Here is a 57,671-nt window from a genome sequence, read left to right as displayed (position 1 = left end):
TACTGCTAAAGTTCAAGAGGCTGATCAAACTTCTGAAGAATCAAGCAAGAAGCAAGTCGAAATTAACATCTCCGATGATCAGTTTCAAAAAATTATCGATTCTGCTGTAAAAGTCATTGAACAAAAACAATCTCAAAAGAGTGAAGAATTTGTAGCACAGAAAACTGAACCACAAGTAGAAGAAAAAACGGTGGATGATCTGATCAATTCATCTCCTTTGGCTCTTAACCATGGCAAAAAAAGCTTACTAGACCTAATAATTAGTGTTCCAGACGACAATCCAGAGCCTTCCAAATCAGATACTCCATCCATTACAGCGAGCACTCAGCCAATTCAAACTGTTAATAAAAATAATAAACAGCAAGATGATAATTTGAAAACAGCTGGAATATCTTCTATTAAAAATCTAGGAAACCCATTCATTGATGATGATTATTATGATGACGATTATTATGATGATTATTATGATGACGATAGTGATACAAAGAAGCCTAATAACAAAGGCAAAGGAAAAGGTCATGATAAAAAATGGCAACCAAAAAATGATGATGAACTGAAAATTGTTATAGCTGTAGTACCAGTATTTGATGATTATGGTAACTATATTGGTACACAAACCTACTATTCAGATGGTACATCCGTTATAGATTACACAGATAAAAACCACAATAAAGACGACAACAACAAAAACAATAAAGACGACAACAATAAAAACAATAAAGACGACAACAATAAAAACAATAAAGACGACAACAATAAAAACAATAAAGACGACAACAACAAAAACAATAAAGACGACAACAACAAACATGATAAAGACGACAATAACAAACATGATAAAGACGGCAATAACAAACATGATAAAGACAGCAATAACAAACATGATAAAGACGACAACAACAAACATGATAAAGACGACAATAACAAACATGATAAAGACGACAATAACAAACATGATAAAGACGGCAATAACAAACATGATAAAGACAGCAATAACAAACATGATAAAGACGGCAATAACAAACATGACAAAGACGGCAATAACAAACATGACAAAGACGGCAATAACAAACATGATAAAGACGGCAATAACAAACATGATAAAGACGGCAATAACAAACATGATAAAGACGGCAATAACAAACATGATAAAGACGGCAATAACAAACATGATAAAGACGGCAATAACAAACATGATAAAGACGGCAATAACAAACAAAACGATGATGGTCTCATTATTCTTAAGAAGGATAATCACGATAAACCGAATGTTGCATTGTTAAAGGATAAACCTAAAACATCCAGTCCAAAAGAACAACCTGTAGTTAAGTCGATCAAAACTTTAGACAATAAATCGAATCATACGAATGACAACAAAGTAGTACTTCCAAAACAAGACCAACCAACGAAAGATGTCGTTAAAAACTTTACACCCACAAACAAAACTCAAAATAATAATATTACTTCTAAAAAATCATATACCAAAAAAGCTCAAGTCAAACAATACAAGCTTACTAAAAAGCAATCCGCATTTACCAAAGGTGAGTATAATAAAAAAGTTAGCTTAAAGAAATCAAAAACATATTTAACCAAAAAAAATGGCAAGAAAAGTAAGATTACAGAAGTAAAGCTTCAAAAAAATAACCTTGGACAAAAGAAACTAAATGCTCTATAAATAAAGGGGTGGTATAATCCACCCCTATTCTTTATGAAATGGGAGGGTTGTCTTTGAAAAGTATTTCCTATGATTTAAATGGTAGTACTCTTACTCATTATCTACATACCAATGAAATGCTATATGTTACCTCTTTGATAAACAAAGATACTCCTATCGATACCTTGTATGACTTAGTTGACTTATATGATATTGGTATCTCTTTTGAAGTAGAGATAGAAAAAAATCAAGAAGATCATACTCTTATTATGAAATATCAGCTGGAACAGGATTATTCATCGGTTACTTTTGCCAAAGATAGCTTATCTTCTATACAAAAACTTCAAGTTGCTCAAAATGTACTTAATTTGGGTAAATATTTTGAAAAAAACACTGAATTCGTTCTCGTAATGAGCCCTTTAAATATTTATATTCATGAAAAAAGCTTAACAGTTAAAGTACTTTATGTAGGAATTAAAGGGGCTATGCCTGTTACGGAAGAATTTTCAGGTTTACCTATTGATCAAGTAAAAAATCTACTTGGTTTTTTATTTCAGCTAAATGAAAAAATCTTTAGTACTCTATCAACACAAGAGCAGGTAGCAAATATCCAATTTAGACAAGCAGTTGATGAGGCAAAAGATTTTCATGAATTAGAGGAGATTATTCAAAAAGAACACGATTTGCAAAAAAAGTTATTGGAAATTAGACAACAAGAAGTAGCTAAGAAAAAAGAGGAGGAGGAGGAAGAAGACGAGGTAGAGGAAAGTATAGAAGAAGAGGAGGAAGCAAACCATAATCAACCTATAACTATTCCAACTGTAACTCCATCACCTAAAAAATATACAAAAATAATTGCAATTAGCATAGCTACTCTTCTAATAGGTGGAATTAGTTTCTACTTTGCTAAAAGCTATCTATTTCCTTCATCTCAAGCTAATCCACAGGAAAATCATTTCGAAAAAGGAAAAAATTTAGTAGCTGCACAATTATTTGATGAAGCAATCCAACACTTTGATAAGGTTGACTTTAAAAAGCTTACGAAAGATCAGTTACAGATTGTTTTATCCGCCTATATCAATGCCAATAAGCCACAAAGAATTATTGATTTACAACCAAACCTCGTTGATGATGTTCTTGATTTTTATATTAAGGACAGTAATTTTGAGGCTATTAAAAAACTAAAATCGAACCATTTATTAATACAATTTGAACAAGCAGTTATTAAAGATGATCGTAAAACCATACTTTCCCTCATCAATAAACTTTCACCTAAACAACTAGATCAAAGACGTATTTTTTTAATCGCTTTTACTTATATGAAGGAACATGACTTCAATCAAGCTCTAGAGTTTGTTAAAAAACACAAAGAGAAAAAGTTTGAAGTAGTTCTTTCCCACATTCAAAAAAATGACTACACTAAAGCTTTTGAACAAGCTAAACTACAAAAATCGAAGTTTTTAATGCAAATCGTTAAGGAAAAGGAAATGGAGTATATTTCCAAATCAAACATATCGATTACTGAAAAGCGTACCAAAATTAATGCAATTAAAAAAGAAATTGAATCCTTAAAAAAAGAAATAATAAAATAAAGAAATACCCCGAATCCACCATTCTTTGGGGAATCGGGGTATTTCTTTATTCAGCCGCACCTATATTTTCTCTATGTTCTTCTGAAGACATTAAAGAAACAGGACGTGCAGGTGTAAAGGTGGAAATTGCATGTTTATATACCATTTGCTGTTTTCCTTCACTGTCGATAATGATGGTAAAGTTATCAAATCCTTTAACCACACCTCGAAGTTGATAACCATTTACTAAATAGATCGTTACTGGTACTGATTCTTTGCGGATCTGATTGAGAAATGTATCTTGAATATTAATGGTCTGTTTCAATGTCTGTACCTGCCTTTCGACTATTATTTTCATGGATAACATACAAATAATCTCAGGACCTACTTTTCTACTATTTTTCTATGTAACTCCTCCTATGTATTTTTACATTACTTAACTTTATTCTCTATAGCGTGGGAACTTTCCTGCTACAAGTTGTTGAATTTCAGTATAGACTGGGTTTTGCATTACGTCAAACCAATGGATCTCTGGAATCCTACGAAACCAAGATAATTGACGTTTTGCAAACTTTCGCGTTCCTCTTTTGATCGATTCGATAGCCTCCTCCAATGTGATATCGCCATCGAGGTAACTTATGATTTCTTTATACCCGATTGCCTGTATCGAAGTCAAACCATCATGATACCCTTTTTCTTTTAGTTGCTTTACTTCTTGTATAAGCCCTTGTTCGATCATCTGATCAACTCGCTGATTGATCCTGTCGTATAGGAGATCACGTGGCATAGTGAGACCAATCCATAGCAAATTATAAGGAGAAGTTTTTCTTTTTTTTTGATCAGAAAATCGTTTACCAGTTTCGTGATAGACTTCAAGTGCACGTATAATTCTTCTTCGATCATTCGGATGAAGACGACTCGCTGTTTCTGAGTCTACTTCTTGTAAACGCTGATAAAGTACCATATTTCCTTCTCGTTCAGCTAAGTTGATCAGTTCGGATCGATATGCTCGGTTTTCGGAAACTTTCGGCATATGATATCCATGTGTAATTGATTCTACATATAAACCCGTTCCTCCTACTAGCATAGGAAGATGACCACGCTGATAAACATCCCAAATCGCTCTCTCAGCTAACTGTTGAAATTCCTGTACAGAAAAAGAGGTATCTGGATATATCAGATCAATCATATGATGAGGAATTTCTCTACGTTCTTGAGCCGTAGCTTTAGCTGTGCCAATATCCATCTCCTTATAAACTTGCATCGAATCTCCTGAAATGATTTCTCCCGTAAACTCTTTGGCTAACTTTAAGCTAAGTGCGGTTTTCCCTACTGCTGTGGGCCCTACAATAACCAGTAAATCTGGATTCACCACGCTCCCTCCCTCGGTTTAATTATTCCCCAGGCATAGTTGGAAGCCTCTTTTACCACTTGAAAGCCCAAGCGTTCAAATTCTCCACTTACGACTCGCTCTTTCAATAGTACTGCTTTACGTGCTACACGCAATGCCTCCTTAACTGCCCATTTATTTAGAGGGGCTGGGTTTGCTAATGGTTTTAGTGCTTGCATCGCTGCTGATTCTTTTACAGTTTGTCGAAACATTGGATCAAAGCAAACAATATCGTATGAGCAATCAGGACTTTCTCTGAGATAAGAATCATAGTCAGCTTGGACTACTTCAATTCGTCTCATCGCTTCATTAACCGGTTTACGTTTACTATCATAAGTCTTAAGACCATGCTGTACAATGGCTGCTATAGCCGGTTCGCTTTCTAAACCAACCACTCTTCCTTGCTCACCAACAACAAAAGAAGAGACAATGGCATCCGCTCCCATACCTAGAGTACAGTCTAAAATATGATCCCCTTGTTCCATGCCTGAGCTTTGGATGAATGAGTCAGGCATTCCCTTTATTAAATGTTTTATTCGTAGTATGGACATATTTGGATGAAAAAAGAACACATGTCCTTGGATATCTTCATATCGCCATTCTTGCTTAGTTACAATACATGCCTTCTCTTGGTGTAACTCACTAAATAATTCGTTTAAAGAGGCTCGCTTTCGCTCAATGAAAGGAACCCCTAACTTGGAAGCTAGAGTCCTGGCCTCTCTAATCTGCTTAGGTGTTGGGTTAAAAGATGTTGTCACAAACAATGCTTACATCACTCGCTTAAACATTTTTTCTAGTTCATAGGTCGAAAAATGCACAAAAATCGGTCGTCCATGAGGACACGTAAAAGGATTATGACACCCTTTTAACTCCATAAGCAAATGTTCCATCTCATCTTGTCTTAGATGGCGATTTGCTTTGATGGCTGCTTTACAAGCCATCATCTTAGCACTTTCATCACGAAGTCGAGCTGTATCTACTTTTCCATTCTCTTTGAGCCACTCGATGATTTCATAGATAATCTCTTCTTCACTTTCTTTAGGAAACCAATGAGGATAAGAGCGAATAATAAAGGTAGTTCCTCCAAAGTGTTCGATCTCTACTCCCCAGTCTCTTAAATAAGATTGATAGGCTTCTAATATTTTTGCCTCAGATGCTGTACACTCCATCGTTATTGGAATGAGTAAAGACTGTTGACGGTGATTTTTCTCACCTAACTTTTGAGAAAATCGTTCATAATAAATTCGTTCATGGGCTGCATGCTGATCTAATAAATAAAATCCATCCTCCGCTTGTGCCACGATATACGTACCATGAACTTGCGCTAGCGGCATGATATCTGGAAGACGATTTAAATCTGATACTTTCTCCTTGGCACGAACCAACTCTTGATCAATACTCATTTCAAACCATGAAGAAGATGGCTCTTTAACCACTTTTGATTGTTTTGCTTCTATTATGGCAGAATCATCCACCGTTTTTTCTTGTAACTCTTTTTTTATTTGGACCGATGCCTCACGTATCTCTTGTGTGGCTGGTGATTTCTGAATATATGCTGATTCATTATGCAATGACGTCATCTGATTCATCTTTTTGGGAACAGGTGCAGCTAAATCAAGCCGTTCCTGGACTGTAACTGTTTTTTCATTTTTACGCTCCCAAGGACTGGTCGCTTGAGGAACAAATGTCTGTTTAACAAATGTCTCTTGAAGTCCTCGTTGAATCAATTCACAGCAATCTTTTTCTTTACTTAATCTCACTTCCAGCTTAGCAGGATGTACATTGACATCGACCAATTTCGGATCCATCTCAATATGTAAAGCACCAATGGGATAACGTCCTGACGGGAGTAATGTTCCATAGGCATGTAGGATAGACTGAGTAATAGGGATACTTCGGACAAAACGACCATTTAAAATCAGGGTAATATAGGAACGACTTGCTCGTGTAATCTCAGGTTTACTAAAAAATCCTTTTATCCCAAAATCCATATTGTCAATTTGAATCGGCATCATCTTACTTGCGACTTGCTTTCCATATAAAGCATATAAAACATGTAGTAACTTACCGTCTCCTGAAGTTCGAAAAAGCTCACGTTGTTGATGACTTAAAGTGAAAGAAATATGGGGATGAGCAAGTGCCATTCTTCCAACAACATCTGCAACATGTCCGACTTCTGTATTCACTGTCTTAAGGTACTTTAAGCGGGCAGGTGTATTATAAAATAAGTCTGTTACAACCACATCCGTTCCGCGAGGACGAGAGGTGGATTCGACACTTTTTTCCTCTCCTCCTTCCATTTGAATCGAGGTGGCTAACTGGGAAGGATCATGGGAAGTGGTAAGCGTTACACGAGCAACAGAAGCGATACTAGGCAAAGCTTCACCTCGAAAGCCTAATGTACGAATCGCAAATAAATCCCGTTCTTTTTTTAATTTACTTGTTGCATGACGGGCAAAAGCTAATTTAGCATCTTCAGGCTCCATTCCCACGCCATTGTCCGTAACCCGGATTCGAGATATGCCACCTTCTTCCAGTTGGATGGTTATTTGAGTTGCATGTGCATCAATTGCATTTTCGACGAGCTCTTTCACAATGGATGCTGGACGCTCCACCACCTCACCTGCAGCAATTTGGTTTGCTACATGATCATCTAATATGGCGATATTGCCCATAACAGTCTCCCCCCTTTAAGTTCAACCAGAGCTAGCTGAAAACCCTCTGGTTAAGATGATATCTATCAATCTCTGTCTATTTTAGCTTTTGCTGAAGTTTGAGTAGAAATTGCATGGTATCCAGTGGTGTTTGGTTCATCAGATCACAACTGCGTATCGCTTCTAAAACTTCTTGCTCAGCCGAAGATTTAGGGTTTTCTTCTATTTTCTTCACTTCATCTTGTGACAAATAATCGAATAATGTCAGTTGTGTTCCTTCTGGTTTTTGTAATAGAGTGGTAGAGGAAGCCGCTAAGGAAGTTGCTGCTACTTCAGCTTGTCCACTTTCTAATTCTTGTAAGATCTCTCTGGCCCGATGAGTTACTTCTTTAGGCAAACCTGCTAACTCTGCTACATGAATTCCATAACTCCGATCTGCCCCACCTGGGACAATACGATGTAGAAATACAACTTTCCCATCTTCTTCCCTACATTCAGCATGTACATTAAAAACCCGTGTTAACTCTTCTTCCAAACGAGTTAATTCATGATAGTGAGTAGAAAACAAGGTTTTAGCTTGTACATGATGATGAATATACTCGACAATTGCATGAGCAAGAGCCATCCCATCATAGGTGGAAGTCCCTCTCCCTACCTCATCTAACAAAATTAAACTACGTGGTGTTGCTTCTTTTAATGCATGGCAAGTTTCGACCATCTCTACCATGAAGGTACTCCGTCCACCTACTAAATCATCAGCTGCTCCAATTCGAGTGAAAATACGATCGACTAAAGCAATCTCAGCATGATCCGCGGGAACAAAGCTACCAATCTGAGCCAAAATTGTAATTAAAGCTACTTGACGCATATAAGTACTTTTTCCTGCCATGTTTGGACCCGTAATTAAGAGAATTTGCCGATCTTGTGCATTTAACTTTACATCATTGGCGACAAAACTACTCTCTTCCGATACAGCTTCAACAACAGGATGACGTCCTGCCTCAATAAGTAAATGATCTTGCTGATGCACAATCGGACGAACATAGCGATAGGTTTTTGCTACTTTGGCAAAAGCATGTAAAACATCCAATGAAGCTACCCATTCAGCAACCGATTGAATCCGTTGAACCTCTCGGGAAATATGATTACGTACTTGCACAAATAAATCATATTCTAATTCGACTGATTTCTCTGAGGCATTTAAAATCAATTGCTCTTTTTCTTTTAACTCAGGGGTAATAAAACGCTCTGCATTCGCCAATGTTTGTTTACGAATGTATCGCCCCTCTGGAATATTACGTAAATTGGATTTTGTTACTTCAATATAGTAACCAAACACACGATTATATCCAATCTTTAGTGACTTAATCCCTGTTGCCGCTCGCTCTTTTTGCTCTAATTGAGCAATCCAATTTTTACCATTTTTTTGAATTTCCCTGATTTCATCTAACTTTTGATGAAAGCCTTCTCGGATAATTCCTCCTTCTTTTGTTGTAATCGGAGGTTCATCGACGATGGCCTGTCCAATTAATTCGCATATATCATGACAGTCATCAAGCCATTTTTCGATTTTTTGTAAATGTTGGCAGGAAGAGCTTTTTAACAACTCTTTAAGTGAAGGGATTACTTGTAAGGAACGTTTTACTGCATTAAGATCTCTAGCATTCGCTGATCCATAGGCAATTCGTGTTGCCAGCCGCTCTAAATCATAGACTTGTTTTAATAAGTCATGCATTTCTTCTAAGAATAGGAAGTCCTCCAAAAATGCTGCTACAATATCTTGACGCTGCTGAATTTCTGGAATGGATAGTAGAGGCTTATCCAGCCATTTTTTTAATAAACGACTTCCCATTGCTGTTGCTGTTCGATCCAACATCCAAAGTAAGGAGCCACGTTTTTTTCCTTCACCTAGTGTTAGTGTAAGTTCTAAATTACGACGTGCCACATCATCAAGCATCATAAACTGTTTAGCATCATAATATTGAAGCCGATGCAAGTGGCCCAGAGAGCGTTTTTGGGTTTGTTTTAAATACGCATACAGCAAAGCTAGACCTTGTTTTCTTACTTGAGTTGTACATATTTGTGTATACCTTGAGAATTGCTGCTGCAATACTTCTTCATCCAAATTTTCAAGTGAAAACGGTGTTACCACTGCTTTTATTCGCATTTTTAGTGATTGAACTAGTTGTTGTTGGTGAAACAGATGCTGATCCAATACCACTTCTTTCGGTGCATAAGTAGATATTTCGTCTAGTAAAAAGTCGAGAGAATGATTGATTTCTGTTAAATGACACTCACCTGTTGATAAATCGCTTGCCACAAGTGCATAAGACCCTTCTGTCTCTGTTATTACCAATAAAAAGTTGTTTTCCTGTTCGACTAACATATTCTCTTCAATAATCGTACCTGGGGTAATCACACGGACAACTTCCCGTTTTACAACACCTTTCGCCACAGAAGGATCTTCAACTTGTTCACAAATAGCCACTTTATAGCCCTTTTGAATCAATTTTTCAATGTATGATTGAGCAGAATGATAGGGAACCCCACACATAGGGATTCGTTCATTTCCACCCCCATCTCTTCCAGTTAATGTTATCTCCAACTCTTCTGCCGCTTTTTTCGCGTCATCAAAGTAGGGTAAGTACTCGGCGCCTTACTATATTTCTATAGCAGGTTTCCCAGAACTCCCCTCCGAACCGTACTTACACCTCTCAGCGTATACGGCTCTCCACCTATCTTGATCTAGCTTCTCCCTTAAATATCAATTTCATGAAAAGCATACACAGAACTAGCATTTTTCACTTTTTCTGTTGGGGATTCAAGTTTCGAACTGGGAATACATCTACCATACTGTCGGTAATCACTTTTTTTCGTCTTTTAAATCCTCCATGATAAAGAATAGAACTTCGTCCTTTGATAGATGAGTCAGTCACTGTAAAAAGACCATCTCGGCGATATTTTCCCATGATCTTTCGAACAGAGGTATTGTATTTACAAGCCAAAGTTTTAGCTAAACTTTGTTGCATAATGTAATAAAAATGACGTAATACTGTTACATTGTTTGCTAATTGATAGTATCGGTATATCCCCTTGATTTCTTGATTGTATACCTGAAGTATTCTTGTATCCTCCAAATTTACTAAGTCGGTTCTGTGTATCGCTTTCCATTGATTATTCGAATCGACCTTAAGGACATTGAGGCTTCTCAATTTTCCTATCCATTTTTCTTTAGGAACATATAATTTTATCTTTCTTGTTTGCCCCTCTTCCCTTGTACACTTCAGTTGATATCCCAAAAAATGAACTGCTTTTTTAGCATGGACAATCTGTACATCCTTCAGAGATAGTTTAAGCTTCTCATGACAGAAATGAATCAGCTTATCTTTTACTGTTTCTGCATCTTTTTTACTTCCAATGACTCCAATCAAATAATCATCAGCATACCGAGTATAAAATAACTGCTTATCATTCGGATTTTTATGAACATCCATTGTCTCATAGGAATGCTTAAGCTCAGATACAAAGGTATCTAATTGGTGAAAGTAAATATTAGCCAAAATCGAGCTTAGTACTCCTCCTAGTGGCGTACCACTATATGTTTGGTGATATTTCCATTCATACAAATAGCCTGCTTTCAAACATTGATAGATAAGCTGAATAAACTTCTCATCTTTAACCTTTCGCCTTAATAAATGGATTAACAGATGTTGATCCATTTGTTCGAAACATCCTTGGATTCCACCCAAAATAAACCACTTTACATTGGTGAAGGTACTTTGTACTTCTGTAAGCGCAGTATGGCAACTACGTTTGGACCTGAAGGAATGAGAGTGATCAGAAAAGGTGCCTTCATAAATTGCAACGAGTAACATCCGTATGATTTCAAGTACCAGTTGATCCTCCAAAACGCCATTTTGCTTTGAAACAGGCTGTAGCCTATACGTCTGATCCTTAAGCTTTCTAATAACTCGGTCGATTCGTTCCTCAAAATCTCTTTTTCTATCAATGGGTATTTTTCGGTATGCATGTTTAGAGAGTAGGTTTTGATAAGCCAACATGTAAAATTCTTTATTATATAAATTTCGATACAATCTTTCATAATGATACAAGGGGTTATTTGATTTAGAAGCTAGATTGTTTAATACAATTTCAGGACTTCTCAAGAGCCTCTCGCTCCTTCCCAAATGGTATTAAACCCGATAGGCTATTCTCCTTCGCCATGTACTAGGCTTTCCCTAGCTCCGACTACTATGAGAATTCCGTTACCCTATGGGATTTTCAGTGTCCTCGTCACATAGCCATTTAAAGGCGCTCCCACTTAGGTAATCCCCGTTTAGCCTCTTAGAGACAAGCCTACTGTGATATCGGATGGGTCGTTCACCTTTTATCTCTGATTGAGATTGTGTAGTCCCAAGACGCTCCAATAGCTGTCATGTTTTTATACAGCTATCTTAGGACTATATGACGTTTCTAGCTACCTTTCGTCATAGACTACGCTCAGTCCACTTAGGCTAACCTTCAAGCAGTTTAGCTTTCATCCTTGTTCACAGCATTTCGTCTCGCCATTCAGTCGTGGCGTGATAGCTCGCCAACTTATGACTTTACCAACATGCTACACTCCCCTTTAGGTTTCCCTGCCGGATAAGTTGGTTGACGATAGGTATGATGCGTCTTGTACCTACTGCTTTGCCAAAGCAGATTCTCTAAGAGCCCTTACGGGCGCACAAACATCTCGTAAAAGTCACCTAAACGAAAAAATAAAAAGGCATCGGAGTATTGTGCCTTAATCGACAAGTATTGTTGTATCATCGGAGTATATTTAGCCAATTTCTCTTGCCTCCGTATTCAAATTAAATTCAACTTATTTTAACATGGTCATAAATCATGGAACAAGTAAGCCTATTTACGATTTTTTCAAAGTAAACGGAGGTACTCTCCAATATCTTCTTATATCCCTTGTTTCACTCCAAGAATTACCGGAGACAATAAAGCGATAAAATCCATCTAAAAATTTTTTATATCGTTCATAGTTATCGAGACGCTCCAGATCAGCCCATAAAACCTCAAACCATTTTCGTAAGGTTTCTTTTTCTCCAGCATAATACGCTTTTTGGACTTCTGGATCACTTAGCGGATCTAGTTGTAATTGATCATAATGAGCTGCAATCAGTTTTGCTAGTGCAAATACACCTTTGGTTAGTGTTGGTGAAACCAACCAGCTCGGTAAAGTGCGATATTCAAAACCTCCATGTTCTTGGAAACGAAAGTCTCCCAAAAAACCATATTGAGGCCTTCTCTTTCTACTACTTTGCGTATCTTCTACTATTACAAAAGGTAAAGCTAAGTAGTTATCAAAAGCTCTAAGCATTTTAAAATTGGGTTGAATTCCGCTAAAGTGGATATGCCCTCCTAGCGGAAACCCTTGATATGGCATCGAACCTGCTAACCATTTGGATGAAATATGTTCCATTTTTTTGGCTGCATAATATAAACTTTGGTAAATCCGTACTACCAATACCTGCGGGTCTGTCGAGGGACTAGGACGAATCTCCGCTACTGGCTTATTTGAACGATTTTGCCCAATCCAAATGGCATCATATCCGACTTTCCCATTCCTCGGAAAATAGCGAGAGGCAATCAGTAAGTTTCCTTTTTTTGATAACATGACAAATTCCGGATCAGCTCCAAGTACAATCCGATCGATTAAAGTGGTAGGCGTTGCAATTAATTTGGTATACTCCCCTACAGCTCGAATATAAGCTGCTTCCATCTCATCATTTAATTGAGGATGGGGAATCACTTTCATGATTCCAAGATGTCTTCCTGCCCCTACACCACAAATAACGACTCCATAGTCTAAGCCGAGGGCATAGATCGCACGAATCGCCAGCATCTGTACTTTTTTTACTTCCTTACTGGAATCATGTGTAGGTACACGTTGGTAACTTAGACGACGTGGTTTCTTTATAGATGGTGTCCATACACTTTGTTGTTTGGAGCGATATATCGTAATCACATGTGTTTGAAACACACAAAGAATATATTCCCTTAATGTACGTGTATGCTTATATAAAGAGACACCATGAAGCTCAAGCAATTCATCCCTTTGCTTCACATCTCGCAAACGATCAACGTGTTCTGGTTGGTTTAAGATAAGCATCGACTTAGAGACAAGGCTAAGCTCTGGAGCCTCTAATTGAATGGTTGATGCTAATCTTCGTTCTTTTGTAATAATGACTTCACGAAGCCTATCCTCATTATAAATCGGAATCGATGGTAGGGTGACGGCTCCCATTAAACCTTTCCCCTTTCTACCGTACCAACATGTTTCATTATTCTTCTGTTATGTTATGTTCTATATGGGAAAATGGTTAGCTAAAAGAAAAAAGAAGGCATTCGCCTTCTACTACCTAGTCATCCAAGTCATCAATAATCAAATCGGGATCGAGATCATCATAGGCTTCTTGTTCTTCTGGGGAGTATGACATCATCTCTTTGTCATCTGCTTCTGCATATTCTAATGGATAAACAGGAACACAAATTTTTGTTTCTCCTACCATCTCGACGACAAACTCTTTTTCTACACGAACAACTACTAAATCAGACTGTGCTGCGATGGATGCTTCCACACAATTAGGAGCTTGCGTAGCGGTTGCACTTACTTGAAGGGTAGCTTCTCGTGTATTACGGTCATAGTAGCCTAAGGGGACTTGCTCTACATAGTGTACAGTTTCTTTAACCACATCGGTTTTAGTATTCCCTTTAGTAGAATACCATATATTTATATCATAGCTACCACGAACTTCAACTACTTCCCCTATCTTATCACTTTCATACTTGTGGTTAATAATCCATGCCCCTAAAATGTTATAAATATTATCCGGCGGATGAATTGTATGGGTTGCCTGAGAAAATTTCCGACCTTTTCCACATACAGCCTTGGTAATAATCTGACGATAGTCGACACCTCTATCTCTATATGGCACGTTATTCCCTCCTCCAGTAATGGTTCAATAACAAATGTATGCAGGGCATTTGCCTTAGGTGCAAATACCCAGAAAAGTTTTTTAGAGGAAAAGAATAAAATCAGGAATTAGTAGATAATAACAGTAGCTTTATTACAGGGAAAACCACTTTCTTCCGAAGACATCAATCCCCTTTAAAGAAATATTCCTTCAAAAAAAGGGAACTTGTTTATTCATTTACAAATACAAAAGCTGATAAGGCATGGTGATCTTTTAATGAGACTTGAAAACAAAGTAGCGATCATAACAGGGGCGGGTACAGGAATCGGTAAAGAAACAGCATTATTATTTGCAAGAGAAGGAGCGAAAATCGTCATTACTGACATAAACGAAGACTCCGGCAATCAAGCGGTCAAAGACATTCAATCACATGGAGGAGAAGCGATCTTTATTCGTCTTGATGTGAGCAAAGAAGAAGATTGGAAAAAGGTTACGGAGAAAACGATTCATTCATTTGGAAAAGTAGATATCCTATTCAACAATGCTGGAATTTATATTATTAAACCACTTGCAGAGATTCAATTAGAAGAATGGAATCGTCTGATGTCAATTAATGTGACTGGTGTATTTTTAGGAATGAAACACATTATGCCTCTTATGGCTAAACAAAAAAAAGGGTCTGTTATTAATGCATCATCTATCGCTGGTTTAATGGGTGCACCTGGTCATGTTCTTTATGGGGCAAGCAAAGGGGCGGTACGGATCATGACAAAAGATGCAGCCATTGAATATGCACCAACTGGCGTTCGAGTTAATTCCATCCATCCAGGATATATCGATACTGGAATGGCAGAATATGCTTCTAAAGTTACGGGTAGTACAAAAGATGAATTAGGGAAGGAATTTCCTATGGGGCGTCTAGGCACTGTCAAAGATGTAGCGAATATGGTTCTTTTCTTAGCGTCAGACGAATCATCCTATACGACAGGTGCTGAGTTTGTGATCGATGGTGGCGCAACTGCACGTTAATGGCACTAATGTTTGCTCACTCTCAATAGAAATGGAGATAATTTACAATGAAATTAACCAAATAAAGTAGCAATTATAACTGGAGGAGCAAGTGGAATCGGTAAAGCAACCGTTCAATTATTTGTAGAAGCAGGAGCGAAAGTGGTCATCGCAGACTTTTCTGAACATGGACAAGAATTATCCAAACAATTGAATACAGATGGCTATGATACTTTATTTCTCAAAACAGATGTAACAAAAGAAGAAGAAGTCAAACATATGATCACAGAAACCGTTAAACAATATGGAAAACTGGATATTATGTTTGCAAACGTTGGAATTGCCAACGATAACGTTGCCCATGAGCTAACTTTTGAACAATGGAAACGAACTATAGATATCAATTTATCGGGGGTTTTTCTCTCCAATAAATATGCAATTGAACAAATGCTTAAACAAGGGAAGGGAGGAGTCATCGTTAACTCGGGGTCCATTCATAGTTATGCAGGGAAAAAAGGGGTAACAGCGTATTCCTCTGCTAAAGGGGGAGTGAAGCTATTAACACAAACATTAACTGTGACTTATGCAAAAGAAGGAATTCGTGTGAATGCTGTATGTCCTGGATATATTGATACGCCATTAATTGCGGGCGCGGATACCGAGATGAGGCAACATTTAATAAACCTTCATCCCCTCGGACGTCTTGGAAAACCCGAAGAAGTAAAAAGCTGTCTTATTTTTAGCTAGTGACGATGCTTCTTTCATCACAGGAACCAGCTTACTTATCGATGGCGGTTATACTGCACAATAATAATTGGTTCTTACTATATGAGACAGAGGATCAAACACTTTTGCTTTTGATATAAGGGAAATATGTCGACGAGCTTGATATTTCGTTCAAAAACTCCCAGTATCCATTTATAACAGATACTGGGAATCATTTTAACTACTTTTGCATCCACATGGACCTCCATGCCCACATCCACTTAGCACTTCGCCACCTGTTTCAACATGGATTTTTTTAGATACTGTATCAGCAACTACTTGCTGGATGGTTTGTAATAGCTCGTTGACATCCACTTGAGCTTGTTGATATTCCCGAACGATAGGCAAATTATCAAGGTCTTGTTGTAGTTGATCGAGTTCTTGTTCCAAACGCTTAAGGTGTTCCATCTTTTTGTAGTGCTTTGCGTGAACCCATTCTTTTTGTTTCTTTTTAATCGCATCGATCAAATCATGAACGGTCTCACTTTGGTTCACTTGCTGTTCAGCGAGCCGAAACCGTTGTACTTCTGCGTAATTTTGCAAGCGATCAGCAAATTGTCGAGCCAAATGAATGATTGGATGATCTGTCATTGTGGTTGGCATCATTACATCCCCACCTGCATCATTGGTTCTTCAACCCATTCACCATTTAATGTCCACGTTTGAGGTTCGGTAATTTTTACATATACCAATTGTCCAATCAAATGTTTAGGACCACGGAAGTTAACTAATTTATTGGTTCGAGTACGTCCAGAAAGAACTTCCGAGTTTTTCTTACTCTCTCCTTCAACTAAAACTTCAAGAACTTCCCCACGCAAAGCTTCATTCTTCCGACGTGCTATCTCATTGACTACCTCGTTTAACTGCTGTAATCGTTCTTTTTTCACTTCCATCGGAATATCATCTTTCATTTTTGCTGCTGGGGTTCCTTCTCGTGGAGAGTAAATAAACGTATAAGCTGAATCATATTCCACTTCTTTAACAAGAGTTAGTGTTTCTGCAAATTGCTCATCCGTTTCACCAGGGAAACCAACGATAATATCCGTTGTTAATACTACATCAGGGATCGCTTTTTTAATTTTTCTCACCAATTCAAGATATTGTTCACGCGTATACTTCCGTGCCATTAACTTGAGTACTTCAGAACTACCTGATTGCACAGGTAAATGAATATGCTCTACTAAATTACCACGTTTCGCTAAAACTTCAATTAAGTGATCATCGAAATCACGTGGATGGCTTGTGGTAAAACGAACACGTGGAATACCGATTTTATGCACATCATCCATTAAGTCCCCAAAGCGATAGTCGATATCCTTAAAATCTTTTCCATAAGCATTGACATTTTGACCGAGTAAGGTGACTTCTTGATATCCCTTACGTGCAAGTTCACGGATCTCATTTAGCACATCTTCAGGACGACGACTTCTCTCTTTCCCACGAGTATATGGCACAATACAGTAGGTACAGAATTTGTCACAACCATACATAATATTTACCCAAGCACGTAAACCATCACTACGCACTTTGGGTATATTTTCAACAACGTCTCCTTCTTTAGACCATACTTCGATGACCATCTCTTTACTATATAGAGCATTTTGTAACAGATAAGGTAGACGATGAATATTATGCGTACCAAATACTAAATCTACATGTTGATAACTTTTTAAAATACGGTTCACCACTGATTCTTCTTGAGACATACAACCACATACACCAAGAATTAAATCGGGTTTTTCAAGCTTTAGTTGCTTTAATCGACCAAGTGTACCAAACACTTTATCTTCTGCGTTTTCTCGAATAGCACAGGTATTGAGTAAAATAATGTCGGCTTCTTGCTCCTGATCTGTTGCTTCATAACCCATTTGCTCAAAAATCCCTGCAATTGTCTCACTATCGTGGACATTCATTTGACAACCATAAGTTTGAATCATGTAGCGTTTATTTTTTCCGACTTCACGCATGTCTTCAGGAATTTGTTCAAATTGTAGTACTTGAATATCTTCTTTGCCCCGTTTTTTGGCAGCTTTTAGATCGGGAGCCACAAAATATTGACTAAAATCCTTGGTTTTGGTAGCCATTGCTTTCACACCTTCCTACACTTGCAAATCTACGATCCATCTATTTTAATCACTTTACTTTCATAAAAAAATGCTTTCGTTGACCTATCCGATTTGTATTTAGTTTTTTTGATGGGAATGATCTATCAATTTCCTCGATCTTTTCTTATATATACATACTCTCTGCAATTTATAGATTATACATCAAATATCAATCTTTCGCAATGAAGAAGGTTAAAGGAATTACGGTAAATAATAAGGCTAAATTAATCATAAAAAACCAGATAGGAAATTCTCCTATCTGGCTCATTTTATCCTATATTTTCTTCTTTTTCATCTTTCCAGCATTCTACATTTTCTAATCCTTTAATCCGACTAGCATAAAATACAGGATCTTTACCTTGCTTTCTTTGTTCTAAATAATCTTTTAGTGCAGCAAAGGCAACTCTACCTAGCAGGGTGATCGCAATTAAGTTTGTAATTGCCATAAGAGCCATAAATAAATCGGCTAAATCCCAAACCAACTGGACTTTTGCCATTGATCCCCACAATACCATGACAATGACAGCGACTCGGTAGACAAAAAGCCAACCTTTACTTTCTTTAATAAATTCAATATTCGTTTCACCATAATAATAGTTCCCTATTAGTGAAGTGAACGCAAAGAACAGAATAGCAATGGTAACAAAACCAGGTGCCCATGCACCCATTTGTGTAGCCAAAGCATTTTGTGTTAATTGGATACCTTCTAATTTGCTATCCAATTGGTTACCAGAAAATAGAATAATCAATGCGGTTGCACTACATACTAACAATGTATCTGTAAAAACACTTAATGCTTGGATAAATCCTTGCTTTACTGGATGAGTCACTTCTGCTGTGGCTGCAGCATTTGGTGCACTTCCCATTCCTGCTTCATTAGAAAATAAACCTCTTTTTATACCTTGTAAAATAGCAGCTCCTACTCCTCCGCCAAATGCGGCTTCAAGTCCAAAAGCATTTTTAATGATTAATGTAAATACAGTCGGGATCTTATCATAATTCATAATGATGATATAAAGAGCAACGAGAATATAAGCAACTGCCATAAATGGAACAGTAAGTTCAGCCGCTTTCGCAATTCTTTTTACACCACCAAAGATAATCACCGCCAACAAAATAGTAATAGCGATCCCTACATAGACTCGATCAATATGAAAGGCAGTGTTAAATGCGAGGGTTAACGTATTTGCCTGAACGGAATTAAATACAAGTCCAAAACAAAAAGTAATTAAAATAGCAAAAATGATTCCCATCCAACGAGCATTTAATCCCTTTTGCATATAATAGGCAGGCCCACCACGATATACATCTTTATCTTTAACTTTATAAATTTGAGCTAGTGTGCTCTCTACAAAAGCAGAAGCACTTCCAAGAATAGCAATTAGCCACATCCAAAATACAGCACCAGGACCTCCTAGTGAAATAGCCATAGCAACCCCAGCTAAATTTCCTACCCCTACTCGTGATGCAGTACTAATACAAAATGCTTGAAATGAGGATACCCCTTTTTTACCTTTTACAGAGGCACCAATCCCATCTCCCATTAAGCGAATCATTTCACCTATATTCCGAATCTGTACAAACCGAGTGCGAAGTGTAAAATAAATTCCTAGTAAAACAAGTACATAGACTAATAGTTTCGACCAAAGAAAATCATTAAGCAGTGTGATTATTTTTTCTAAATGTTCTATAAACAATAAACTATCTCCTTTCTATTAAAATCGAACTATATTATAGTATATTATTAAAACATGTTATACTACTAAATAATAATTTCTATTTCTAATAAAATCCATGATGTAATAAAAAATAGAGAATTTAACTAAATAAATGTATATTTTTAAATATTATGACTATTTTTATACTCTTGTGATCCTGTTCCATTATAAAAAAGGTGTTCCTTCTTTTATCGTTTGGAAAGAAGAAACACCTTTTTCTTTTTTATTTAATGTACTTGTTTATTTGGCCAAGTAGCTCCGGCTTCAGCAGCTTTGCGAAGCCATTTTCCAGCTTCTTCAATATTTCGATCCATCCATTTTCCTTCAATTAATAATTCTCCCAATCGCTTCATCGCATCAACATCTCCGGCTTCAGCGGCTAAACGAAGCCATTTTACGCCTTCAACTGCATCTTGTTTTAAACCATCACCGTCAAGCAATCGATTTGCTAGTAAACTCATTGATGTTGGTTCACCTGCTTCAGCTGCTCGTCGAAGCCACATCTCCCCTTCAGATGGATTAAATTGAACTCTTTCACCTTCGAGTAGAAGGCTTCCTAACAGACCCATGGCTGCTGGATTATCGGCTTTAGCTGCTTTTTCTAACCATTCGATCCCCTTCTCGAAGTCTTCTTCTCTTTCTCCATCGAAAATTAGCGTGCTTCCTAACATCCGCATAGAAATAGAGTCACCTGCAGCTGATGCTCTTTCTAACCATTTGATTCCCTCTTCGAAATCCTTTTCTAATATTTCTCCTTCAATATACAAATTACCTAAAACCCGCATCGCGATTATATCTTCTTGTTCAGCCGCTTTATACAACCATGCTTCTCCTTCTTCGATATCTCGTGGTAGGTTTTCTCCTTCAATGAGATAAATCCCTAAGTTCCGCATCGCTTCTGAATCACCGATCTCTGCTACTCGACGGAGCCAACCTTCTCCTTCAACTAAGTCTTGTGAAAGGAAATTTCCTTGAATGAGAAGATTACCTAAAATCCGAGCAGCAACTACATCACCCACTTCCGTTGCCTGACGGAGCCATGTTTCTCCTTCTTCAAGATTTTGCTCCAATATATCACCTTCTAATAGCTCAATCCCTAAAATGCGCATGGCGATCGCTTCTCCTGATCCAGCTGCTTGTCGGAGCCATTTTTCTGCTTCGATCGTGTTCTGCTCTAAGCAATCTCCAACAAGGAAACGATAGCCCAATAAGCGCATCGCTACTGTCTCCCCCATTTTTGCTGCTTGATAGAGCCACTTTTTTCCTTCTTGAACATCTTGTCTGATGATATTGCCTTCAATAAGGAGATCACCTAACATTCCCATAGCGATTGGTTCACCTAGCTCAGCTGCTTTCTTGAGCCATGCTTTTCCTTCTTGGACATCTGGCTGAATCATATTTCCTGCAATAAGTTGATAGCCTAAAATGCGCATCGCAATCAAATCTTCTCGTTCAGCCGCTTTACGAAGCCATTTTTCTCCTGCTTCGATATCTTTCTCTAAATTATCACCTTCTAACAGGGTAATCCCTAAAATGCGCATCGCTACGGGCTCTCCAGCCTCAGCTGCTCGATTAATCCACTTTTCTCCTTCTTGAATGTTTTGTTCTATCCAATCTCCCTCTAATAACAGATTTCCCAACATTCCCATGGCAATCGGCTCACCCGCTTCGGCTGCTTGTCGAAGCCATTTTTCTCCTTCTTGCCGATTGATCTGTACTAAACTTCCTTCCATGAGCCGATAGCCTAAAATGCGCATGAATACAGGATCTTGAGTTTCAGCCGCTTTACGAAGCCATTTCTCTCCCTCTTCTAGGCTTTGTTCTACAATTTCTCCCTCTAAAAATAAATCGCTTAGGATAGACATGGCGATCGTTTCGCCTGCTTCGGCTGCTCTTTTAAGCCACTTTAAACCTTCTTCAATATCTTGCTCTAGTTTCTCCCCATGAACGAGATGATTACCCAACATCCCCATAGCGGTTGGTTCTTCGGCTTGTGCAGCTCGACGAAGCCATCTTTCTCCTTCTTCGACATTTTGCTCTAAATTTCTTCCATGTAATAGATCATTTCCCAACATGCGCATGGCAGTGACTTCTCCCAATAGTGCAGCCTGCCTTAGCCAACTTTCTCCTTGCGCTATATCTTGCTTTAAAATTTGCCCTTCAAGCAGAAGTTCTGCTAAAATGCGCATCGCAATAGGATCTCCAGCATCTGATGCAAAGCGGAACCATTTTTCTCCTTCTTCTATATTTTGATTTAAGACATCTCCTTCCATCAGCTCGATAGCTAGTAAGCGCATCGCTATGGGCTCTCCTGCTTCAGCTGCTCGACGAAGCCATAGCTCCCCTTCTACGATATTTTTTTCTAATCCATCTCCAGAAAGTAGTCGATAACCCAACATGCGCATCGCTACTGTTTCATGCGCTTCAGCTGCTTGTCGAAGCCATCTCTCACCATTTTCTCTGTCGGGTTTTAACAATTCTCCTTCAAGCAGAATATCTCCTAAAACACCCATTGCAATGACCTCTTCCGCTTCAGCTGCTTTACGGAACCATTTTTCTCCTTCTTCAATATCTTGGGATAAAACATCTCCGGTTAAAAGTCGATAGCCTAAGATCCTCATAGCTACAGACTCTCCGGCTTCAGCAGCTTGTCGAAGCCATCTCTCGCCTTCTTGAATATTTTGTACAAGTACTTCCCCTTCTAAGTAATAAATACCTAAAAGACGCATCGCAATGGGCTCTCCCATTTCAGCCGCACGCAAAAGGAACATTACTCCTGCTTCAATATCCTGGGTTACTACTTCGCCTTCTAACAATAAACTCCCTAAAATTCCGGCCGCAACAGGCTCACCAGCTTCAGCTGCACGACGAAGCCATTTCACTCCTTCTTCTACATCTTGTTCAAGGTGATCTCCTGCCAAAAGATGTCGACCCCGAATTCGCATCGCAATAGGCTCTCCTAATTCAGCTGCTAGACAAATCCACTTCATTCCTTCTTCGATATCTTGCTCAACAATTTCTCCTTCTAGAAGTAAAATAGCCAAAATTCGCATCGCAGCAGGTTCTTCCGCTTCGGCTGCCTTTCGAATCCATTTTATTCCTTCTTCCAGATTTCGGACAACACCATCCCCTTCGAGAAAACGATAACCTAAAATGCGCATGGATTGAGCATCACCGGCTTTTGCCGCTTTCCATAACCATTTCTCTCCTTCCACTAAATTTGGTTTCAAGAGATCTCCCTCAAAGAGTAAGCTTCCAAGCATTCCCATCGCCATAACATTTCCAGCTTCGGCTGAACTGCGAAGCCATTTTTCTCCCTCTTCAATGTTCTGTTCTAATCCATCTCCTTGCAAAAGCATCTGTCCTAGCAGTCCCATCGATATAGAATCACCTGTTTTTGCTGCTTTTTCAAGCCAGCTTGTCCCTGCTTTAATATCCTGTGGAAAACCATCTCCATCTATATATCGTAGTCCAACTATTCTCATCGCTTCGATATTTCCAGCTTCGGCTTCACGAAGGTATATTTTCATCTCTTCATTATTTTGTTGAGATTCTTTGTGATCCATGTTCATCAAACTCCATCTCCTTTATATGTATAGCAAATATCCAATCTTAAAAGCAGAAAATAGATAAGAGTCATAAGATAAAAATTTTTCTTACTTAGGAGAAATTAATGCATCCTTCATATTAACTATAACACAATGTACTTATAGCATAAACAATGCATATTTTATTAGATCAGAAAGTTTACTGCTTACTGATATAAATTTAATTTTAAAGAACTCCCTTTATAACACAGACATTTATTTGAGATTGCCTCTTAATCAGCCGCTCATCGCTTCCCACTCACTCCCGCTAAAGGGTTGGGGCAAAAGTTGATCCGACAATTCGCTTTAACTCTATGGATTTTCAATCAAATGATGCAACATGCTGTTCAAAAAAAGGAATACCGCTATAAAAATGGAATATATCTTACACAAAACGAGGAAGGAAGGGTTACTAATGAGTTTAACTCAAACAATCAATAACTACGATGAGTTTGCTTGGATGTATAATCAAAAATTCGCAGGGTTTTCCAAAGGGATTTTACCAATTATCCAAAAGCATTTACTCAATCAAATTTCTAAATCTACACCGATTTTGGATCTATGTTGTGGTACAGGCCAGTTAGCCAAATCACTTTCTATGCGTGGTTATCAAGTCATCGGAATTGATCTTTCTAACGAGATGATTAAATATGCCAAGCAAAATGCCCCAGAAGTCAAGTTTTTCGTTGAAGATGCTCGCTTTTTTTCATTCCCACCATCTACATTTACAGGTGTCATATCTGTTTTTGATAGTCTTAATCACATTATTTCACTTGAAGAGCTAAAACAAGTTTTCCAAAATGTATTTTCATGTTTAGCCAAAAATGGGCGTTTTATTTTTGATATAAATACAGAGGCGATCTATCAACAACACAAAGGCTCTTTCCACATTATTAAACCAGATCATGTCTGTATCAAAAGTGTCGAATATCAACCGGAAACGAGATTAGCTCACTACCAAATCACCTTATTTCTGATGACAGAAGAAACTTGGCATCGGTCTGATATTCCTCTTTGTCAAAGAAGTTATGATGTGAATGAAGTAATTCAACTTCTTGAAGAAGTAGGATTTCAAGAAATTTTAGAAATAGATACCAATGAGTTTGGGATTCCACCTAGTCTTGGTAAATCGTTTTTTAGTGCAGTAAAACCATAGATGTATATTTCGAAATCTTCCTATTATTACAGTCTAATATATTTATATTTAAGTTATTGCATTAATCAGTCGCTCATCGCTTCCCCACTCAAAATAGATGAGCTCACCTCTATAATAGAGGTGAACTCATCTATTTTTTATCCTGAATATGCAACTAATGTTGGAGCTAGCCAAACCTCACCTGTACCACGGAAGGTTTGTAATAGACCTTCGCCGCTGGTTAGTGATCCCATCATACTTTTACTTGATCTTTCTACTGTAAATTCAATATTTCCTTTCCTTAGCAAGGTAAAATTCCCATCTACTTGGAGTGTTTCATTTTGTAAGTGGATTATCTTAATTTCTTCAATGGGAACAGGACTTGTTAAACAGCATATACCTGTGCCTGTTAATCGAGTTTGAAATGCTCCTTCATCACCTAATAAAGCTGTCAATCCTTTATTACGATAGGCACCAACGTCGATTCCTGCTTCACAAGCATAGAACATACCATCATCACAAACCATTTCTTCATTACTTAATTCCACAAGCAGATAATTATCAAAACTAGGTTCTAAAAAGATTTCTCCATACCCTTGATAAAGAGGCTTAAACATTTCTTCTCCTGTTACCTTACTAGTAACCATTTTTTTCAAGAGACCACTTACACCACCAATATTTGCTTTTACATCAAGATTTCCTCGCATATAGTGTAAAGCCCCTGCTTCGATTTGAACACCAGCATTATTTAAAAGAATCCGTACTTGCTTTAAACGTACCCCTGCTTTTTGAGCATAATATAATTCTGAAGCTCTAGTTAAATCAGAGCTTCCTTTTAAGTAATGCTGGATTACTTCGAAACGAACACCTCCATTTTCCTTAGATAAAATTAGCTGTTCACCTATTTGTTGTTGCTGATTATTCCACATTGTTAACCCGCCTTATGATTAAAAATACCTATATGTTTTGGATTTATGGCTTATTAGGATCTATAATTAATTGCACAATCATAATTCTACAAGGTCGATGAAATGCTCCTTATGAATCGCATGATGATAAAAAGTCCTATATTTTCTATATTAATTTAACTAGCTATATCTAGCAAGATTAAAGGCTCTAACAAAAGTATTTAAAAATTCGGTCATATATTTCTGATCTATTTTTATGGAAATATAAAATACCCCAACCAAGAGGAGGATATAATAAATCGAAACCAATCATTTAATAATCCTTATAAAATTAAATGGTATTAATTATGACTAATTTGTATGATATAGGAAGTTCATATAAATTCTTGAGAAGAATTCTTCAATAGCCTATCTTCATCCTCTTAAAAAATAGCCTCTCCATTTTTTAGTTGATTTTTTCGAAGTATTCCCCATAAACCATTTATATATCAAAGCCAACATAATTTGACCTCTTTTCAGATTTATTCTTTATCACAGAATTGTAATACTGCTATAACATTAACTTCTTCTTAATCAAAAGAAGATAAATAGTATTTTATTTTATTTCATATTAAAATAGGTAGAATTAATTTTTTTATTCAAATCGGATATAAAATCATTACACGAATATCGATTCTGCCGAAATTCAAAATGACGCCTTGCATATTTCCGGTAATATATTGTATTTTTACTAATATATTAAGGGTTTCTCTTACTATAGAAACTATAAAATAATGATATGGATGAAGCTCATATGTTTAATATTCAAAATAATTTTATCGGGACTTTTCAAAAAAATAAATGGCTTTTACCTTTATGTATCTTTCTTGTACTTTTGACCATTGGTTTCATTTATTATTTAATAACACCAAAAGAAACTACAGCCTGTTTTCCAACAGGTAAAGAAAAATCGATCCGTGAATTAAACGAAGTGATTTTAAAACTAACAGCAAAAAAACCAGATAGCTTATTTCGCAATCAAGCTGCTCTATTCGTAAATGCTGGAAAGAAATATCGTGTTGATCCTATTCTACTATTATCCATTGCCATGCTAGAAACAGATCGTGGGACATCATCCGCTTTAAAAAAATATAATAACCCAGGTGGTATTATGAAAACGGATAATCCATCCGACTTTGAATCTTTTCCAACTGTCCAAGCAGGAATTGAAACCATGGCTTGGACTTTAAGAAGCTATTATCTTTCTGAACAAAAGTTAACTCCAGCACAAATTGGTCCCAAGTGGTCACCGATTGATGCAGATAATGATCCCCATCAAACCAATCATACTTGGGTTGAAAATGTCCAATTCTTTGTAAGTGAATTTAACGGTCTAACTTACCAATGCAAAATAATAAAAGAAGATATTCCTGATAGACCTTAAATCTTCATTCATACATCGATTCAATTTATTAATAAAAATGACACCTCATTGTTCAGGTGATACAAGTGGTGTCATTTTTGCTCCAACTTATTTTTCATTAGGGAAATATTGGGAATAAATATAAGGATATTGAGATGGATAAGTCACTCCTCGCAAATACAAATATACCTTTTCTAAAAAAAACTCTTCTTGGTTAGGATAGACTTGAATACTGGACCAGCCTTTATTAATCAGCTTGATAGCTAACTCTTTCCGTACGACAGGATTTAGCTTTTCTCTTCGGATAAGAAAGTCTTCTAAAATCTTATATAGATCACCAGAAATGATCGGTAGTCGTTGATACATTTCCCTTTCATACGAAGATAAATCGGGGTATGTAAAATAGAGATGTAACTCCGATGGACTCTTTTTTTCACAAACTACCATGGTTCCTGCTACTAAATCGCCAATTCTTTTCTCTTTGCGATTGATAAAAGCTGTAGCCATCCCAAGAAAGAAAGCAAATGGTAACATATCTACAAGTTGTAGTAAATTACGCAAAAATACAGAGAAAATAGTAGGCCTTTGTCCATTATCTTGAATCACACGAAGTCGCATCACTCTTTTGCCAATAGTCTGCCCTTTCATCCAGTATTCAGTCATAGTAAAATAACCAATAGGAATTGCCGCTCCAATAACAATTAAAACAGCTATTTCCATGGATGTGAGTGGATCATTAGCTGATACATCTGTGCCCATAGAGGTAAAAATCAATCCAACAAAGCTTAGGATGGTAGATAGGACAAAAACACAAAGATAATCAATCACTTTGGCGATTCCACGTGTTGCAATACCTGCCGTTTCCAATGGAATTTGCACATATTCTGGTGTATGAACCATCACCACATTTCTCATGGGAAACCTCCTTCTATATCATTATACTGCAATCATCAAAGAAGAAAGAGGCAGATGAATGAACATAGGTAAGTTTATACAAAAAAATCAATCGACTTGGGCCCAGCTTGAACATACATTGGAGCAAATCTCCGACGTCAAGCCAAATAAAGCGCAAATCGATGAATTAGGTATCTTCTATCGCGCTGTATCTGCACACCTAGCCTATGCCCAAACTTATTTTCCCAATCATGAGGTCACCGAATATTTAAGCCGACTTGTTATTCGGGGGCACAATTTGGTTTATGGAGTTGCCAAAAAAAGCTATTTGAAAGTAATTGTTCACTTTTTGGTAACAAAATTCCCTCAATACTTATTTAAGCGTGGCTCTTTTTTCCTTATTTCTCTGTTGGTTGACGCTGGGGGTTTTTTCCTAGCTTTCTTACTAACGATGCAAGACCAAAGCTTTGCTGCTTATTTTTTACCTCCTGATATGCTAGGACAAATTAATCCTAGTGAAGTCGGAAATAACGAGTGGAACCCTGCCATCGCATCTAGCGAAATCATGGTAAATAATATCAAAGTCGCTATCCTTTGTTTTGCGTTAGGTGCATTGTTAGGCATTGGTACTATCTGGGTTCTATTTTATAATGGGCTACTACTCGGAGCTCTAGCTGCAATATTTCATCAAGCTGGACATGGATATGAGTTTTGGGCTTTAATCTGGCCACATGGTGTGATCGAACTAACAGCGATTTATATTGCAGGAGCTGCTGGTTTATCACTCGCTTATCACTTTCTCGTTCCTGGAGATGATACACGACTCAATGCTTTAAAGAAAGAAGGAATCGTCACCATTCAAATGATACTAGGAGTAATTCCTTTATTTGTTATTGCTGGTATCATCGAGGGATTTGTAACTCCTGCTAAGATCTCGTATTTAGCAAAGTATATCTTATCTGCTGTTCATCTCATCTTACTAATCATCTATTTTTGTAGACCTTATTTACTATCGGCTTTTCAACAAAAGAAAGTGCAAAAATTTGATCCTTCTTTTACCTATCAAAAATTCTAGATTAAATATATGATAAGCAAAGCTTTTCTCTAAAAAAGGGTATGAGCTCAAAATACGGATATTTCCATAGAGATCATACCCTTAATAATCATATATATTATTTAGATTTCTTTATCATTTAAATCTTGATATGCTGGAATCCCTGCAATTCCTTTAGCGGCACGAATTGCTACGATAATCGCATCAGCCATTACTTCCGCTGCAATACTCCCTACCAAATCAACAGATGCTTCTATTTCGCCTGTTGCTAAAGTAAAGATTGTATCTCCGTCTAACATCGTATGTACAGGGTAAATCGTACGAGCTAATCCATTGTGAGCCATCGCAGATACTTTGGTCGCTTGTACTTTATTCAAATGGGCGTTAGTTGCAATAACTCCAATCGTGGTATTTGTTCCTTTTGATACCGTTAATCTGCCCATTTCTAGCATCCAATCAAGACTATTACGAATCATTCCGTCGTTGTCTCTTGCACCAGCGAGTATCCGTCCGGTTTGGGGGTCTCGAACTTCTCCTAATGCATTGACTGCGACAATCGCTCCGACAACTAGTCCATTAGGATAGATACGGATGCAGAGCCAAGTCCTGCCTTCATACATCTTGCATACCCAGCTATTTTCCCCACGGTAGCACCACAGCCCGCTCCTACATTCCCCAGTGGAAATGAGCCTGACATCGCCCGCATTGCAGCTTGATATCCCATGTCCCGATTAGGACGAACCTTTGAGTCCCCAATCTGTAAGTCGAATAAAACAGCAGCTGGCACGATCGGAACTACACCTACATCCACTTGTAATCCATATCCATGTTCCTCCAAATATTGCATGACGCCACTTGCAGCGTCAAGTCCATATGCACTGCCTCCCGATAAACAAATAGCATGCACTTGATCTACGGCATTCATTGGATTCAAAAGATCTGTTTCTCTCGTTCCAGGTGCCGATCCACGAACATCTACACCACAAACAGCTCCTTGCTCTATCAAGACGACTGTACATCCAGTCAAAGCTTGAGTATCTTCGACATTTCCTACTTTAATCCCAAGGACATCGGTAATATTGTTAAAATAAGACATAAACCCTATCACCCATTATTTCCGAATTTACATAACGGTTAGATTTTTCCCTACATATCATTTTTTAAACGATATTTTTTCTTGATATTCCTAACTACAAAAAAACCTCTCCTTTGTTAGAAGAGGTAGCTATTAGAAAGTAAAGCAGGCAAAATTATTCAACTGAAAAAGAAAATAGGGTAATGATGTCAACTACTCACCATTTCAATGGTGAGCTTATATCTGTCCAGCAGTACAAACGTCATAGAGACTCCTGCCTTCATTGACGATACATCATGGGCAGGTTGACAACTATCCGTACTACACCAGTCATGCTGATATAGTCCCAGCAACAAGATACTCAATTCCCCAGTTTGTATCTTTTACGCAAGAAAACATTTCTCCTTGCAACCTGATAGATACAGTTTTTCTACGCCTTTAAAAAAAGGCGAGTCTCCTGTCGGCAATTTTCTTGAATCTATTTTTTAAGTTTCTACACGACTTCGTATCTTTAAATAGGTATCGATAACAGCACTTGCCAATTGATCAGGCATTACGTCCAAAGTCCCTACTTTTTGATTGGACCAATATCGGAGCACTCTCTTACGTTCTTGTTGCAGCTCTTCTATCGCTATTTTTCGGTAGATATCTTCTTCAGTTACCAGTGGTTGTTTTAACTGATCTATTAAACGCGGATTTTGCATCGAAACGGTTAAGAATGCGAATTTCTTTTTGGTATAGCTCATTAAATTTTGCAGACTTTCTGCAAACGTGATATTGCCCATATCGGTAAACAACGTAACTAACGATCGATGACGATGCATGGATTGCAGTAGATTCCATACTTGAAGATAATCCGTCTCTTTATAGCTCGGCTCTAAATCAAATGAAGCTTCCACGATCCGATTCAGATGTTCTATCCCTTTCCCAAGTGGAACAAAACGTAAAATTTGATCTGAGAAAGCGATAAAGCTAACTTGCTCTCCTCTTTGTAATGCAATAGCAGCATAACCCAAAACAGCTTCAAGTGCATAGTCTAATTGGGTTCGCCCTTCATTATGTACACCCATTAATCGCCCACAGTCTAAAAGAATGGCCACCTGTTGTCCTGCTTCTGGGTGGTATACATTGGATACTAATTTTCCACGCCGAGCTGTGGCCATCCAATTAATCTGACGCGGATCATCATCTGGGATATACTCACGAATATGTGAAAACTCTTTTCCAGCCCCAAACGAACGATACAACGCTCTTCCATCCTGTAATGACTGGCGACGGTAAAAGCCCTTCCGTACTCGTCGTACTGCTTCTAAGCGAGGATATACTTTAACCTCCATGCGTTGTGTAAATGATTGTTGAATGTGCAGGAGACGGAATTGGCTTTGCAAACGAAGATGAATCTTTTCAAATTGATGACGTCCGCGACGATGTGGTTTTACGTAATAGGTGATCACCTTACTTGTCTCATTTTTCCATACTTGATAGAAGGTGCGTTCACTAGTATGAAATCCATGTGGATAGTCATCTTGTACCCACATTTTTGTCGATAAGGGAGCATTTGCACGAATGATCAGTCGGACTGTGTTATCCTCTGCAATCTCAAATAATGAATCGATCTGACGTGTCGCTATAAGCTTAGGAAGTTGTTTAACTAAATAAATATCGATAATCAATAGAGAAAATAGGATCCCGTTATAAATACTAAAACAGACCCAACCCCATCCCCAAAAAGCTCCTAATGTAGTAATTCCTATACCTAATAGTAATAAGGTGAGCAATAATGGAGACGGAATCATTGCTTTACCTAGGAACAGGAATCGACTGGATAATCTCTTCCAAAATGTCATCTGCTTTCCATCCCTCCAATTCTCCATCAGGATGAAGTATCAGTCGATGACGCAGTACTGGCTTTACAATTCTTCTTACATCATCTGGGGTTACAAACTGACGTCCCTTGACGATGGCTCCTGCTTTACTCATCGCTAACACATCCAGTCCCGCACGTGGACTTGCCCCTAAGTAAACTTTTGGATGATTTCGTGTAGCTTGTACCAAAGCTAATATGTAGTGAATAACAGAACTTTCAACAGTTACATCTTCGAGTTCCTGCCGAATCTCTATAATCTCTTCGATCGATATCACCGATTCTAGCTTACTTTCTCTCCGTGAATGAATCTTTTGTGTAGCTAAGAGAAGTGCTTCATGCTCTCCTGTTGGATAGTTCATCATCAGTTTCATGGTAAAACGATCCATTTGAGCTTCGGGCAAAGTATATGTACCTTCATGCTCAACGGGATTTTGTGTGGCTACTACAAAGAAAAGGGATGGTAACTGATACGTCTCTCCATCTACGGTAACTTGCTTCTCCTCCATGGCTTCGAGCAAAGCGGCTTGGGTCTTAGGCGGTGTTCGGTTAATTTCATCTGCTAATAAAATATGCGTAAAGATCGGACCTTGACGAAATGAAAAATGTCCGGTTTGTAAATCATATACTTTGGTTCCCGTGATATCTGATGGCATTAAATCTGGCGTAAATTGAATACGGGACTGATGACATTGAATCACCTGAGAGAGTGAACGAACCATCAATGTTTTTCCTAAGCCAGGAACACCTTCAATCAAAACATGACCACCCATTAATAAACATTCCCACATGAATTGTAAGTTTTCGGTTTGACCTAGTACCGCTTTCTCAAGCATCGTAATGACATCACCTGTTATCTTTTGGATACGGTTTGGGTTCGAGGTGAATATGCTTTCCACTAAACTATCTCCTTTCTCAGTTCATCGATTTGAATACTCCACTTTATAAATCGTTCTGATGAAATTCTTTTTTGATTTTGAGCCTTCTTAACCTGATGGGTTAACTCTTCATACCGGTTGCGAAACGGAGAGCCAAAATATTGTTCAATCTTCCTGTTTAGTTGTTCATCGGTGATATTAGTAGGTAAATATAACTTCTCTATGATCTCTGTACGTAGAAGTTGGTGTTGTTTTTCTAATATTTCCTTTCGAATAGATATACTACCATACCACTTGGCTATAGCTTCTATATATTCCAAGGCATTTCGTTCTTCACGGACTGTTTCAAAACGTGGGGCGGCAAATCTTTTACCCTTTGCATATAGCCAAAGCAATAAGAGCAATAAAATTTGCAGAAAAATAAATAAACCATCTTGTTTAAGCAAAGAAAAAAAACTTAACGTTAGCTCCTTTGATTGTTGACTCGAAACAGATGATGAAGAAGAGGAAAGAGGTAACCAAGGATGTACCGTTTCATCTATCCATACTTTCCCTTGTTGGATCAATGCGAATGGTAAAGCTACATGGTCTTGGTGCAAAATCTTTTCGTTCGTAAGTAGTGTAGCATCTGGAATATAGTAAATCGATCCTTTTCCTACTAAACGCTTAGCAACTAAAATATGCCCCTTTTGATCTTGTAACACTGGCTCAACTTGGTTTGTAGGAGCAATGCACTTCCCAGCCCAATCTAATTGTGCAATCTGATTGAGCCATCGATTGTCCATCCGTGTTTTTACTTTTAGATTTTTTCGTTTGATCCTACACTCTGCTAACTGAAACTGGAAAGCGTGTGGCCAATTGATATGATTTGAACCCCATAACACCACTTGATTCCCTTTTTTAACCCAATCTAACATACTTTGTCGTTGTTCTTCTTTCGGTGGATCTGCTTCAGGGTTTATAATTAACAGTGTATCTTGAGTAGAGGAAAGAGGTAATTGGTCATAAGGAGCTTTAAAGTAGTCTACATCAATTCCTCTTTTTTGGTATAAATAATAGAGCGCTTTAACACCAAGGGATTCTGTGTTTTCAGCAGAGTACGGTCTACCATTCGTTGGTTTTAATGCTGAAAAAGAGTAAGCGATGATCAAACTAATCAGAATAATCCCTACTAAAATCCATAAGATATTACTTCGTCTCATCGGCCTCCTCCTTCGGCATTAATTGATTAATTTGCTGCTGATATTTGTGGTAACCTTCCGAAGAGACGGCTCTTTCACCATACCAAGTTTCATCAAATTGATCTCTGACATTAGAGAAGGAATGCACTTGAATGGGCCAATTTTGTTCGATTTCCCTTTTATAATCCTCATTCGTTTTTGATTGTTCATAAGTAATTTTATTTTTCTTTGATAGATTTATTAACAAGTAATGAAAGAGTGCCCGAAGTGCTAAACGATATTCTCCTTGCTGTGCATAACTTTGGGCTTCTGCATGCCATTTCATAGCATGATTAGCTTTACCATCTAATAAGTCTTTTTGTTGTTGCTCACGTCTCCTCCATCTAAGCACAATCCAACCAATCATGATAGCCAAAAACAAAATACCAATGAAAATATAGATAGCCCAAATCCATTCGCTCGGAATAGAAAATGGCAAAAAATCCGACTGTACAGAGTTCATGGGACTTTGCTTCTCTAGTTCTTGGTTATTTTGAAATTCAGGACGAGACAAAATTTCTTGCAATTCTTTTTTGACTTGTTGTAAATCAGTTGAAATCATACTCACCCCTTATATCTCCTGCTCTAACTTCTGTCTAAGATCGAAAGCTTCTTTTCTAGTTCGCTCATCCCAGTATACTAAATTAAAAAAAAGTGGGATAAGAGGATACAATAATGGAATGAATAAAAACTCAAACAAAAAAAGAAAAAGCTGCAACCAAAACCCTTGAAAGCTTACGTACGCAGCTACCTCGAAAATGAGTCCCTCTAATAATTGTAATGGAATGGTTGTAAGATAAAGCCAGATCAATTTACCTAACGTTTGAAAATATCCACCACGAGTAAGCTCCCAACTTCTCAGAAAAGCTTGCCAAAAACTACTTTGCTCTAAAGTGATAATGGGAATAACTAAAGAAAAGCGATAAAAAATATAAGCAAGGGGTAAGAAAAATAACACTGTTGAAATGATGAAACTAATCAGCAAGCGATCGAAGGGATCTCCAAAATAGAAATTAAAATAGATCATACTTCCAAATAGCATATAGAAAAAGAGCAAAAACAAAACAAGCATCCCATGCGCTAGCAAACCTTTCCTTCCATGTTTAATTGAATGAATAATCATGGACCGGTAAGAAATCGATGGTTTCATTTGCTTAAAGTGTTGAATAATCAACTCATGACAAATTACTTGTAACAATGGATAAATGATCAGTAGGTAAATACCAACCTTAATCAAATATAGAAATAACATTTGCTCAGAATCAAAAATACTACTACTTTGATTTTGAACATGACCCATGTATTGCCAATTGAACCATCCGAGAAAAACCGCATTCATCAAAAAACTAACTAGTGCCAATCCCTTAAAATACTGACGGTAAATCCGAAAAAGACCATCCAATTCAAATTTGAATGGTTGTCTTAAAAAGTGCTGATTCATTCCCTCACCTCTCTTAAGGTACATAAGAATATTATAGCGAAATTCATGACCCTGAACTCAAATATTATTTAACATATCTGAGGATAAGATCAAAACGAAATAAAAAAAGCATCCTTTTCTATTTGAAAAAGATACTTTTTTATATTTATTCAGATGAATGAGCCATCGTTTTATTCGATAATAAACGCTGAACTCCTAAGAAAATACCAGCTAATATGACGATCATTCCTATCCATTCGTTCAAGGTAGGTATTGACTGATCCCATATATATACATAAATTAACCCGAAAATGGTTTCTGTGACGATCAACTTTCCAGCTAATGTGACAGATAACCTGGTCGAAGCTTGATTCCATAACCAAGTGCCCATCCAAGAGGCTAAAACGCCTAGTAAAAAGCTAATCCATACAAACATAGGTAATTCTTTTTGCTTTAAAAGATGAGAAACCCACTGATCAAACACCCATATATCAAGTAATATAGCACATATCACAATAAAAAAACTTTGAATTCCTATTAAGGTAGATAACAGTGCAGGAGAAATACTTGGATTTTCCTTTAAAAAGCAGTCATTTGAAACCCCATACCATGTCCAAAGTCCTAATGCAGTTAAACAGCAAAACAATCCGATTACCATATTACTATCTTCAAACCATTTTATTTTAATTAAACCGGAATCAAATCGATGTAAAAAAGCAAGACCGACCAAGATAAAGCATATAGGTAGTATCATTTTCCGAAAAGGATACTCTTTCTTTATCCAATTTCCATAGAGACTAACAGTAATAGGGAGCGTACCAATAATTAAAGTAGGAATAGAAGAACCCATTTTTTTAATACTAATAACCAGTAAAAAATAGTAGCCTATATTACTTGAAAGGGCATACCAAAAAGTTTTCCATACGATTTTTCTTTCTATGGTAAATTGCTTTCGATAACGGAAAATAAATACCAAGATCGAAAAAAGACCAAAGAAAAAATACCTTCCTAAGGCAATCTCTAAAGATTGAAAGGAATTTAATATTTTGGGAAAGAGAAATGCAAGTCCCCATAGTGCACCTGTACCCAGTCCGCATCCTATTCCAATCCAACTATTTTTATGATGAATATTGTTCCCTCCTTCTTTAGAAAATGACATTTAAAGCGATAAACAGCTAATTTTGCAATTCTCTTTTGTAAATTGCTTGTCTATATTGGTTTGGAGTAATACCTAGAATCTTTTTAAATTGTTTGGTAAAATGGCTTTGATCATAATAGCCAGTCATTGTAGCTATTTGTGCGATTGATAAATCAGACAAGAGGTAATGTTTCGCCTTATTGATCCGAACCATATTTAGATAAAGATGAGGTGGTATTTGCATCTCTCGTTTAAATAAGCGAATCAGATGAAATTCACTCACATGAAAAATTTGCGCTAACTTTTTTAGTGTTAATTTCTCAGCAAAATGAGCATCGATATATTCACGTATCCACTTAGCTCGTCTCTGATCCGTATAAATGGTAGTATCTGGCAGCTTAACTTTGGCATAGTTCTTCATCAATCGAATCATAAACTCTAGAAAATAGAATTCTTGCTCAAGAGATGAAGTAGCTACTTCCAACGAATAATGCATCCTTAAAAATAAGGAAACCAAATCAGAATCTTGTATGACTGCATCTGGAAAATATAGATGATTGGGGTCCATTTTCGTTATTCTCTGTATCACTCGAGTTATTAACTTAATACTTGGGTAGATCATCCGATAAGTCCAACCTTGTTCTGTGGCAGAATAACCTGTATGCACCTCACCCGGATGAACAATGATCAAACTTCGTGGTACTCCATAGTGCGTTTCTCCCCGATAAGCAAATCCTTCAACTCCTTTTTCAATCACCCCAATGGCAAACTCTTCATGAGCATGCTTTGCAAAGGTATGGGTAATATAGGTTGCTCGTAAACATTCAAGGCTGTCCAACTCTTTTAACTTCCAGAACTTCACTGCTTCTTGATTCGCTTTCTCGATGATACCCATCTTCTCTCTTCTCACTCCTATAAACGATTATAAACAACCTATTATATAGAGGATTGTAAAAAATTGCTCAAAATAGCCGTCCTATATTAACAGAGAAAAATAGATTAGATAAACATTGGTGTTTTGATAGCCAATTATGGTAGGAAATATTTAATAATAAATCATATTTTCCCTCAACAAAATATAATGCTTGTAAGATCATTAGAAACATACGATCTTACCCTTTTACAATATAATCGAATCAAAAAACTGGCTCATCCAAAGGTCTGAAAACTTTTGGATGAGCCCATTTTATTGGGAATAATTTTTGTAGGGCACAGAGTTAGAATAAGCCTTACTAAAAATAATTACTCGTAATTCCTCCATCAATGTGAATCTCTGCACCATTGGTCCAATCGGACTCATCAGATGCTAAATAGATGGCACAATGGACAATATCTTCGGGTTTACCAAAGCGACCACTTGGTTGACGGCTGAGGCGTATTTTTCGTGCTTCTTCGTCTTTGACCAGCCACTCAGTCAGTAACGGTGTTTCAATCGGTCCTGGACAAATGACATTGCTACGTATTCCTTGTGGACGAAACTGAATCGCAAGCGACTTGGTAAAGGCAACAATCGCCCCTTTGGAGGCTGTGTAAGCATCTTGGGGAACAGTACATCCCATGAAAGCAACAAAAGAGGCAATATTAATAATGGAGCCACTCTGCCTTTTGATCATTTCAGGAATCACATATTTACAGGTTAGAAATGATCCTTTTACATTGACATCATATACACGATCCCAAACTTCAACTTCTGTATTGATCACTGATTGATCTTCAGCAGGCATAATGCCCGCATTGTTATAAAGCACATCGATTTTAGTAAAAGATTGCAAGCACTTTTCAACTGCTTGCTTCACATCCGATTCAATTACCACATTACACGGGCAAAAAATCGCTTGCCCTCCCTTTTTTTCTATCAACTCGGCAGTCTCCAGTCCTGCTTTCTCATCGATCTCCAACACAGCGACTTTGGCTCCCTCTGCGGCAAACATCTGTGCAGCCACCCGCCCCATTCCACTCCCAGCTCCTGTAATTACTGCTACTTTTCCTTGTAAGCGCATCTTAAAGCCCCCTATTTTCAGTGGTATCAACGTAGCCGAAAAACACCTCTTCGCTTCGCTATCTTTATCTAGTTAATCGACATGAATGTCCGATATTAGCCTTGCTCAAAATAGCGCGCTCTCTCCCATGAGGTCACAATCCGATCATAAAGTTGCTGTTCATTACGAGCGGTAAGTTCGTAGTGCCTCGCCACATGTTCTCCTAATATTTCGTCAACGATTTCACTATTTGCCCAACAATGGATGGCTTCAGCTAATGAAGCAGGAATACGGGGTACATTTTGAGCTTGGTAGGCGTTTCCTTTAAATTCCTCGGTGGGCTCGATTTGCTTTTCTATTCCTTTCAGACCTGTACCAATCATTGCAGCATAAGCTAAATAAGGATTGATATCCGCTCCTGGTATGCGATTTTCAATTCGTAACCCTGAACCCTTCCCAACAATGCGAAACCCCGTCGATCGATTATCGTAGCTCCAAACAATATTTACCGGAGCCCAACTTTCTGGAGCATATCGTTTATACGAGTTTACATTGGGTGCTAAAAACAATGAAAAGTCCCTCGTATACTTTAATAGACCTCCAAGGAAGAAGCGCATTTTTTCGGACATCTGAGGTTGAGTTCTCTTTGGATCATCAAATAAATTTTTCGTTCCTTCTTGATCCCATAAACTCAAATGAATATGACCACTTGAGCCCGTCCAGCGGTGATCCGGCTTTGCCATAAAGGTAATGGCAACTCCTTCTTGGAGAGCAATTTCTTTTAAACCATGCTTAAATAGTACATGATGATCAGCAGAGCTAAGCGCTTCTGAATAACTGATATTCATCTCATGTTGTCCCGTATAAGCTTCCCCTTTGGATGACTCAATTAAGATTCCTGATTGATTCATATATTTACGCATCTTAGCATAAATCGGCTCATTTCTTGTTCCTTGTAGCAAGTTGTAATCTTCGTTATAGTGACCAGCTAGACAAATATGTTCATAACCCTTCTGATGTACTTCTTCGTAAGAATCCTTCAATAAATAAAATTCCAGTTCGCTCGCCATATGAAGTTGATATCCTAAACTGGATGCACGTTTTAACTGCTTTCTTAAAATGGTACGAGGTGCAATTTCAATCAGCTCTCCCGTTTTTTCATCTACCGAATCCGCAAGTACCATCGCGGTTTTCTCCAGCCAAGGAATGATCCGTAAAGTGGACCAATCGGGCTTAGCTAGCCAATCACCATATCCTTGATTCCAGTTCATATGCTGATAACCTTCTGGTGTAGTCATCTCCATATCTGTACCTAATAAGTAATTACAAAAATGAGTTCCATGATCCAAATCTTGACTTAACAAAAACTCACGTGTTAAACGTTTCCCCATCAAGCGTCCTTGCATATCACAAATAGCAATGATCAATGTATCAATCACTCCATTTTGCAAGCACGCGTGTAAGTCCGCCTTTGAGATCTTCCCCATCGGTTGATCACACATGAACATCCATCCTTCCCAAGCTTCAAGTCAATCGAGTATTGTCGAAATATATTTCAGTTCTAAATACTCTTCCAATCCATAAGTCCCACCTTCTCGTCCTTGCCCACTTTCCTTAATCCCACCAAAAGGAGCTTGTGGAACACTGAGCGAGGTTCCATTCACACCAATCATGCCAAATTCCAACGCTTCACTCACACGATGAACACGATTGTGATCTTTGGTAAAGAAATAAGCGGCTAAGCCATAAGATGTCTGGTTTACCTGCTTGATCACCTCTTCTTCTGTCTGAAATGTTAAGATAGGTAATACAGGACCAAAGATCTCTTCTTGTACACAGCGCATGTTCTGATGAACCTGATTCATGATGGTTGGGGCATAAAAAGCACCCTGATGAAACTCATCTTTTTCCAACATATCGCCACCAAGTAAAAGAGTTGCTCCCTGTTGTTTCGCATCTAGCACTAATTCATGTACCTTCTGTCTTTCTCTCTGATTAATCAGTGGTCCGATTTTTACATCAGGATCACTTCCCTTGCCGACTTTCATCCTTTTTACCAGCTGAATGATTCTCTCTTCAAGTTTTGAAGCAATTGTTTCATGTACATAAACTACATTAATTCCATTACACATTTGCCCACAGTTTTCAAATTTGTTTAGAACAATCCTCTCTGCTGCTAAATCGATATCCGCATCAGAAAATACAATACAAGGGGCATTCCCACCTAACTCCAAGGAAATACGTTTCACTTGGGCTGCAGCTTGGCTCATTAACCGCTTACCAACCTCAGTTGATCCCGTAAAAGAGATTTTACGAACACGATGATCATTTAAAAGAACTTGGGCTATTTTCGCTGCTTCACCTGTTACCAAATTAGCAACTCCTGCTGGAATTCCCGTTGCCATCAATTGCTCAAACAAGGCGATAGCAATGAGAGGTGTTTCTTTTGCAGGTTTTAAAATCACTGTACAGCCAGCGGCGAGTGCTGGTGCTACTTTGCGTGTCACCATCGCTGCTGGGTAGTTCCAAGGAGTGATCAACGCAGCAACTCCCACCGGTTGACGAATGACTGAAATTCGCTGGTTTGCTCGCAATGGTGTAAGTACTTCCCCTTGTATACGCTTTCCTTCCTCTGCATACCAGCGGATAAACTCTACCGCTCCTTCTATTTCTTCCTTAGCCTCTAACATCGGCTTACCTTGTTCCATCGATAGTAGCTCTGCTAACTCACGCTTATGCTCTATCAAACGATCTGCCCAACTATGTAAATAAGTAGCCCTTTCACCTGCAGATCGTTTAGACCAAGTAGAAAAAGCAGCCCAAGCGGATTCGATTGCTTGAGTTGTCAGCTCCCCTTCATCTAAGGGGACATTTCCGATCTCTTTACCCGTTGCTGGATTGAATACCGAAAAAGACTTGGGTAATGTAATACTCCGTCCGTCAATCCAGCACATATTTAATCGATCCAGTGATCTCATCCCATGTCGCTCCTTTAGATACAACCCTATAATATTTATATTTTTCAATATATTATACCAATAATAATAAGTACGGTAAATATGAATATACTTTCTATTCCCGTAGTATAATCGCTATATATTATAAAGGTTCATGCGTTGATTCATTACTTTTTACCAAAATAATCTTAATTCAGTGCAAATACTCTATACTTCCAACGATTGATCCACAGGCTCTAATATCTAATAATAATATCATCAGTCAAAAAAGAGGATTATCACTTGCTTAAGAAAATAGCTATTATATTCCTACCGGTCTTCCTTATCTTATCTATCGAAAAACATATCAAGATAGCTTGTCATATAATGGTGCGAATACCCCACTGACATTTCAACTTCATGAAAAAATCATGCTAGAAATTGATTATCAAGATCCTTATAAACTTGGTTATATCTTACTCATGGTCTGTTTACTACAACGCTTGATCAATTGGTGGGTGGAATAAACAAACAATAATCCCATGGAGTAAACGACTTTTACTTCCATAGGATTATTCATTAAAAGTGTTTTTTTGTCACAGTTTATGTGTCTAATAAGAGTCCGTACGATGACCTTTACGTTCTGCTTCCTTGACAGCCTCATGTGTACTCGTTGCGCCCAATGGCCCGTGATGATTGCTATTTCCATGCTGCTTTAGACCCTCAGCGACACGGCGACCGTAGTCTTCATCGCACTTTGTAAATAGCTCGATCATCTTTTCTTGAATCTCAGTCCGGCAGGTGGATAATGCATTGACGAGATTATAAATTAAATCATCTCGCTCAAAATCACTAAAAGCCCGGTACGTTTCGCCAGCTTGTTTAAAATCATTGGTACGGTCGATGCTTTCACGTACCAAATGCCCTTCAATATAAGGCTTATACTCTTCAGCTGATTTTGTTGCTTCTTTTAAGCCATTTAGAGATGATGGTTCATAATTGATATGCGGATTTTGACCTGGAGCTTGATCAACGTAGAACGTCATTTGACCATCACGTTGATTGGTAGCCACATGTTTTTTGGGTGCATTAATCGGTAGTTGTAGATAATTTGGACCAACCCGATACCGTTGGGTATCTGAATAAGAAAGTGTTCGTCCTTGAAGCATTTTGTCATCAGAAAAGTCTAAGCCATCAACAAGTACTCCTGTCCCAAAGGCAGCTTGTTCGACCTCAGCAAAGTAATTTTCTGGATTTTTATTTAATACCATTCGTCCAACGGGTCGCCAAGGAATCTGGTCCCTCGGCCAAATTTTTGTATCATCCAATGGATCAAAATCGAGTTCGGGATGATCATCATCGCTTAAAATTTGCACGAACAGTTCCCACTCTGGATAATCACCACGTTCAATCGCTTCATATAAATCTTGTGTAGCGTGATTAAAGTTTTTAGCCTGAATAGCTTCAGCTTCGGCTTGTGTTAAGTTTTTAATTCCTTGCTTTGGCTCCCAGTGATATTTAACAAGAACCGCTTTCCCTTCCTTGTTTACCCACTTATATGTATTCACACCTGATCCTTGCATTTGCCGATAGTTTGCTGGTATTCCCCACGGAGAGTAGACAAAAGTAACCATATGAAGTGTTTCAGGGGAATTACTACAGAAATCGAAAAACCGCTCATTGTCTTGAATATTGGTAACAGGATCAGGTTTAAAAGCATGAATCATGTCTGGAAACTTAATCGCATCTCGAATAAAGAATATCTTAAGGTTGTTACCCACAAGATCCCAGTTTCCATCCTCCGTATAAAACTTGACGGCAAAACCTCTTGGATCACGTAAGGTTTCTGGAGAATGCCCACCGTGAATGACCGTCGAGAAGCGAACAAATACAGGGGTTCTTTTTCCCGCCGCCTGAAATAACTTTGCACGTGTATATTTGGAGATAGGTTCGTCCCCTACTTTCCCATAGCTTTCAAAGTATCCATGAGCACCTGCTCCACGTGCATGAACAACACGTTCAGGAATGCGTTCCCGATCAAAATGAGTGATTTTTTCAATAAAATGATAATTCTCTAATGTAGCAGGTCCACGGTTACCTACCGTTCGCATATTTTGGTTGTTTGTAACAGGATGTCCTTGACGAGTCGTTAACGTTGTTTCTTCTTCACCTTCTGACATGCGTTTATCCAATGAGTCTCCTGCACCAGTAACTGATATGCCATTTTCCGTCGCTTTTTCCTTATGACTCATTAAATATCCTCCTTATCATAATGGATATTTTATATAATCCCCTCCTCATCACTTTTGATACAGTGTATAGGTTGCCATTTTTCTTTCTTTATAGAACATCTGATATAAATAGAAAGAAGCCCAGCATGAGAGCTAGACTTCTTTTAGTTTGCGTATTATATTTGGAGCGGAAGACGGGATTCGAACCCGCGACCCTCGCCTTGGCAAGGCGATGCTCTACCCCTGAGCCACTTCCGCATATTCAATTTTGGCGGAGCTGACGGGATTCGAACCCGCGATCTCCTGCGTGACAGGCAGGCATGTTAGGCCTCTACACCACAGCTCCGCAAGTGGTGGACAGTGACGGGATCGAACCGCCGACCCCCTGCTTGTAAGGCAGGTGCTCTCCCAGCTGAGCTAACCGTCCATAGAATGGACTAGAAAATCTAGCCCAGTTAAAATTGGTGACCCGTAGGGGATTCGAACCCCTGCATGCCAGCGTGAAAGGCTGGTGTGTTGACCGCTTCACCAACGGGCCATATGAAATTTAAATCCAGTATTCCTAATGTGATAAAGGTAAGATGGCTCCTCAGGCAGGACTCGAACCTGCAACCTACCGGTTAACAGCCGGGTGCTCTACCCATTGAGCTACTGAGGAATAATGGAGCGGGTGAAGGGAATCGAACCCTCACATTCGGCTTGGAAGGCCGATGTTCTACCATTGAACTACACCCGCATTTTCGATTGGTGAGCCATGAAGGACTCGAACCTTCGACCCTCTGATTAAAAGTCAGATGCTCTACCAACTGAGCTAATGGCTCAATCAAAATCAATTTAAAATTCCTAAAAAGGAGTTGGTGGAGGGAGTAGGATTCGAACCTACGAAGGCGATGCCAGCGGATTTACAGTCCGCCCCAGTTGGCCACTTTGGTATCCCTCCATAAAGTTTTTCTTGGTGGAGCTAAGCGGGATCGAACCGCTGACCTCCTGCTTGCAAGGCAGGCGCTCTCCCAGCTGAGCTATAGCCCCATACTAAAATGGTGGGCCTAGGCTGACTCGAACAGCCGACCTCACGCTTATCAGGCGTGCGCTCTAACCAACTGAGCTATAGGCCCTTTTTCTCATTTTTTCTTTGCTTTATTCATTTATGTAATGTCCTGACAGATATATAATATAACAGCCTTCATCTATAAATGCAATAGGGTTTTTTAATAAAAGAAAATTTAATTTATTTTAGATTGTAGAGCATCATTCTCCCACCACTTCTTTATTCACAATGGATAAAAATAAGTGATTCTCGTTTAACCGAAATAGGAAATCTAGTTTGCTAATAGTTCCAAAGATTTAAATCGCCATATTAATAAACTGTCATTTTATGTCTATCATATAGTTTTATTTATATATAATATAGTAAAAAAATGATGGTTATTTAGCTAAATCAGAAGGGTTTAGTAAAATTTTATTGAATAATTCAGATAGTGTTAAAATAAAAACAAAAGGAGTGATCAGATTGATCTTACGCCTCTTTTCTGTTACTTTACTCATTTTAGTTATATCTTTAAGCTCAGGAATAATCCTTGAAGAACAAATATCTCCAACGTATGCAGCCAATTTCAATTTTGATTTTAGTAATAATTTTAATAACAATGAAATTGAATTTGAAATAGAAGAAATTAATATAAATGTTGATGTTGATATTGCTGTATAGATTCGTTTCGATTAAAAAATAACTATAGAATTCGAAGGATTATATGTAAAGAGCCAATTTCCTTAGTATCATGGAAATTGGCTTCGTTTTTTATAGAATTGTTCGCAGTTCATCTCTTATTTCTTGATGTATATCGAGATTTGCTGCTATGATACCCGCTGTTCCCCATGTAAAGTTACTACCTTGACTATCAGAAACCACTCCACCAGCTTCCCGGATCAATAGAGCACCAGCAATCCAATTATATAGTTCATAGCCATATTCAAAATATCCATCTACTCGACCACATGCAGTGTAAGCTAGCTGGAGTGAAACAGACCCAAGCATCCTTATAGCAAATGATTTTGGCATTATTTGCGCCATTCCACTTAAAGTAAGGTTTGTTACTTCTTTATCTCTAGCTGGGAAGGATGGTGGCGTTGTAGTAATAATTGCATCCTGTAGTTTTGTCTTATGTGAAACCCGAATCCGTTTTCCATTTAGATAGGCCCCCTTACCAGCAATAGCATGAAATAACTCTTGGTGACTTGGATCATATATAAAGGATAATACAGGTTCACCATCACGGATTAGACATAAAGAAATGGCATATGAAGAAATTCCTTGTAAAAATTGTACAGCGCCATCAATTGGATCACAAACCCAATATTCTCCTTGAAACTCTACATTCTCTTGCTTTTGAATCTCAAATTCTGATTCAGACCAATGGATATGTGGATATTTTTTTGCAAGAGCGCCTTTTATTCGATGAGTAGCCCAATCATTGGATTCCGTAAATCGTATCAATAAATCATCTATGGAGGATCCACGATTCTCTTGCTTCAAAGTCTTATTTAGACGTTCACCAACACTTTTAAGTAGTTCTTCACAAAAGCGAATATCAATGGTAGTCATTATATATTCCATCCTTTTTCTTCGAAATAAGAAAACAGCTTTTTGTAATTTTCACCGTACTTTTCTTCAAACTCTGTACCAAAGTCATCTTCGATATGTTTCATAATCATATCGTGGTAGAAAGCATTTTTTAACATTTCGATTACAGCTGGATGGTCCGTTTCTAATGCAGAAGGTTTAATTGTCCCTCCAAAGCTACCCAGCAAAGCTGAACTAGAGTCACATAGAATAGAAAATTTCCTTTCATCCATAGGCCATTGATCATCTCTCTGATGATTAAAAACATGTTTAAGAGGAGTGTGACATGAACCAATGGTAATAACGATGACAGTAATTCCTTTACTTTCTGCTAAAAGTAACGCCTCCTCCACCCACTGTAGATCCTCTGCCCATATATCTACAATAATGGATGTATCCGCATTAGCAATAATCCGCCGTATTGCTGTTTCTATCACTTTACTTCCTTGCCAGTTGTAGAAAGCTGGAGCGGGGCTTGGTTGCGATTTCATTTGTTGGATAAGAGCTTTTGAAGTTTGTTCAAGTTCCGATTGAACAAGACGTACTAATTGTTCTATCGGAACAGCATTATACCGAGTCGTTTCTCCTTCCATTCTACGACAGGCACCTTTATCTGTTAGTGAACGCAAAGCAGAATAAACATTCGTGCGTGAGACAGATATTCGCTTAGCTACCTCATAACCTGATAAATCATGCTCTTCATGGAGTGTGATGTAACATCTAGCTTCAAGATCAGACAAACCTATTTTTTTTAGTAAATCAATCATTAGAAACTCCTTTTATTAGTAGTATTTATATACACTCCTAAATAGGAGTGTATATAAATACTACTACACATTTCAGAAATGTCAATGGATATTTCCTCTTTGTAAAAATTTTTCTACACCTAATCAGTTGAATAAATATTGATTAGAAAAAACACCAAATAAAAAAATCTCCTAATCGAATAATGATTAGGAGATTTTTTTATTTGGTGCCGAGGGCCGGACTCGAACCGGCACGATAGTCACCTACCGCAGGATTTTAAGTCCTGTGCGTCTGCCTATTCCGCCACCCCGGCATATATTTGGTTAGTTCTTCCTGAGAACAATTCAAAGTATAGCATGGTTCTTTTTCTTATGCAACACTTTTTTATTTTTTTTAAGAATACCTCAATCTAAAAAGGGGTTAAAACATTATTTTTATAGATCCATTAACTATTTGATATCCGTATCAAAATGAAATATTTCTAATGCATGATACATAGGCTTTTTTCCTAGCTGAGTTTCGTAAAGTACAATCTGATCGACTTTCCACTCCAAAAATCTTCTATATTCTTTCTTATCAAATAAAAGTGTTGAAAGGACAAAATTATTTTCACGAAATTTCCGAGCCAAAGTAATATGAGGACGATAAGGGCGATCTTCACCATAAAACCCAAATGGTTCCAATGCTTGTAGTACTTCTTTCTGTAGTGAAGTCAAAGCCATCAAATTTCCTTTGACCCCCATCCATAAAACTCTTGGTTGTTGCTCTTTCCCGAATACACCTAAATTTGAAATAGATAGGAAAAAGGGAGTTGTTTCCTGAGCAACCTGTCTAATAGCATCTCGAATGAAGTTTAATTTAGCTAAGCTCGTTTCTCCCAAAAAATACAAAGTTAAATGATAATCTTCAGGGCAAACCCATTTTTGGAATGGCAAATTTTCTTGTAAAACTTTTACCTGTTTTGCTAAAAACTCTTTCTGCTCCTTAACAATAGGAATCGCTATAAATAACCTCTTTGTGGATGCTGTCATTTTCAACTTCCTCCTTTTTAGGATTTTCCAGTATCTTTTGTCTGTCCTTTCTATCTTTCCCCCTTTGGATACAGATATAGTATCAACGGCTTTTTATCTTAGATCATAGTGTTTTTAACCTATCAAGAATAAGTTCCTTCATTAATTGAAAATCTATATTTATATGTCTGTGTAGTTTCATTCACTTTCAATCATTAAAAATAAGTTCTTTATAAGATATGAATATATATATGATCGAGGAGGAAATGGAAATGGAAGTAACACTTCAAGGGCAACGCTCAGATCATTCTTCATCCAAAAAACATCCACCTGGTTTATATCTCTTATTTTTCACTGAACTATGGGAAAGGTTTAGCTACTATGGATTGCGATCATTATTGGTTCTTTATCTAACCACCTCCTATATTCAAGGAGGCTTAGGATTTAAAGAAACCACGGCAATGAGCATTTACGGACTATATACTGGAGCAACATATTGGACACCTATTATTGGCGGTTATTTAACAGATCGTTTTTTCGGTAGACGGGTAGCTATTACACTCGGTGGGATAACTATCGCAATAGGAAATATTATTTTGTTTGCCAAACATAGTAACTGGGGGCTTTATCTGGGGCTTGCATTCATTATCTTGGGGAATGGTTTTTTTAAACCGAATATCTCAACACTTGTTGGAGAATTATATGCTGTAAATGATAAAAGACGTGATGCAGCTTTTACCATCTTTTATATGGGTATTAATCTCGGCGCCTTCATGGCACCACTTATTTGTGGTTTCTTAGCTGAAGATTTATTTAAAACAAAAGTAAATGAAGTGATCCACTATGGATTTCAGTATGGATTTCTAGTTTCATCAATCGGTATGATTCTAGGTCAGGTTATATTTAATCTCTTTGGAAAACGTTACCTTGGGGATATTGGTAAGAAGCCTGTAGGAAGACGAGATAAAGGCAAAAATAACAATAAACCCCTAACGAAAAAAGAAAAACAACGCACTGCTGTTATATTTATCCTAACCGTCTTTGTCATCTTCTTTTGGGCGGGATTTGAGCAAGCAGGAAGTTCATTAACCGTCTATACGAACACATTTGTTCATCGTGAAATATTCGGTTGGACGATACCAACTTCTTGGTTTCAGTCGGTAAATCCTTTATTTATTATCCTTTTAGCTCCATTAGTCTCAGCCCTATGGTTAAAACTAGCCAATTCAAAAAAAGCTGATCTTCCCATCCCTACTAAGATGGGACTTGGTATGATCCTACTCGGTCTTGGCTACATTATCCTATTATTTGCCGTACTTCAAACAGGAAGTAATCCAAATCACATCCCACATAAAGCTCATATCCTTTTTATTGTCGCTACTTATTTACTCCATACATTAGGTGAGCTTTTTCTCTCCCCCGTTGGTCTATCTTTAGTTAGTCAAATCGCCCCCGTTAAATTAACATCTCTACTGATGGGAATTTGGCTAGCTGGAAACGGAATTGCCAACATTCTAGCAGGACAACTGGCCGCATTTACACAGTCACTTGGATACTTTGAGGTGTTTAGTCTTATCGGCATTACTTCTATATTACTTGGTATCATTCTTTTATTTATTTCAAAGAAACTAGTAAAAATGATGGAATAAGTTACTGGTTTCCCTTCTAGCTTATGAAGGCGAAACCAGTCTTATCTAGTGGGAACAAATCTTATTCTTCAAGCTGTAAAGATAAAATATCCAAATTAAACTGATCTTTATGGTACTTTACCAATTGATTTAAGTATTCGTCACTTACAAATCCTTTTGCTCCACGGATAATTTCCCGAAGATAATGCATTGGCGGGGCTGTCTCTTCTTCTTTTTCTCTGACTATAAACGTTAATAAATGTTGTGTAACTTCTCCATTAATTTTCCCTGTAACAAAAGCAGGACGATAAATACCCGCGGTTCGCTGAGCACCCTCTCTTATGTACAAATAGTCTAAAGCTTCTTGATTAACACGATATACTTTCCCTTCTACCGTCCCTCCTATTTCTACAATATCGGCTCTACCACCATCTTGAGCACGGTAGGTATAACGAAATGAATACCCTGTGATTTCTCCTCTTCCTACGACGTCTTGGAAAAGATGTGGACACCCATGAATATGAAAACGTTCATCATCCATACAAGAACCATAGGCAAAATAATACAACTCGGGTAGTTTTAAATATTGATAGCATTTCCAATCCCCTCTAGGAATCGAGGCTAATCCTTCTATCTGAGTCGGTTCAAAGACATACATCCACGCATGTTTTGTTCCTTGGTCATAATGAACGATTTGTGTAATTCTTTTGACTTGTTTTTTTTCATCTGAATTGATCTCTAATTCCAATCGATCTAATTCAGCCAATTGATCATTTGTTATTCTATATAACTCTCCATATACGCGACTATCAGAACCGACAATCATAACCGGATTAGTTCCTGTAATATATAGTGCTCCTTCAGTCCAACATTGCTCAGCTACTTTTTCAGCAGATTGCAGAAAATGATGATTCGCTTCCCCAGTTCGTAAAGTTCCATAAACAAAAATTAAATGTGACATCTTTACCCCTCCTCATTCAATATATTCCCTTTTCTGCATAACATTGCCCCATCAATTCATCTCAACTATTCTTCTGATTTATAAAATAATTAAAAACAGATTTCATATTCTAATTTAATCTATAGTCAAAGCGTATCACGAAAAAATACGAAATACTACTTCTTTTATAAAGGAAATGATCACATAAAAAGCACCCTACCAAAGAGGGTGCTGATGACATTAATTAAAAGTCAAAGTTATCAGGATCTGGGCCAAAGCGATGATTTTTATTCAATTGATCTATTTGATCCATATCTTCTGGTGCAAGCTCAAAATCAAAAATATCTGCATTCTCTATAATACGATGCTCTTTTATTGACTTTGGAATGGTGACGACTCCATGCTGCAAATCCCATCTCAAAACAATTTGAGCTGGAGTTTTTTGATACTTCTTAGCTAATGTTTGAATGGTCTCATCATTAACTACTGCTCCCTGCATCAGAGGACTCCATGCTTCCAATTGAATTTGTTTTTCCTTACAAAAGGCTAATAACTCTTTTTGAGTCAAGTAAGGATGAAACTCTACTTGGTTTACCATAGGCTTCACAGTGCAATCAGCTAATATATCTTCTAAATGATGGACTTGGAAATTACTTACGCCTATCGCTCGAACCAAACCATCACGATAAAGCTTTTCTAATGCCTTCCAAGTTTCTTTATATTTCTCTTTAACTGGCCAGTGAATTAAATATAAATCAACATAGTCAATACCGAGCTTTTGACGACTTTCTTCAAATGCAGCCAAAGTTGAATCATATCCTTGATCAGCATTCCACACTTTTGTAGTAATAAACAGATCTTCGCGAGCAATACCTGAATCTTTGATCGCTTTACCCACACCTACTTCATTTCCATATACTGCAGCTGTGTCAATACTACGATATCCAGCTTTTATAGCTGCTTTAACTGCATTTTCAACTTCTTGCCCTTCTTTTGTTTTCCATACACCTAAGCCTAACCAAGGCATTTGAACACCATTATTTAGCATGACTGTATCATGAGTTGATTTGCTCATATGTAGCACCTACTATTCTATTTAATATCAATGGTGTCGAACTACTACTAAAAAGATTTTAGAGGTATATTTATCCTTGATAATCGACACTACTGTTTATATATATATTTTACCATTTGTAAATCTAATTATCAGTAACTCACATCAATTCCATTTAACTATTCCCCATATCTAAAGACAAAAATTTAGGATAATCATCGATGAAGAGGGATTTTCTTCATTTTTAAAGATATAAAAAAACTTATCAACCGATGTTGATAAGTTTTTGGCGTGCCCTGGAAGATTCGAACTCCCGACCTTCTGATCCGTAGTCAGACGCTCTGTCCAGCTGAGCTAAGGGCACATATAGAGCGGAAGGTGAGACTTTATAAGTCATTTTCGCAATAGGATGGTGACCCGTAGGGGATTCGAACCCCTGTATGCCAGCGTGAAAGGCTGGTGTGTTAACCGCTTCACCAACGGGCCATCATATTACTTACTGGTGGCTCGGGACGGAATCGAACCGCCGACACGAGGATTTTCAGTCCTCTGCTCTACCGACTGAGCTACCGAGCCCTATATGGTGGGCCTAGGCTGACTCGAACAGCCGACCTCACGCTTATCAGGCGTGCGCTCTAACCAACTGAGCTATAGGCCCTCATATTCATTTTTCCTTCGACTTATTCAATCATTTGCTGCTCACAGATATATACTTTAACATGCTTTTTATATAAATGCAATAATTTTTTTTAAAAAACTATCTAATAGTTGAATCTTCCTTCCGTCAGGTTGCTGTCTATAATCAGCAACCTGACAGGCTAACCATTAAAACCTACTCATCTAATAATGCATGTCTCCCTCTATATCCCCTTTACCAATACTTCCAAAACAGGATCGACCCCTGCTACTACATTTCTTTGAATCATAGCTTTTTGCTTGAGTGCTAGATCCATATTTGTAATTACGACTGGAGTAGCAATTGAACATCCTGCCTGTTGAATCAAATCTAAGTCAAATTGGATTAATTCATCTCCCTTTTTCACCTGTTGATCTATACCTACCAAAGCAGTAAAACCCTCTCCATATAACTTAACAGTATCAATACCCACATGAATTAAAACTCGAAGACCACTCGGATGCTGGATACTAACAGCATGACTTGTATCAAATAAATGAGAAACAACTCCATCGATTGGCGCTACTACTTTTCCATTTGTAGGAATAATCGCTAATCCATCACCAGCTATCCTTTGTGAAAAAACTAAATCCTCAACTTCATCTAATGAAACAGCTTTACCTGTAACTGGAGCAACGAATGTCAACCAATTCCCTTGCTCTTTGTGTAAAGATTCTTGCTTCTGCTTTGTAAATAAATAACGTATTTTCCCCTTAATAATTTCGTTCAACCCCTTTAGTCGTCTCTCACCAAGTCGATTCTAATTCATTATATTTTCAGATATTTGCAATTTCAAGTCCAGATACCCACTTCAAAGTGAAACTATAATAGGCTTCCATACCTTAAGTCTTTAAATCTTTCCCAAACCAAGAAAATGATTGAAATGAACCTATCCTACTTATGCTATAGCTTTGAAGAAAGCGTTTCTGATCAATCGAAGAACAGGAAGATTGCAGTATACTTGATCACAGAATCAGAAGTCTTCTGTCCCTCTTGAATCAGCGACGCACTTCTTATAGATGAGTAGAACTTTCTTATGTAAAAACGTTGAAAACCATTGCATCCATGAAAAGTAAGGTTTTTCTTTTCTATTTTAGTTTCATTTCTGACACCACTTCTTTTAACAAATCGGGTCGATTGGTAATGATTCCATCTGCTCCCAGTTGGATCAGCTCTTTCATTGTTTTCTTGTCATCAATGGTCCAATAATGCACTTGCATGTTGAGACGATGGGCTGCATCAATTAAACTTTTGTCCTTTAGGTTCATTCCACTATACTCGATCGGAATCTGTATTACATGGGCGGATGGACGATATAATCCATCTAACCAAAGCTGATTTAAGATCACAAACTGAGCCACCTCAGCAAGGCTTGCACCTATGCCTGTCTCTCCCTTGGACTCTTCGATAAAACGATCCACAATATCATCTTCAAAAGATGTTACAACCACTTTCTTTTCAAGCTTGTGCTTTTGAATCAATTGCCATAGTTTATGTTCAATTTGTGACTTTCCTTTCAATGGATAAGCATCTTTAATTTCAATATTAAAATAATGATCTTTCCCATATTTCGAAAAAACTTCATCTAAAGTAGGGATATACACTCCTTTTCCTCGAAAACTATACTCTCCTTTTAAATCTTTAAAACGATATCCTGCATCTAATCTTTGTAACTCTTTTAAAGATAATTCATCAACTCTACCTTTTCCATTTGTTGTTCGATCGACCGTATCATCATGAATAGTGACTAAATGACCATCTTTTGTCATATGGATATCTAGCTCTAATACATCTACATTTAGGCGATGAGCTTTTTCAAAAGCGGCTAATGTATCAGCAGGTGCCAATAGTTCACCACCTTGGTGAGCTATTACTAAGGGTTTTTTACGATTTGCAAATACATCTGACTGTTTTTTGGAAAAGAAGTGATACATAACTCCCTGAACTGAATATACCAATAAAAGAAGGAATACACAGCTTAATAAAAACTTTTTCTTCTTATTTATATTCGATTTTATCATTTGTGGCATTTGGCTCTCCCTTTCACTTCAAGGGTAATTTTTATTTGATTTTTGCTGTAAACTTTTCATAGTATAAGGAGATACATTTACTTCTTAGAGCATGTTGCATAATTGGAACCAGAACCTAGATCATTCCTAGATGAAGCCGCGAATCGTTTTTGTGTAGGATCGACCTTTGCGCCAAACCTTTAGTGGGAGTGAGTTCAAAAACGATGAGCGGCTGATTAAGAAGGGCAACCGCTTCTTAGAAAAGGGATTGATAAAAATTATATATAAATTTGTTTATATCGTAAATTAATGTTAAAATAAAATTAATTATTTTGATTTTTGTTTGATTATATCGAGGTGATATAGTGACTTTCACTTGGACCTCTCTAACGTTGATTATCCTAATCCTAATCTTAATTGCAGCAACCATATATGCTTTTAAAAAAAAAACAAGCCATATCCTGAACCTTCTCCAGAAAATATCATCTTACAAGCCACTGAACGAATCAAGAAAGAAGTTGGTTATCGTTTAAAAATGACTAAGCACAAAGTGGAAACAATAACTTTCCATCAAGGCGTCCACGTTTTGCAACAACCCATGATCTCACAACAGACAAATATGACCTATTATGTTGACGTCGAATTTATTAATCCAAGTCATTTTTATTACAAAACAGATATCATCGCAGACTTTCCTGATCATATCCATCAAACTTTTTTTGAAGAGGTCTTTCTCAAAAATCAATCATGTTATAGGAAAAATGAAAGAGGAGGAGCATGGAAGAAAGTAGATAAGGCCTTAAAAGCTCGGTTATGGCCACCAGAAAAAGATTATTATGATCTAAAGAGGATATTTCAACTTTTAAAAGAACAAGCGAACAACATTAAAGTTAGAGAAGATGATCACTCTTACCATCTAGAGATTTCCCTCCAAGAAGTGCCACAAATATTGCCGTTTGTTGGTGACTCCATCAGAAGATATAAGGATAACCCTTCCTATTCCTTTCATCAGTTAAAATTCGATTCCTTTCATCTTGTCTATTCGTTTAACAAAAAAACATATCAAGCTACCAAAGTCAAACGAAATATACGATTTCGTATTCCTTATGTTAATAACTGGCAAAAAGGGGTCGTCTCTGAAGAGTTTACCATCTACTTTTACAAAGAGACCAAACAGATCAAGGCTCTTGATTATTTAAAAATTTAACTAATTAGAGCAAGGTATCCATACCGGATATACAATAAAAAAGGGATGACCTAAAGGACCCTTCAAGTGCCTTTAGAGTCATCCCTTTTTTTGCTGTTTAAGGATTAATATTTGGTAACTCCGTAATTGTTCGATTATAAACTTTTTTATTAAGATCTTTCCATGCTTGACGCTCTTTACCATCTTGGATTTTAAGCTCTTTATTTAATCGATCCAGTCGATCATATAAATCTTTATAGTTATCTTTTGGTGGTTTGGATCCATCAGCCAATGCTTGATAGTAATCTTTATCAGACTTAATCACATCTTCAAACGCTTTGACATAGTCATAATATACCTTTAGTGTTTTTGAAAAGCTATCATAAAAATCATTAGCTAGCCTTTTTTCTTCTTCATCGGAAAACAAGTCAATTTGATTTTTTGCTAACGGCATATACCTTTCTACTTCTTTAATTCCATTTAATAAATTGGGTAATTCCTGTTTTGACTTTTGGAGCCCATCAGCATATTTTTTCGCTTGATCCATTGTAATTTTCTTATCTATCGAAAATGCTGTGTCGCTTTTTATTTGTTTGTAGGGTTCATTTATTTTTCTTTCGATATCCACCAATTTATCAAACTTTTCAACAGCCATATCTAAAATATTACGAAGCTTTTCTTTTTCATCTGGACCAGAAGAACACCCTGACAAAAGAAATATCATCGAAAACATAATGATCCATATTCTCTTCATAAAAGTATTCCTTTCTTGCTACCATTGTATTTCCATGAAACATGGAGAATGATAACTTTTTTGACAAAATTAGTCTTACAAAATCACATTTTAACAGATATCTATTTAGTAGTAAAATAAAATTTTCAATCTCCACCAAATGTTCATAATAAAACTGATGAGTAATTATAGTATAAGTAATCATTTTAAACTCTGTCAGAATAATCTTGTATATTTTTTAACAAGATATTCATTTTAACAACAAACAAAAGGGATGGAAAGTATTCCCTCCCATCCCTATCCATCTATCTTCTTTTTCAAGCTATTTTCTCGACTCTATCGGTAATATGGGTTGTGCTGGAGGAAAATAGCTAGGTACATCTCCGACAATAATTTGCCTTACAATAGGTTGACTAAACTTAACCTTAAAATGTTCTTCTGTAAATGGGATAAGTACTCCCATATCAATCTCTGCTTGAAGATATACAATCACTAATGAAGTGTTAATTCCTGAAGATTCAATTTTAGAAGTTAGTACTACATGTGGTACTCCTTCTACCCAAATATTTAATGGAAGTTCCATTCCTATATCAGAAAGGATGCTACTTCTTACTACTTCACCTAAAGACATCTTTATAATATGATTTTCAGACTTATGTAATTCTTTCATGATACTTTCTGTTACCCTATTATAAATAAGTACTTCCGCTTGACTATTAAAACTGGCACCAATGATTCGACCTTCTTTATCCTTTTGCAAAAAGATTAATTGATTTTTTGTACTATTTAACTCTTTATTCATCGTGTGTATTCCTTTTAAAAAAGCTTTCTGTGCAACTGTTTTTACTTTCGTTTTAGCGATCACTTTTAGTGAAGGTTGTAAATGATTTTCTCCTATCCAAAAGGATATGAAAAGGATCACTGAAAATATGAAGATCAAAATGATAGATTTTCGAAAGCGTAGTTTGATTAACGGAAATTTACGATATGTACCACTTGAGTGCTGATGTATAGGGGGCTTATTGCGAAATCTAAACTTCCAATTATTCCTTAGTTTCCACCAATGGTGGAAGAATAAAAATTTGCGGCGGCGAACTAAACCGCGACGAAATATCATGATCATTACCCCTTCAGATACCATTTCTATTTGTATAGTTTATTCAGACAAACATACAAATATCATTAAAAAAATGATCATAATAAGCCCTATAAATATTAAATAAAAAAGAGAACAAGGTTACTTCCTGTACTCTTTTTTAGAACTGAAAAAACTCCTATCCTCATTTTAGAGAATAGGAGTTTTTCATCTTTGTATTCCTTGAAAACTAAAGGTGAGAACATGACCCGAGAGGTTTCGATTCAAAAATTTGTATCGATAAAGATACTCCGTAGAAAGGAGGTGATCCATCCCCACCTTCCGGTAGGGATACCTTGTTACGACTTCACCCCAATCATCTGCCCCACCTTCGGCGGCTGGGTCCTTCCCGGGGTTCCCCGCAAAGTAGTACTTTGTG

General features: G+C 37.5%; 42 protein-coding genes, 15 tRNA genes, 1 rRNA gene and 4 pseudogenes (1 of these 62 running past the window's edge). 10 read left to right on the top strand and 52 right to left on the bottom strand.

What is annotated here, in order from left to right:
- Both DL897_RS14075 and DL897_RS14070 read left to right on the top strand, forming a co-directional pair.
- A protein-coding gene (locus tag DL897_RS14075; RefSeq protein ID WP_113659779.1) for a hypothetical protein crosses the window boundary here: on the top strand, nucleotides 1–1,675 show its 3' portion. The gene continues 221 nt to the left of window position 1, outside the view; the window shows 1,675 of its 1,896 coding nt (coding positions 222–1,896); its start codon lies beyond the left edge, outside the window; its stop codon occupies nucleotides 1,673–1,675.
- A 248-nt stretch (nucleotides 1,676–1,923) separates the two neighbouring features.
- The gene (locus DL897_RS14070) at nucleotides 1,924–3,246 is read left to right on the top strand and encodes a hypothetical protein (protein ID WP_145962224.1); all 1,323 of its coding nucleotides are present in this window, start codon (nucleotides 1,924–1,926) and stop codon (nucleotides 3,244–3,246) included.
- Between the two features lie 46 nt (nucleotides 3,247–3,292).
- Here the strand turns inward: DL897_RS14070 and hfq are convergent, their stop codons facing one another.
- From hfq to cotE, 9 genes and pseudogenes are all read right to left on the bottom strand, one after another.
- Complete coding sequence (hfq, locus tag DL897_RS14065; RefSeq protein ID WP_113659777.1) at nucleotides 3,293–3,550, bottom strand: RNA chaperone Hfq; 258 nt, start codon at nucleotides 3,548–3,550, stop codon at nucleotides 3,293–3,295.
- Between the two features lie 117 nt (nucleotides 3,551–3,667).
- On the bottom strand, nucleotides 3,668–4,600 hold the full coding sequence (gene miaA / locus DL897_RS14060) for a tRNA (adenosine(37)-N6)-dimethylallyltransferase MiaA (protein ID WP_113659776.1): 933 nt from the start codon (nucleotides 4,598–4,600) through the stop codon (nucleotides 3,668–3,670).
- Complete coding sequence (locus DL897_RS14055) at nucleotides 4,594–5,373, bottom strand: class I SAM-dependent methyltransferase (RefSeq protein WP_240627460.1); 780 nt, start codon at nucleotides 5,371–5,373, stop codon at nucleotides 4,594–4,596. The genes miaA and DL897_RS14055 overlap by 7 nt, the downstream gene beginning before the upstream one ends.
- 9 nt (nucleotides 5,374–5,382) lie before the next feature.
- Entirely contained in the window at nucleotides 5,383–7,290 is a 1,908-nt protein-coding gene (mutL, locus tag DL897_RS14050) for a DNA mismatch repair endonuclease MutL (RefSeq protein ID WP_113659774.1), read from the bottom strand.
- 76 nt (nucleotides 7,291–7,366) lie between these two features.
- Nucleotides 7,367–9,904: pseudogene (mutS, locus tag DL897_RS14045) on the bottom strand (DNA mismatch repair protein MutS); the annotation flags it as partial.
- Nucleotides 9,905–10,070: 166 nt separating this feature from the next.
- Nucleotides 10,071–11,435, bottom strand: coding sequence for a reverse transcriptase/maturase family protein (locus DL897_RS14040; protein ID WP_113659772.1), 1,365 nt, complete (start codon nucleotides 11,433–11,435; stop codon nucleotides 10,071–10,073).
- A gap of 562 nt (nucleotides 11,436–11,997) precedes the next feature.
- Nucleotides 11,998–12,099, bottom strand: a pseudogene (locus tag DL897_RS14035) (MutS N-terminal domain-containing protein); the annotation flags it as partial.
- 76 nt (nucleotides 12,100–12,175) lie between these two features.
- On the bottom strand, nucleotides 12,176–13,567 hold the full coding sequence (locus DL897_RS14030) for a putative amidoligase domain-containing protein (RefSeq protein WP_113659770.1): 1,392 nt from the start codon (nucleotides 13,565–13,567) through the stop codon (nucleotides 12,176–12,178).
- 115 nt (nucleotides 13,568–13,682) lie between these two features.
- The gene (gene cotE, locus DL897_RS14025; protein WP_113659769.1) at nucleotides 13,683–14,258 is read right to left on the bottom strand and encodes an outer spore coat protein CotE; all 576 of its coding nucleotides are present in this window, start codon (nucleotides 14,256–14,258) and stop codon (nucleotides 13,683–13,685) included.
- Between the two features lie 255 nt (nucleotides 14,259–14,513).
- On the opposite strand from cotE, the gene DL897_RS14020 reads away from it, so the two are divergent.
- Both DL897_RS14020 and DL897_RS14015 read left to right on the top strand, forming a co-directional pair.
- On the top strand, nucleotides 14,514–15,266 hold the full coding sequence (locus DL897_RS14020) for an SDR family NAD(P)-dependent oxidoreductase (protein WP_113659768.1): 753 nt from the start codon (nucleotides 14,514–14,516) through the stop codon (nucleotides 15,264–15,266).
- Between the two features lie 72 nt (nucleotides 15,267–15,338).
- Nucleotides 15,339–15,987, top strand: a pseudogene (locus tag DL897_RS14015) (SDR family NAD(P)-dependent oxidoreductase); the annotation flags it as partial.
- A gap of 200 nt (nucleotides 15,988–16,187) precedes the next feature.
- Here DL897_RS14015 and DL897_RS14010 read toward each other — a convergent pair.
- From DL897_RS14010 to DL897_RS13995, 4 genes are all read right to left on the bottom strand, one after another.
- Nucleotides 16,188–16,616 (bottom strand): YlbF/YmcA family competence regulator, encoded by a 429-nt coding sequence (locus DL897_RS14010; RefSeq protein WP_113659767.1) that lies wholly within the window; start codon nucleotides 16,614–16,616, stop codon nucleotides 16,188–16,190.
- Nucleotides 16,616–18,094, bottom strand: a complete 1,479-nt coding sequence (miaB, locus tag DL897_RS14005; protein WP_113659766.1) for a tRNA (N6-isopentenyl adenosine(37)-C2)-methylthiotransferase MiaB — start codon at nucleotides 18,092–18,094, stop codon at nucleotides 16,616–16,618. Before miaB ends, DL897_RS14010 begins: the two co-directional genes overlap by 1 nt.
- A gap of 290 nt (nucleotides 18,095–18,384) precedes the next feature.
- On the bottom strand, nucleotides 18,385–19,806 hold the full coding sequence (locus DL897_RS14000) for an alanine/glycine:cation symporter family protein (protein ID WP_113659851.1): 1,422 nt from the start codon (nucleotides 19,804–19,806) through the stop codon (nucleotides 18,385–18,387).
- A 254-nt stretch (nucleotides 19,807–20,060) separates the two neighbouring features.
- Entirely contained in the window at nucleotides 20,061–23,405 is a 3,345-nt protein-coding gene (locus tag DL897_RS13995) for a tetratricopeptide repeat protein (RefSeq protein ID WP_113659765.1), read from the bottom strand.
- 430 nt (nucleotides 23,406–23,835) lie between these two features.
- On the opposite strand from DL897_RS13995, the gene DL897_RS13990 reads away from it, so the two are divergent.
- Nucleotides 23,836–24,576, top strand: coding sequence for a class I SAM-dependent DNA methyltransferase (locus DL897_RS13990; RefSeq protein ID WP_168188800.1), 741 nt, complete (start codon nucleotides 23,836–23,838; stop codon nucleotides 24,574–24,576).
- 137 nt (nucleotides 24,577–24,713) lie between these two features.
- Here DL897_RS13990 and DL897_RS13985 read toward each other — a convergent pair whose 3' ends face one another.
- Nucleotides 24,714–25,484 (bottom strand): AIM24 family protein, encoded by a 771-nt coding sequence (locus tag DL897_RS13985; RefSeq protein ID WP_113659763.1) that lies wholly within the window; start codon nucleotides 25,482–25,484, stop codon nucleotides 24,714–24,716.
- Nucleotides 25,485–26,256: 772 nt separating this feature from the next.
- Between DL897_RS13985 and DL897_RS13980 the strand changes: the two genes are divergently transcribed.
- On the top strand, nucleotides 26,257–26,886 hold the full coding sequence (locus tag DL897_RS13980) for a glucosaminidase domain-containing protein (protein ID WP_168188799.1): 630 nt from the start codon (nucleotides 26,257–26,259) through the stop codon (nucleotides 26,884–26,886).
- Between the two features lie 87 nt (nucleotides 26,887–26,973).
- Here the strand turns inward: DL897_RS13980 and DL897_RS13975 are convergent, their stop codons facing one another.
- Nucleotides 26,974–27,780 carry an RDD family protein gene (locus DL897_RS13975; protein WP_113659761.1) on the bottom strand — a complete coding sequence of 269 codons (807 nt, stop codon included), beginning with the start codon at nucleotides 27,778–27,780 and terminating at the stop codon, nucleotides 26,974–26,976.
- Nucleotides 27,781–27,838: 58 nt separating this feature from the next.
- On the opposite strand from DL897_RS13975, the gene DL897_RS13970 reads away from it, so the two are divergent.
- A complete protein-coding gene (locus DL897_RS13970; protein ID WP_113659760.1) occupies nucleotides 27,839–28,834 on the top strand; it encodes a stage II sporulation protein M in 996 nt (331 codons plus the stop codon).
- Between the two features lie 101 nt (nucleotides 28,835–28,935).
- On the opposite strand, the pseudogene DL897_RS13965 reads toward DL897_RS13970, so the two are convergent.
- The 22 genes and pseudogenes from DL897_RS13965 to DL897_RS13860 all read right to left on the bottom strand — a co-directional run bounded on the left by DL897_RS13965 (nucleotide 28,936) and on the right by DL897_RS13860 (nucleotide 44,669).
- A pseudogene (locus DL897_RS13965) lies at nucleotides 28,936–29,909 on the bottom strand (P1 family peptidase).
- Between the two features lie 464 nt (nucleotides 29,910–30,373).
- Nucleotides 30,374–31,735: a DUF58 domain-containing protein gene (locus tag DL897_RS13960; RefSeq protein ID WP_168188798.1), complete on the bottom strand. Its 1,362-nt coding sequence runs from the start codon at nucleotides 31,733–31,735 to the stop codon at nucleotides 30,374–30,376.
- Nucleotides 31,689–32,651 (bottom strand): AAA family ATPase, encoded by a 963-nt coding sequence (locus DL897_RS13955; RefSeq protein ID WP_420824140.1) that lies wholly within the window; start codon nucleotides 32,649–32,651, stop codon nucleotides 31,689–31,691. Before DL897_RS13955 ends, DL897_RS13960 begins: the two co-directional genes overlap by 47 nt.
- Nucleotides 32,651–33,832, bottom strand: a complete 1,182-nt coding sequence (locus DL897_RS13950) for a DUF4350 domain-containing protein (protein WP_113659758.1) — start codon at nucleotides 33,830–33,832, stop codon at nucleotides 32,651–32,653. The genes DL897_RS13955 and DL897_RS13950 overlap by 1 nt, the downstream gene beginning before the upstream one ends.
- Entirely contained in the window at nucleotides 33,819–34,418 is a 600-nt protein-coding gene (locus DL897_RS13945; protein WP_113659757.1) for a hypothetical protein, read from the bottom strand. The genes DL897_RS13950 and DL897_RS13945 overlap by 14 nt, the downstream gene beginning before the upstream one ends.
- A 3-nt stretch (nucleotides 34,419–34,421) precedes the next feature.
- Nucleotides 34,422–35,291, bottom strand: coding sequence for a hypothetical protein (locus tag DL897_RS13940; protein ID WP_113659756.1), 870 nt, complete (start codon nucleotides 35,289–35,291; stop codon nucleotides 34,422–34,424).
- 145 nt (nucleotides 35,292–35,436) lie between these two features.
- Entirely contained in the window at nucleotides 35,437–36,429 is a 993-nt protein-coding gene (locus DL897_RS13935; protein ID WP_113659755.1) for a DMT family transporter, read from the bottom strand.
- 16 nt (nucleotides 36,430–36,445) lie between these two features.
- Nucleotides 36,446–37,303, bottom strand: coding sequence for an AraC family transcriptional regulator (locus tag DL897_RS13930; protein ID WP_113659754.1), 858 nt, complete (start codon nucleotides 37,301–37,303; stop codon nucleotides 36,446–36,448).
- Between the two features lie 337 nt (nucleotides 37,304–37,640).
- Complete coding sequence (locus DL897_RS13925) at nucleotides 37,641–38,408, bottom strand: SDR family NAD(P)-dependent oxidoreductase (RefSeq protein WP_113659753.1); 768 nt, start codon at nucleotides 38,406–38,408, stop codon at nucleotides 37,641–37,643.
- A gap of 95 nt (nucleotides 38,409–38,503) precedes the next feature.
- Nucleotides 38,504–39,889, bottom strand: a complete 1,386-nt coding sequence (locus tag DL897_RS13920; RefSeq protein WP_113659752.1) for a glutamine synthetase family protein — start codon at nucleotides 39,887–39,889, stop codon at nucleotides 38,504–38,506.
- Between the two features lie 27 nt (nucleotides 39,890–39,916).
- The gene (locus DL897_RS13915) at nucleotides 39,917–41,365 is read right to left on the bottom strand and encodes an NAD-dependent succinate-semialdehyde dehydrogenase (RefSeq protein WP_113659751.1); all 1,449 of its coding nucleotides are present in this window, start codon (nucleotides 41,363–41,365) and stop codon (nucleotides 39,917–39,919) included.
- Nucleotides 41,366–41,934: 569 nt separating this feature from the next.
- On the bottom strand, nucleotides 41,935–43,503 hold the full coding sequence (locus DL897_RS13910) for a catalase (protein ID WP_240627459.1): 1,569 nt from the start codon (nucleotides 43,501–43,503) through the stop codon (nucleotides 41,935–41,937).
- A gap of 234 nt (nucleotides 43,504–43,737) precedes the next feature.
- Nucleotides 43,738–43,812: transfer RNA gene (locus DL897_RS13905), tRNA-Gly, on the bottom strand.
- Between the two features lie 11 nt (nucleotides 43,813–43,823).
- Nucleotides 43,824–43,900: transfer RNA gene (locus DL897_RS13900), tRNA-Asp, on the bottom strand.
- A gap of 5 nt (nucleotides 43,901–43,905) precedes the next feature.
- Nucleotides 43,906–43,981 (bottom strand) — tRNA-Val (locus DL897_RS13895).
- 35 nt (nucleotides 43,982–44,016) lie between these two features.
- Nucleotides 44,017–44,092 (bottom strand) — tRNA-Glu (locus DL897_RS13890).
- A 44-nt stretch (nucleotides 44,093–44,136) separates the two neighbouring features.
- A tRNA-Asn gene (locus tag DL897_RS13885) sits at nucleotides 44,137–44,212 on the bottom strand.
- Nucleotides 44,213–44,216: 4 nt separating this feature from the next.
- Nucleotides 44,217–44,290 (bottom strand) — tRNA-Gly (locus DL897_RS13880).
- Nucleotides 44,291–44,299: 9 nt separating this feature from the next.
- Nucleotides 44,300–44,375: transfer RNA gene (locus tag DL897_RS13875), tRNA-Lys, on the bottom strand.
- A gap of 34 nt (nucleotides 44,376–44,409) precedes the next feature.
- A tRNA-Tyr gene (locus tag DL897_RS13870) sits at nucleotides 44,410–44,494 on the bottom strand.
- A gap of 13 nt (nucleotides 44,495–44,507) precedes the next feature.
- Nucleotides 44,508–44,583 (bottom strand) — tRNA-Ala (locus tag DL897_RS13865).
- Nucleotides 44,584–44,592: 9 nt separating this feature from the next.
- Nucleotides 44,593–44,669 (bottom strand) — tRNA-Ile (locus DL897_RS13860).
- 395 nt (nucleotides 44,670–45,064) lie between these two features.
- Between DL897_RS13860 and DL897_RS13855 the strand changes: the two genes are divergently transcribed.
- The gene (locus tag DL897_RS13855; protein ID WP_113659749.1) at nucleotides 45,065–45,262 is read left to right on the top strand and encodes a hypothetical protein; all 198 of its coding nucleotides are present in this window, start codon (nucleotides 45,065–45,067) and stop codon (nucleotides 45,260–45,262) included.
- 90 nt (nucleotides 45,263–45,352) lie between these two features.
- On the opposite strand, the gene DL897_RS13850 is transcribed toward DL897_RS13855, so the two are convergent.
- From DL897_RS13850 to thpR, 4 genes are all read right to left on the bottom strand, one after another.
- Nucleotides 45,353–46,156, bottom strand: coding sequence for an inositol monophosphatase family protein (locus tag DL897_RS13850; protein ID WP_168188797.1), 804 nt, complete (start codon nucleotides 46,154–46,156; stop codon nucleotides 45,353–45,355).
- Nucleotides 46,156–46,941, bottom strand: a complete 786-nt coding sequence (locus DL897_RS13845) for a TrmB family transcriptional regulator (protein WP_113659747.1) — start codon at nucleotides 46,939–46,941, stop codon at nucleotides 46,156–46,158. Before DL897_RS13845 ends, DL897_RS13850 begins: the two co-directional genes overlap by 1 nt.
- 204 nt (nucleotides 46,942–47,145) lie before the next feature.
- Nucleotides 47,146–47,234 (bottom strand) — tRNA-Leu (locus DL897_RS13840).
- Nucleotides 47,235–47,370: 136 nt separating this feature from the next.
- The gene (gene thpR / locus DL897_RS13835; RefSeq protein WP_113659746.1) at nucleotides 47,371–47,952 is read right to left on the bottom strand and encodes an RNA 2',3'-cyclic phosphodiesterase; all 582 of its coding nucleotides are present in this window, start codon (nucleotides 47,950–47,952) and stop codon (nucleotides 47,371–47,373) included.
- A gap of 251 nt (nucleotides 47,953–48,203) precedes the next feature.
- Between thpR and DL897_RS13830 the strand changes: the two genes are divergently transcribed.
- Nucleotides 48,204–49,580, top strand: coding sequence for a peptide MFS transporter (locus DL897_RS13830; protein WP_113659745.1), 1,377 nt, complete (start codon nucleotides 48,204–48,206; stop codon nucleotides 49,578–49,580).
- A 61-nt stretch (nucleotides 49,581–49,641) separates the two neighbouring features.
- Here DL897_RS13830 and DL897_RS13825 read toward each other — a convergent pair whose 3' ends face one another.
- The 8 genes from DL897_RS13825 to DL897_RS13790 form a co-directional block, all read right to left on the bottom strand.
- Complete coding sequence (locus DL897_RS13825) at nucleotides 49,642–50,520, bottom strand: gamma-glutamylcyclotransferase family protein (RefSeq protein ID WP_113659744.1); 879 nt, start codon at nucleotides 50,518–50,520, stop codon at nucleotides 49,642–49,644.
- Nucleotides 50,521–50,743: 223 nt separating this feature from the next.
- Nucleotides 50,744–51,574 (bottom strand): aldo/keto reductase, encoded by an 831-nt coding sequence (locus DL897_RS13820; RefSeq protein WP_113659743.1) that lies wholly within the window; start codon nucleotides 51,572–51,574, stop codon nucleotides 50,744–50,746.
- Nucleotides 51,575–51,840: 266 nt separating this feature from the next.
- A tRNA-Arg gene (locus DL897_RS13815) sits at nucleotides 51,841–51,917 on the bottom strand.
- A gap of 46 nt (nucleotides 51,918–51,963) precedes the next feature.
- Nucleotides 51,964–52,039: transfer RNA gene (locus DL897_RS13810), tRNA-Glu, on the bottom strand.
- Nucleotides 52,040–52,053: 14 nt separating this feature from the next.
- Nucleotides 52,054–52,129 (bottom strand) — tRNA-Phe (locus DL897_RS13805).
- A 5-nt stretch (nucleotides 52,130–52,134) separates the two neighbouring features.
- Nucleotides 52,135–52,211: transfer RNA gene (locus tag DL897_RS13800), tRNA-Ile, on the bottom strand.
- A 202-nt stretch (nucleotides 52,212–52,413) separates the two neighbouring features.
- Complete coding sequence (locus DL897_RS13795) at nucleotides 52,414–52,959, bottom strand: PTS sugar transporter subunit IIA (RefSeq protein WP_240627451.1); 546 nt, start codon at nucleotides 52,957–52,959, stop codon at nucleotides 52,414–52,416.
- 358 nt (nucleotides 52,960–53,317) lie between these two features.
- Nucleotides 53,318–54,259 carry a glycerophosphodiester phosphodiesterase family protein gene (locus DL897_RS13790; RefSeq protein WP_113659742.1) on the bottom strand — a complete coding sequence of 314 codons (942 nt, stop codon included), beginning with the start codon at nucleotides 54,257–54,259 and terminating at the stop codon, nucleotides 53,318–53,320.
- Nucleotides 54,260–54,773: 514 nt separating this feature from the next.
- On the opposite strand from DL897_RS13790, the gene DL897_RS13785 reads away from it, so the two are divergent.
- Entirely contained in the window at nucleotides 54,774–55,445 is a 672-nt protein-coding gene (locus tag DL897_RS13785; RefSeq protein ID WP_338067097.1) for a DUF6612 family protein, read from the top strand.
- A gap of 97 nt (nucleotides 55,446–55,542) precedes the next feature.
- On the opposite strand, the gene DL897_RS13780 is transcribed toward DL897_RS13785, so the two are convergent.
- The 3 genes from DL897_RS13780 to DL897_RS18505 all read right to left on the bottom strand — a co-directional run.
- Nucleotides 55,543–56,178 carry a YkyA family protein gene (locus DL897_RS13780; RefSeq protein WP_113659740.1) on the bottom strand — a complete coding sequence of 212 codons (636 nt, stop codon included), beginning with the start codon at nucleotides 56,176–56,178 and terminating at the stop codon, nucleotides 55,543–55,545.
- 301 nt (nucleotides 56,179–56,479) lie between these two features.
- Nucleotides 56,480–57,274, bottom strand: coding sequence for a sporulation protein YunB (yunB, locus tag DL897_RS13775; protein ID WP_168188796.1), 795 nt, complete (start codon nucleotides 57,272–57,274; stop codon nucleotides 56,480–56,482).
- A 275-nt stretch (nucleotides 57,275–57,549) separates the two neighbouring features.
- Nucleotides 57,550–57,671 (bottom strand): 16S ribosomal RNA (locus DL897_RS18505); the annotation flags it as partial.

Origin of the sequence: Thermoflavimicrobium daqui (assembly GCF_003313465.1) — a bacterium.
Lineage (GTDB): Bacteria > Bacillota > Bacilli > Thermoactinomycetales > Thermoactinomycetaceae > Thermoflavimicrobium > Thermoflavimicrobium daqui.
This window is presented reverse-complemented; position numbering and strand designations above follow the sequence as displayed.

Excerpts from the sequence above, each read along its gene's own strand:
- DL897_RS14070 (WP_145962224.1), top strand. The coding sequence starts at position 1,924 with ATGAAATATCAGCTGGAACAGGATTATTCATCGGTTACTTTTGCCAAA.
- mutL (WP_113659774.1), bottom strand. The coding sequence starts at position 7,290 with ATGGGCAATATCGCCATATTAGATGATCATGTAGCAAACCAAATTGCT.
- DL897_RS14030 (WP_113659770.1), bottom strand. The coding sequence starts at position 13,567 with ATGGGAGCCGTCACCCTACCATCGATTCCGATTTATAATGAGGATAGG.
- DL897_RS14020 (WP_113659768.1), top strand. The coding sequence starts at position 14,514 with ATGAGACTTGAAAACAAAGTAGCGATCATAACAGGGGCGGGTACAGGA.
- DL897_RS14010 (WP_113659767.1), bottom strand. The coding sequence starts at position 16,616 with ATGATGCCAACCACAATGACAGATCATCCAATCATTCATTTGGCTCGA.
- miaB (WP_113659766.1), bottom strand. The coding sequence starts at position 18,094 with ATGGCTACCAAAACCAAGGATTTTAGTCAATATTTTGTGGCTCCCGAT.
- DL897_RS13995 (WP_113659765.1), bottom strand. The coding sequence starts at position 23,405 with ATGAACATGGATCACAAAGAATCTCAACAAAATAATGAAGAGATGAAA.
- DL897_RS13990 (WP_168188800.1), top strand. The coding sequence starts at position 23,836 with ATGAGTTTAACTCAAACAATCAATAACTACGATGAGTTTGCTTGGATG.
- DL897_RS13985 (WP_113659763.1), bottom strand. The coding sequence starts at position 25,484 with ATGTGGAATAATCAGCAACAACAAATAGGTGAACAGCTAATTTTATCT.
- DL897_RS13980 (WP_168188799.1), top strand. The coding sequence starts at position 26,257 with ATGTTTAATATTCAAAATAATTTTATCGGGACTTTTCAAAAAAATAAA.
- DL897_RS13975 (WP_113659761.1), bottom strand. The coding sequence starts at position 27,780 with ATGAGAAATGTGGTGATGGTTCATACACCAGAATATGTGCAAATTCCA.
- DL897_RS13970 (WP_113659760.1), top strand. The coding sequence starts at position 27,839 with ATGAACATAGGTAAGTTTATACAAAAAAATCAATCGACTTGGGCCCAG.
- DL897_RS13960 (WP_168188798.1), bottom strand. The coding sequence starts at position 31,735 with ATGACATTTTGGAAGAGATTATCCAGTCGATTCCTGTTCCTAGGTAAA.
- DL897_RS13950 (WP_113659758.1), bottom strand. The coding sequence starts at position 33,832 with ATGAGACGAAGTAATATCTTATGGATTTTAGTAGGGATTATTCTGATT.
- DL897_RS13940 (WP_113659756.1), bottom strand. The coding sequence starts at position 35,291 with ATGAATCAGCACTTTTTAAGACAACCATTCAAATTTGAATTGGATGGT.
- DL897_RS13935 (WP_113659755.1), bottom strand. The coding sequence starts at position 36,429 with ATGTCATTTTCTAAAGAAGGAGGGAACAATATTCATCATAAAAATAGT.
- DL897_RS13930 (WP_113659754.1), bottom strand. The coding sequence starts at position 37,303 with ATGGGTATCATCGAGAAAGCGAATCAAGAAGCAGTGAAGTTCTGGAAG.
- DL897_RS13925 (WP_113659753.1), bottom strand. The coding sequence starts at position 38,408 with ATGCGCTTACAAGGAAAAGTAGCAGTAATTACAGGAGCTGGGAGTGGA.
- DL897_RS13920 (WP_113659752.1), bottom strand. The coding sequence starts at position 39,889 with ATGTGTGATCAACCGATGGGGAAGATCTCAAAGGCGGACTTACACGCG.
- DL897_RS13915 (WP_113659751.1), bottom strand. The coding sequence starts at position 41,365 with ATGAGATCACTGGATCGATTAAATATGTGCTGGATTGACGGACGGAGT.
- DL897_RS13910 (WP_240627459.1), bottom strand. The coding sequence starts at position 43,503 with ATGTCAGAAGGTGAAGAAGAAACAACGTTAACGACTCGTCAAGGACAT.
- DL897_RS13850 (WP_168188797.1), bottom strand. The coding sequence starts at position 46,156 with ATGACTACCATTGATATTCGCTTTTGTGAAGAACTACTTAAAAGTGTT.
- DL897_RS13845 (WP_113659747.1), bottom strand. The coding sequence starts at position 46,941 with ATGATTGATTTACTAAAAAAAATAGGTTTGTCTGATCTTGAAGCTAGA.
- thpR (WP_113659746.1), bottom strand. The coding sequence starts at position 47,952 with ATGACAGCATCCACAAAGAGGTTATTTATAGCGATTCCTATTGTTAAG.
- DL897_RS13830 (WP_113659745.1), top strand. The coding sequence starts at position 48,204 with ATGGAAGTAACACTTCAAGGGCAACGCTCAGATCATTCTTCATCCAAA.
- DL897_RS13825 (WP_113659744.1), bottom strand. The coding sequence starts at position 50,520 with ATGTCACATTTAATTTTTGTTTATGGAACTTTACGAACTGGGGAAGCG.
- DL897_RS13820 (WP_113659743.1), bottom strand. The coding sequence starts at position 51,574 with ATGAGCAAATCAACTCATGATACAGTCATGCTAAATAATGGTGTTCAA.
- DL897_RS13790 (WP_113659742.1), bottom strand. The coding sequence starts at position 54,259 with ATGCCACAAATGATAAAATCGAATATAAATAAGAAGAAAAAGTTTTTA.
- DL897_RS13785 (WP_338067097.1), top strand. The coding sequence starts at position 54,774 with ATGACTAAGCACAAAGTGGAAACAATAACTTTCCATCAAGGCGTCCAC.
- DL897_RS13780 (WP_113659740.1), bottom strand. The coding sequence starts at position 56,178 with ATGAAGAGAATATGGATCATTATGTTTTCGATGATATTTCTTTTGTCA.
- yunB (WP_168188796.1), bottom strand. The coding sequence starts at position 57,274 with ATGATATTTCGTCGCGGTTTAGTTCGCCGCCGCAAATTTTTATTCTTC.